62 protein-coding genes and 1 pseudogene (1 of these 63 only partly in view) are annotated in these 55,203 nt (G+C 59.5%); 10 read left to right on the top strand and 53 right to left on the bottom strand.

The features are described from left to right. From lon to J4E08_RS20280, 5 genes are all read right to left on the bottom strand, one after another. Positions 1-66, bottom strand: the beginning of a protein-coding gene (gene lon, locus J4E08_RS20300) for an endopeptidase La (RefSeq protein WP_183969798.1). Its footprint begins 2,343 nt before the window's first position; 66 of the gene's 2,409 nt are visible here — the first part of the coding sequence; it begins with the start codon at positions 64-66; the stop codon falls past the left edge of the window. Positions 67-306: 240 nt separating this feature from the next. Next, positions 307-471 (bottom strand): hypothetical protein, encoded by a 165-nt coding sequence (locus J4E08_RS20295; RefSeq protein ID WP_349540033.1) that lies wholly within the window; start codon positions 469-471, stop codon positions 307-309. Positions 472-589: 118 nt separating this feature from the next. Beyond that, positions 590-1,681 (bottom strand): alkene reductase, encoded by a 1,092-nt coding sequence (locus J4E08_RS20290; RefSeq protein ID WP_349540032.1) that lies wholly within the window; start codon positions 1,679-1,681, stop codon positions 590-592. 114 nt (positions 1,682-1,795) lie between these two features. Further along, the gene (locus tag J4E08_RS20285; RefSeq protein ID WP_349540031.1) at positions 1,796-2,239 is read right to left on the bottom strand and encodes a response regulator; all 444 of its coding nucleotides are present in this window, start codon (positions 2,237-2,239) and stop codon (positions 1,796-1,798) included. Beyond that, positions 2,236-3,423 (bottom strand): sensor histidine kinase, encoded by a 1,188-nt coding sequence (locus tag J4E08_RS20280; protein WP_349540030.1) that lies wholly within the window; start codon positions 3,421-3,423, stop codon positions 2,236-2,238. Before J4E08_RS20280 ends, J4E08_RS20285 begins: the two co-directional genes overlap by 4 nt. 263 nt (positions 3,424-3,686) lie before the next feature. Between J4E08_RS20280 and J4E08_RS20275 the strand changes: the two genes are divergently transcribed. Genes J4E08_RS20275 through J4E08_RS20265 form a run of 3 tightly spaced genes read left to right on the top strand, consistent with a single transcriptional unit; the run spans position 3,687 to position 6,516 of the window. Continuing rightward, a complete protein-coding gene (locus J4E08_RS20275) occupies positions 3,687-4,904 on the top strand; it encodes an NAD-dependent epimerase/dehydratase family protein (protein ID WP_349540029.1) in 1,218 nt (405 codons plus the stop codon). Further along, positions 4,904-5,698, top strand: coding sequence for a glycosyltransferase (locus J4E08_RS20270; RefSeq protein WP_349540028.1), 795 nt, complete (start codon positions 4,904-4,906; stop codon positions 5,696-5,698). The genes J4E08_RS20275 and J4E08_RS20270 overlap by 1 nt, the downstream gene beginning before the upstream one ends. Then, positions 5,695-6,516 carry an NAD-dependent epimerase/dehydratase family protein gene (locus J4E08_RS20265; protein ID WP_349540027.1) on the top strand — a complete coding sequence of 274 codons (822 nt, stop codon included), beginning with the start codon at positions 5,695-5,697 and terminating at the stop codon, positions 6,514-6,516. The genes J4E08_RS20270 and J4E08_RS20265 overlap by 4 nt, the downstream gene beginning before the upstream one ends. A gap of 27 nt (positions 6,517-6,543) precedes the next feature. On the opposite strand, the gene tgt is transcribed toward J4E08_RS20265, so the two are convergent. Beyond that, on the bottom strand, positions 6,544-7,671 hold the full coding sequence (gene tgt / locus J4E08_RS20260) for a tRNA guanosine(34) transglycosylase Tgt (protein WP_349540026.1): 1,128 nt from the start codon (positions 7,669-7,671) through the stop codon (positions 6,544-6,546). A gap of 169 nt (positions 7,672-7,840) precedes the next feature. Here tgt and J4E08_RS20255 point away from each other — a divergent pair, with 169 nt between their 5' ends. The 3 genes from J4E08_RS20255 to J4E08_RS20245 all read left to right on the top strand — a co-directional run bounded on the left by J4E08_RS20255 (position 7,841) and on the right by J4E08_RS20245 (position 12,193). Next, positions 7,841-9,598 carry a glycosyltransferase family protein gene (locus J4E08_RS20255; protein WP_349540025.1) on the top strand — a complete coding sequence of 586 codons (1,758 nt, stop codon included), beginning with the start codon at positions 7,841-7,843 and terminating at the stop codon, positions 9,596-9,598. Further along, positions 9,595-10,530 carry a glycosyltransferase family 2 protein gene (locus J4E08_RS20250; RefSeq protein WP_349540024.1) on the top strand — a complete coding sequence of 312 codons (936 nt, stop codon included), beginning with the start codon at positions 9,595-9,597 and terminating at the stop codon, positions 10,528-10,530. The genes J4E08_RS20255 and J4E08_RS20250 overlap by 4 nt, the downstream gene beginning before the upstream one ends. Before the next feature lie 196 nt (positions 10,531-10,726). Next, on the top strand, positions 10,727-12,193 hold the full coding sequence (locus J4E08_RS20245) for a DEAD/DEAH box helicase (RefSeq protein ID WP_349540023.1): 1,467 nt from the start codon (positions 10,727-10,729) through the stop codon (positions 12,191-12,193). A 67-nt stretch (positions 12,194-12,260) separates the two neighbouring features. Here J4E08_RS20245 and J4E08_RS20240 read toward each other — a convergent pair whose 3' ends face one another. The 18 genes from J4E08_RS20240 to J4E08_RS20155 all read right to left on the bottom strand — a co-directional run bounded on the left by J4E08_RS20240 (position 12,261) and on the right by J4E08_RS20155 (position 29,073). Continuing rightward, positions 12,261-12,686, bottom strand: a complete 426-nt coding sequence (locus J4E08_RS20240; protein ID WP_349540022.1) for an OsmC family protein — start codon at positions 12,684-12,686, stop codon at positions 12,261-12,263. Positions 12,687-13,106: 420 nt separating this feature from the next. Next, entirely contained in the window at positions 13,107-14,774 is a 1,668-nt protein-coding gene (locus J4E08_RS20235; RefSeq protein ID WP_349540021.1) for a ribonuclease J, read from the bottom strand. Between the two features lie 24 nt (positions 14,775-14,798). After that, entirely contained in the window at positions 14,799-15,581 is a 783-nt protein-coding gene (locus J4E08_RS20230) for a type III pantothenate kinase (protein WP_183969915.1), read from the bottom strand. Between the two features lie 14 nt (positions 15,582-15,595). Continuing rightward, complete coding sequence (locus J4E08_RS20225) at positions 15,596-16,333, bottom strand: biotin--[acetyl-CoA-carboxylase] ligase (RefSeq protein WP_349540020.1); 738 nt, start codon at positions 16,331-16,333, stop codon at positions 15,596-15,598. A gap of 82 nt (positions 16,334-16,415) precedes the next feature. Next, positions 16,416-17,870 carry an NADH-quinone oxidoreductase subunit NuoN gene (gene nuoN, locus J4E08_RS20220; protein WP_349540019.1) on the bottom strand — a complete coding sequence of 485 codons (1,455 nt, stop codon included), beginning with the start codon at positions 17,868-17,870 and terminating at the stop codon, positions 16,416-16,418. Between the two features lie 8 nt (positions 17,871-17,878). Next, positions 17,879-19,459 carry an NADH-quinone oxidoreductase subunit M gene (locus tag J4E08_RS20215; RefSeq protein WP_349540018.1) on the bottom strand — a complete coding sequence of 527 codons (1,581 nt, stop codon included), beginning with the start codon at positions 19,457-19,459 and terminating at the stop codon, positions 17,879-17,881. After that, the gene (nuoL, locus tag J4E08_RS20210; RefSeq protein ID WP_349540017.1) at positions 19,459-21,594 is read right to left on the bottom strand and encodes an NADH-quinone oxidoreductase subunit L; all 2,136 of its coding nucleotides are present in this window, start codon (positions 21,592-21,594) and stop codon (positions 19,459-19,461) included. Before nuoL ends, J4E08_RS20215 begins: the two co-directional genes overlap by 1 nt. 6 nt (positions 21,595-21,600) lie before the next feature. Beyond that, on the bottom strand, positions 21,601-21,906 hold the full coding sequence (nuoK, locus tag J4E08_RS20205) for an NADH-quinone oxidoreductase subunit NuoK (RefSeq protein WP_183969833.1): 306 nt from the start codon (positions 21,904-21,906) through the stop codon (positions 21,601-21,603). Between the two features lie 147 nt (positions 21,907-22,053). Beyond that, complete coding sequence (locus tag J4E08_RS20200) at positions 22,054-22,251, bottom strand: hypothetical protein (RefSeq protein ID WP_349540016.1); 198 nt, start codon at positions 22,249-22,251, stop codon at positions 22,054-22,056. Continuing rightward, complete coding sequence (locus J4E08_RS20195) at positions 22,248-22,850, bottom strand: NADH-quinone oxidoreductase subunit J (RefSeq protein ID WP_349540015.1); 603 nt, start codon at positions 22,848-22,850, stop codon at positions 22,248-22,250. Before J4E08_RS20195 ends, J4E08_RS20200 begins: the two co-directional genes overlap by 4 nt. Further along, positions 22,847-23,254: a carboxymuconolactone decarboxylase family protein gene (locus J4E08_RS20190; RefSeq protein WP_183969837.1), complete on the bottom strand. Its 408-nt coding sequence runs from the start codon at positions 23,252-23,254 to the stop codon at positions 22,847-22,849. The genes J4E08_RS20195 and J4E08_RS20190 overlap by 4 nt, the downstream gene beginning before the upstream one ends. 142 nt (positions 23,255-23,396) lie before the next feature. Continuing rightward, positions 23,397-23,891, bottom strand: coding sequence for an NADH-quinone oxidoreductase subunit NuoI (gene nuoI, locus J4E08_RS20185; protein ID WP_183969839.1), 495 nt, complete (start codon positions 23,889-23,891; stop codon positions 23,397-23,399). Continuing rightward, entirely contained in the window at positions 23,892-24,254 is a 363-nt protein-coding gene (locus J4E08_RS20180; protein WP_349540014.1) for a hypothetical protein, read from the bottom strand. 129 nt (positions 24,255-24,383) lie between these two features. Further along, positions 24,384-25,421, bottom strand: coding sequence for an NADH-quinone oxidoreductase subunit NuoH (gene nuoH, locus J4E08_RS20175; protein WP_183969843.1), 1,038 nt, complete (start codon positions 25,419-25,421; stop codon positions 24,384-24,386). A gap of 7 nt (positions 25,422-25,428) precedes the next feature. Then, positions 25,429-25,797: a YNQ4 family lipoprotein gene (locus J4E08_RS20170; RefSeq protein WP_502949305.1), complete on the bottom strand. Its 369-nt coding sequence runs from the start codon at positions 25,795-25,797 to the stop codon at positions 25,429-25,431. A gap of 24 nt (positions 25,798-25,821) precedes the next feature. Beyond that, positions 25,822-27,840: an NADH-quinone oxidoreductase subunit NuoG gene (gene nuoG, locus J4E08_RS20165; protein WP_349540012.1), complete on the bottom strand. Its 2,019-nt coding sequence runs from the start codon at positions 27,838-27,840 to the stop codon at positions 25,822-25,824. 269 nt (positions 27,841-28,109) lie between these two features. Next, positions 28,110-28,502, bottom strand: a complete 393-nt coding sequence (locus J4E08_RS20160; RefSeq protein ID WP_349540011.1) for a DUF5333 domain-containing protein — start codon at positions 28,500-28,502, stop codon at positions 28,110-28,112. Positions 28,503-28,635: 133 nt separating this feature from the next. Then, the gene (locus J4E08_RS20155) at positions 28,636-29,073 is read right to left on the bottom strand and encodes a hypothetical protein (RefSeq protein ID WP_349540010.1); all 438 of its coding nucleotides are present in this window, start codon (positions 29,071-29,073) and stop codon (positions 28,636-28,638) included. A 189-nt stretch (positions 29,074-29,262) separates the two neighbouring features. Between J4E08_RS20155 and J4E08_RS20150 the strand changes: the two genes are divergently transcribed. After that, complete coding sequence (locus tag J4E08_RS20150) at positions 29,263-29,448, top strand: hypothetical protein (RefSeq protein ID WP_349540009.1); 186 nt, start codon at positions 29,263-29,265, stop codon at positions 29,446-29,448. Between the two features lie 67 nt (positions 29,449-29,515). On the opposite strand, the gene nuoF is transcribed toward J4E08_RS20150, so the two are convergent. From nuoF to J4E08_RS20090, 12 genes and pseudogenes are all read right to left on the bottom strand, one after another. Beyond that, on the bottom strand, positions 29,516-30,814 hold the full coding sequence (nuoF, locus tag J4E08_RS20145; protein WP_183969854.1) for an NADH-quinone oxidoreductase subunit NuoF: 1,299 nt from the start codon (positions 30,812-30,814) through the stop codon (positions 29,516-29,518). 3 nt (positions 30,815-30,817) lie between these two features. Beyond that, positions 30,818-31,036, bottom strand: a complete 219-nt coding sequence (locus tag J4E08_RS20140; protein WP_183969856.1) for a DUF5337 domain-containing protein — start codon at positions 31,034-31,036, stop codon at positions 30,818-30,820. A 27-nt stretch (positions 31,037-31,063) separates the two neighbouring features. Continuing rightward, a complete protein-coding gene (locus J4E08_RS20135) occupies positions 31,064-31,771 on the bottom strand; it encodes a helix-hairpin-helix domain-containing protein (RefSeq protein WP_349540008.1) in 708 nt (235 codons plus the stop codon). 170 nt (positions 31,772-31,941) lie between these two features. Beyond that, entirely contained in the window at positions 31,942-32,895 is a 954-nt protein-coding gene (locus tag J4E08_RS20130; RefSeq protein ID WP_502949304.1) for a helix-hairpin-helix domain-containing protein, read from the bottom strand. Positions 32,896-33,129: 234 nt separating this feature from the next. Continuing rightward, positions 33,130-33,843: pseudogene (gene nuoE / locus J4E08_RS20125) on the bottom strand (NADH-quinone oxidoreductase subunit NuoE); the annotation flags it as partial. A gap of 50 nt (positions 33,844-33,893) precedes the next feature. Further along, positions 33,894-34,220, bottom strand: a complete 327-nt coding sequence (locus tag J4E08_RS20120) for a hypothetical protein (protein WP_349540006.1) — start codon at positions 34,218-34,220, stop codon at positions 33,894-33,896. A gap of 43 nt (positions 34,221-34,263) precedes the next feature. Further along, positions 34,264-35,487: an NADH-quinone oxidoreductase subunit D gene (locus tag J4E08_RS20115; protein WP_183969864.1), complete on the bottom strand. Its 1,224-nt coding sequence runs from the start codon at positions 35,485-35,487 to the stop codon at positions 34,264-34,266. Continuing rightward, complete coding sequence (locus tag J4E08_RS20110; RefSeq protein ID WP_221235691.1) at positions 35,487-35,972, bottom strand: hypothetical protein; 486 nt, start codon at positions 35,970-35,972, stop codon at positions 35,487-35,489. The genes J4E08_RS20115 and J4E08_RS20110 overlap by 1 nt, the downstream gene beginning before the upstream one ends. A 150-nt stretch (positions 35,973-36,122) precedes the next feature. After that, entirely contained in the window at positions 36,123-36,731 is a 609-nt protein-coding gene (locus J4E08_RS20105; RefSeq protein ID WP_183969868.1) for an NADH-quinone oxidoreductase subunit C, read from the bottom strand. A 188-nt stretch (positions 36,732-36,919) separates the two neighbouring features. Further along, positions 36,920-37,444: a NuoB/complex I 20 kDa subunit family protein gene (locus tag J4E08_RS20100; RefSeq protein WP_183969919.1), complete on the bottom strand. Its 525-nt coding sequence runs from the start codon at positions 37,442-37,444 to the stop codon at positions 36,920-36,922. Further along, positions 37,444-37,809, bottom strand: coding sequence for an NADH-quinone oxidoreductase subunit A (locus J4E08_RS20095; protein ID WP_183969870.1), 366 nt, complete (start codon positions 37,807-37,809; stop codon positions 37,444-37,446). Before J4E08_RS20095 ends, J4E08_RS20100 begins: the two co-directional genes overlap by 1 nt. A 90-nt stretch (positions 37,810-37,899) precedes the next feature. Next, complete coding sequence (locus J4E08_RS20090) at positions 37,900-38,067, bottom strand: hypothetical protein (RefSeq protein ID WP_349540005.1); 168 nt, start codon at positions 38,065-38,067, stop codon at positions 37,900-37,902. A gap of 102 nt (positions 38,068-38,169) precedes the next feature. Here J4E08_RS20090 and J4E08_RS20085 point away from each other — a divergent pair, with 102 nt between their 5' ends. After that, positions 38,170-38,916, top strand: a complete 747-nt coding sequence (locus J4E08_RS20085) for a MauE/DoxX family redox-associated membrane protein (RefSeq protein ID WP_349540004.1) — start codon at positions 38,170-38,172, stop codon at positions 38,914-38,916. Between the two features lies 1 nt (position 38,917). Here the strand turns inward: J4E08_RS20085 and J4E08_RS20080 are convergent, their stop codons facing one another. The 15 genes from J4E08_RS20080 to J4E08_RS20010 all read right to left on the bottom strand — a co-directional run bounded on the left by J4E08_RS20080 (position 38,918) and on the right by J4E08_RS20010 (position 51,127). Further along, positions 38,918-39,304, bottom strand: coding sequence for a hypothetical protein (locus J4E08_RS20080; RefSeq protein ID WP_349540003.1), 387 nt, complete (start codon positions 39,302-39,304; stop codon positions 38,918-38,920). Positions 39,305-39,307: 3 nt separating this feature from the next. Next, on the bottom strand, positions 39,308-40,087 hold the full coding sequence (locus J4E08_RS20075) for a crotonase/enoyl-CoA hydratase family protein (RefSeq protein ID WP_349540002.1): 780 nt from the start codon (positions 40,085-40,087) through the stop codon (positions 39,308-39,310). Positions 40,088-40,130: 43 nt separating this feature from the next. Continuing rightward, complete coding sequence (locus J4E08_RS20070) at positions 40,131-40,985, bottom strand: hydroxymethylglutaryl-CoA lyase (RefSeq protein WP_349540001.1); 855 nt, start codon at positions 40,983-40,985, stop codon at positions 40,131-40,133. A gap of 208 nt (positions 40,986-41,193) precedes the next feature. Further along, positions 41,194-41,871: a glutathione S-transferase family protein gene (locus J4E08_RS20065; RefSeq protein WP_349540000.1), complete on the bottom strand. Its 678-nt coding sequence runs from the start codon at positions 41,869-41,871 to the stop codon at positions 41,194-41,196. Next, positions 41,871-42,140 carry a hypothetical protein gene (locus J4E08_RS20060; protein WP_183969880.1) on the bottom strand — a complete coding sequence of 90 codons (270 nt, stop codon included), beginning with the start codon at positions 42,138-42,140 and terminating at the stop codon, positions 41,871-41,873. The genes J4E08_RS20065 and J4E08_RS20060 overlap by 1 nt, the downstream gene beginning before the upstream one ends. Beyond that, entirely contained in the window at positions 42,137-44,068 is a 1,932-nt protein-coding gene (locus J4E08_RS20055) for an acetyl/propionyl/methylcrotonyl-CoA carboxylase subunit alpha (RefSeq protein ID WP_349539999.1), read from the bottom strand. Before J4E08_RS20055 ends, J4E08_RS20060 begins: the two co-directional genes overlap by 4 nt. Before the next feature lie 27 nt (positions 44,069-44,095). Then, positions 44,096-44,518 carry an ASCH domain-containing protein gene (locus J4E08_RS20050; RefSeq protein WP_349539998.1) on the bottom strand — a complete coding sequence of 141 codons (423 nt, stop codon included), beginning with the start codon at positions 44,516-44,518 and terminating at the stop codon, positions 44,096-44,098. Between the two features lie 77 nt (positions 44,519-44,595). Continuing rightward, positions 44,596-46,197 carry a carboxyl transferase domain-containing protein gene (locus J4E08_RS20045; protein ID WP_349539997.1) on the bottom strand — a complete coding sequence of 534 codons (1,602 nt, stop codon included), beginning with the start codon at positions 46,195-46,197 and terminating at the stop codon, positions 44,596-44,598. 52 nt (positions 46,198-46,249) lie between these two features. After that, the gene (locus J4E08_RS20040; RefSeq protein ID WP_349539996.1) at positions 46,250-46,621 is read right to left on the bottom strand and encodes a hypothetical protein; all 372 of its coding nucleotides are present in this window, start codon (positions 46,619-46,621) and stop codon (positions 46,250-46,252) included. Further along, on the bottom strand, positions 46,621-47,223 hold the full coding sequence (locus J4E08_RS20035; RefSeq protein WP_349539995.1) for a hypothetical protein: 603 nt from the start codon (positions 47,221-47,223) through the stop codon (positions 46,621-46,623). Before J4E08_RS20035 ends, J4E08_RS20040 begins: the two co-directional genes overlap by 1 nt. Further along, on the bottom strand, positions 47,220-48,758 hold the full coding sequence (locus J4E08_RS20030) for an AMP-binding protein (RefSeq protein WP_349539994.1): 1,539 nt from the start codon (positions 48,756-48,758) through the stop codon (positions 47,220-47,222). The genes J4E08_RS20035 and J4E08_RS20030 overlap by 4 nt, the downstream gene beginning before the upstream one ends. Further along, positions 48,758-49,243 (bottom strand): lysozyme inhibitor LprI family protein, encoded by a 486-nt coding sequence (locus tag J4E08_RS20025; protein WP_349539993.1) that lies wholly within the window; start codon positions 49,241-49,243, stop codon positions 48,758-48,760. Before J4E08_RS20025 ends, J4E08_RS20030 begins: the two co-directional genes overlap by 1 nt. After that, a complete protein-coding gene (locus tag J4E08_RS20020; protein WP_183969896.1) occupies positions 49,240-49,632 on the bottom strand; it encodes a DUF1622 domain-containing protein in 393 nt (130 codons plus the stop codon). Before J4E08_RS20020 ends, J4E08_RS20025 begins: the two co-directional genes overlap by 4 nt. A 21-nt stretch (positions 49,633-49,653) precedes the next feature. Further along, complete coding sequence (locus J4E08_RS20015) at positions 49,654-49,941, bottom strand: hypothetical protein (RefSeq protein WP_349539991.1); 288 nt, start codon at positions 49,939-49,941, stop codon at positions 49,654-49,656. Positions 49,942-49,966: 25 nt separating this feature from the next. Next, complete coding sequence (locus J4E08_RS20010; protein ID WP_349539990.1) at positions 49,967-51,127, bottom strand: isovaleryl-CoA dehydrogenase; 1,161 nt, start codon at positions 51,125-51,127, stop codon at positions 49,967-49,969. Between the two features lie 210 nt (positions 51,128-51,337). Between J4E08_RS20010 and J4E08_RS20005 the strand changes: the two genes are divergently transcribed. Both J4E08_RS20005 and J4E08_RS20000 read left to right on the top strand, forming a co-directional pair. After that, positions 51,338-52,702 carry a sensor histidine kinase gene (locus tag J4E08_RS20005; RefSeq protein WP_349539989.1) on the top strand — a complete coding sequence of 455 codons (1,365 nt, stop codon included), beginning with the start codon at positions 51,338-51,340 and terminating at the stop codon, positions 52,700-52,702. A 1-nt stretch (position 52,703) separates the two neighbouring features. After that, positions 52,704-53,123: a response regulator gene (locus J4E08_RS20000; RefSeq protein WP_349539988.1), complete on the top strand. Its 420-nt coding sequence runs from the start codon at positions 52,704-52,706 to the stop codon at positions 53,121-53,123. Here J4E08_RS20000 and J4E08_RS19995 read toward each other — a convergent pair. Together J4E08_RS19995 and J4E08_RS19990 are read right to left on the bottom strand one after the other, a co-directional pair. After that, positions 53,108-54,316, bottom strand: a complete 1,209-nt coding sequence (locus J4E08_RS19995) for a DegT/DnrJ/EryC1/StrS family aminotransferase (RefSeq protein ID WP_349539987.1) — start codon at positions 54,314-54,316, stop codon at positions 53,108-53,110. The genes J4E08_RS20000 and J4E08_RS19995 overlap by 16 nt on opposite strands. Before the next feature lie 90 nt (positions 54,317-54,406). Then, entirely contained in the window at positions 54,407-55,090 is a 684-nt protein-coding gene (locus tag J4E08_RS19990) for an HAD hydrolase-like protein (RefSeq protein WP_349539986.1), read from the bottom strand. Positions 55,091-55,203: the final 113 nt, after the last annotated feature.

Here is a 55,203-nt window from a genome sequence, read left to right as displayed (position 1 = left end):
GTGCGGAAATACGACGATGTCGCGCAGCGGCAGCACCGGGTAAGAAGAGTTGAGTGGCTGTTTCATGCTCGCGTTTCCTGTTCTTGGCAGAACGCCCCGGCCCCGCATCGCGGCAGCTTGGGTCGTCCCCTGTCTGGAAGACTATATCTGGGGGTGCTCTGCTTGATTTTCAAGCAGGTCTTGCGACCCTCGTGTCAGCCTATTGCGAACAAGATGGCCCTTCCGAGCCCGCGGTGCAAGGGAAGGATATGTTGCCTTTTCCAGGATGGTTTGCGGGGTGTAACCCCCGCAATGACGCGGCCTGCCTCAGTCCGCAACACGCTTGTCTTGTGCAGCTTTCATCCGGGCGAGAAGCTCTGCTTTGTCAGCCTTGCCTCCGCGGGCGTCTTTGCCCGAAAGCTTTTTATTGCCGTCGTCAAACTTGGGAGCGCCCTTTGCACTCTTTGGATTGCCACTTTTGCCGTAGTCCATGTCGATACTCCTTATCGCTGTCACGAACGTCGTGGCAGGTTGGCATCCTCTATCGTTAGATGCGCGCGCGGCAAGCGCCAATCCGTCTGCCGCGCGCAACTGTGACTGATTTAAGGTATCATGCGTCGCTCTCTGACAGCATCGGATAGTCGGTATACCCCTCGCGGCCCCCACCATAGTATGTGCTGGTGTCTCCTTCATTCAGAGGAGCGTTCTGCTCAAGTCGCTCCGCAAGGTCAGGGTTGGCGATATAAGGGCGCCCAAAGGCAACCAGGTCGGTCAGGCCTTCCGACAAACGAGACTTTGCAAGATCGCGGTCATAGCCGTTGTTGGCCATCCAAGCGCCATCAAACTGGGTCTTGAGCGCCCGCAAGTCGGCGCCTTCCGGAAGATCGCGTGGACCGCCAGTCTGACCTTCGATCATATGGAGATACGCAAGGCCCCTGCCCGACACGAAACCGGCAAGAAAATTCCCGAGGGCCGTAGGATCGCTATCCTCGGCGCCATTCGCGCCAGAATAGGGCGAAACGCGCACACCCACGTGCCCAGCGTCCCATTCCGCAATGACGGCGTCCAGAACTTCGCCCAGCAAACGTGCCCGATTTTCGAATGAGCCGCCGTAAGCATCTGTGCGTTTGTTCGGACCGTCTTTCAAAAACTGGTCCAGCAGGTACCCGTTTGCGGCATGCACCTCGACGCCGTCAAAACCTGCGGCGCGAGCATTTCTCGTCGCGCTGGCAAAATCCGCGACAATTCGAGGGATTTCGTCCAACTCAAGGGCGCGTGGCTTCGACACGTCTACCATCTTCTCGCCGTCAAACGTTTGAACCCCTTCTGCGGCCACAGCCGAAGGCGCGACAGGTGCTTTGCCGCCTTCCTGCAGAGAAGTGTGGCTAATGCGTCCAACATGCCAAAGCTGTAGCACGATCTTGCCGCCGGCCTCATGCACCGCATTGGTAACCTTCTTCCACTGTGCCACCTGTGTGTCGGAGTGGATACCCGGCGTCCAGGCATATCCTTTGCCCTCTGGCGAAATCTGGGTTGCTTCGGAAATGATAAGACCAGCCCCGGCGCGCTGGCGGTAGTAGTCCACATGCATTTCCATAGGGGCGTCATTTTCCATCGCGCGGTTGCGCGTGAGCGGAGCCATGACTATGCGGTTCTTCAGTTCGATCGCGCCGACCTTGATCGGATCAAAAAGACTGCTCATTAGGATATTCCTTCGAGATTGCTGAATGCCTTCGTCGTGCTTAATGCATCCCAGAGCTGCAGCGTTCCCGTGCATTTCAGCACACCCTCTGTTCCCGAAAGTCGATGATTTCCGTCACCCCCGAGCGCTCTTCCCCACTTTACCCGGCAAACGTTGCTCGCCGATCTGGATGGCGATGCGCCGCGCATCCAGATCAGTCAACGGCTTGTTGAGGTATTCCCGCACAAGTTCGATAGCCTCCGCGCGCGCCTGATCCTTTGGATGCAGTGACGTGGTCAGCATGATGACCACGCATTCGACTAAATCGTCGCGAAACTCGGTTTTGATCGCTTCGAGGAAGTCAAACCCGTTCATCCGCGGCATGTTAATATCCAGAAAAATCACGTCAATGCGTTGTTCGGGGTTCGCACTCAGATGCTCCAACGCCGCCTCGGCCGACACGAAATCAAGGATCGTTGCATAAAGCCCTGTGCGTTTCAGAACTCGCCGATTCAGTTTCAGATCAATGGCTTCATCGTCGATACACATGGCCACGACGCCACCGGTGTCACTTCTCATGCGCTGTCCCTCCTATGGTCTTCGATGGGCAGTGTCACCGCAAAACAACTTCCCTCTCCCTGCCCGGATTGAACCGCGATGGTCCCGCCGTGCATGACTGCGATCCGCGCGCACAAGGCAAGCCCCAAACCGGAACCAGGAATATCATCGTGCCGATGAAGACGGCTGAACATGTCGAAAATCCGCTGCCGATACGCCTTCGGAACCCCGATGCCATTGTCGGTGACGGTAATACACACGGAATGACTGGTGGCCTCTCCGGTGCTGACCCTGACCACGGGGGGCACGCCCGGTCGGCGATATTTGATCGCGTTGGCAATCAGGTTTTGCAAGAGCAACCGGATCTGGGTGCGTGCCGCTAGAATGACCGGCAATGGGTCAATGACAACCTCTGCACCAGTGTCGTCGATCATGGCACGAAAATCGCCGCGCACTTCTTCCGCGACTTCGCGAACATTAACCATGGAGATCTGTGCGTCGCCTTTTGCCAGTGTGGCGAAATTCAGCACATCATCCACCAGCGTCTGCATCCGGCCCATTGTCGCAAAGGCATGACCGAGCAAATCAATCTGCTCCTCGTCAAGTGTGTCACCGTCACGCAAAACTTCTTCTACGAGACGGCGGGAGGTTTGCACGGGAGCCTTCAGGTCGTGAGCAAGGCTGTAGGCCAGTGCCTGCATTTCGTCCGTGGCGAGCCGCAACTTGCGACTTTCCGCCTCGAGAGCCCGTTGCTCCGCCCGTTTGAGCGACGTGACATCGTTATGCGCACCCAACATGCGGATAGCGCGGCCCTTTTTGTCTCGTACGGCGATACCACGACACCGTACCCAGACGGTCGACCCATCCGCGTGCCGATATCGCACGATCTGATCGTAGGGATGAGAGGAATCTGCGCAGTGTTTTTTGAAATTATCCAGCGCTACCGCCAGATCATCTTTGTTGATAATATCCTGCCACTCGGCCGGGCTGTGCTGGCGCGTCTTGGGATCGATGCCGAGGGTCTGCCAGAACTCCGGACTCATCCACTCGTCGTTGGGGTTCTCAATATTCCAATACCAGACGCCGTCTAGGGAACCGCGCTGGATGAAGCGCCACGCCTCCAGATCATTTTGCAACAGGTCGTTGAGTTCCTGTTCAAGGTAATGGCGAGACGCCTCACATTGAGCTGGTTTGTCAAACGTCATCATGCCTCCGCAATCACAAGACGCGACTCTAGACCTGGACTTTTAAGCAAACGTGAATGCCGTGCAGTGGTAACGCATGACTTCGCATCCTGACCGGCAGACTGTGGCGAAAGCATATCAATAGTGCGCCCCAAACCAGTAAACAGGACGAAATTGCGCGGTTTCCAGACATCAAAACTGTATCAATTCAGAAATATTTCATTTTACTTAACCTGACGACCAACGTAGCCACAGCGCAAGACATGCAAGCAGGAGCTTTCCAAATGCGTATCGCGATCCTTGGCGGCGACGGTTTCGTCGGCTGGCCAACCGCCCTACACCTCTCCAACGCCGGACACGAGGTGCACATCCTAGACAACCTGTCCCGTCGGTGGATCGACACCGAATTGGGTGTGCAATCTCTGACCCCGATGGATTCCATTCAGGAACGGTGCCGCATCTGGAAACAGACCTCCGGTGAGACCATCCATTTCCATCTGCTCGATCTTGCCAAGGAATACGAGCGGCTCAAGCAGTGGCTGGCGGAAACGAAACCGGATGCCGTCATCCACTTTGCCGAGCAACGCGCGGCGCCCTATTCGATGAAAACCGATCGTCATAAGGTTTACACCGTAAACAACAACACGAATGCGACGCATAACCTGTTGGCTGCGATGGTAGAATCCGCGCCCGACGCGCATCTCGTACACCTTGGAACCATGGGGGTTTACGGGTATTCCAGCGTTGGCGCGCCGATCCCAGAGGGCTATCTGGACGTGCAGATCGACACGCCCAATGGTCCCAAGGAGCAGGAAATCCTGTACCCGACGCGCCCCGGTTCGATCTATCACATGACCAAGTCGCTCGATCAGATCCTGTTTCAGTTTTACGCGCAAAACGATGGGCTTCGGATCACGGACCTGCATCAAGGTATTGTCTGGGGCACCCACACAGATCAGACCCGCAAGCACGAACAGCTTATCAACCGCTTCGACTACGATGGCGACTATGGCACTGTGCTCAATCGCTTTTTGATCCAGGCGGCAATCGGCTATCCGCTGACCGTTCATGGCACCGGCGGACAAACCCGCGCCTTTATTCACATCCAGGATTCCGTGCGCTGCATTGAACTGGCGCTCGGCGACGCGCCCGCATCCGGCGACCGTGTGAAGATTTTCAACCAGATGACAGAAACGCACCGCGTGCGCGACCTTGCGGATCTGGTGGCCAAACTGACCGGTGCAAAGGTCAAGAACCTCCCCAACCCCCGCAAGGAAGCGCCGGAAAACGACCTGATCGTCGACAATGATCAGTTCCTTGCGCTCGGACTAAACCCCACCACCCTCGCCGAAGGCCTGCTCTCCGAAGTTGTAGACGTGGCCAAGAAATATGCACACCGCATCGACCGCTCTCGTGTGCCTGCCGTATCCGCTTGGACAAAGGATATAGCAAAGACGGTCGATCGCGACCCTGAGGGCAAAGATCTGCGCGAAGTTTCCTGATGAAGACGGCCTATGTTACCTTGGTCTCTAACGCAGATTTTGCGTTAGGGGCCAAAGCACTGCTAAATTCTCTTAATGTGACAGGCACGCAGTCGGAGCGTGTTGTTTTGCACACCGGTGGCGTGCCGTCCGAAGCGCTGGACCCATTGATGGCTTTGGGTGCAAAGATGATAGCCGTGGACCACTTGCCGGTGTCGGATGCGTTCAACGCGGCCCATGCAAAGCAGGAAATTCACGGAAAGAACCCGTTCACCAAAGGCGAAAAACCGGCCTTTCACACGCCACTCGACAACTTCTGCAAGTTGCGGCTTTGGCAGTTGCCCTACGGCCGCGTGGTCTTTCTCGATGCCGATACCTTGGTTCTGCGCAACATAGACGTGTTGTTCGATTATCCTGAATTCTGCGCCGCACCGAACGTCTACGAGAGCCTCGCCGATTTCCATCGTCTGAACTCCGGCGTTTTCACCGCACGCCCATCTCAGAAGACATTCGACGCCATGCTCCAGCACCTTGATGCGCCCGGTGCGTTCTGGAAACGTACCGATCAGACCTTTCTGGAAAGCTTTTTCCCCAGCTGGCATGGCCTGCCTGTGACTTTCAATATGCTGCAATATGCATGGTTCAATCTGCCGGACTTATGGCGGTGGGACAGTATAAATGTCGTGCATTATCAATACGAAAAACCGTGGCAAGACCACGCCAAGGTGGAACGGCTTCGGCCATTGATCGAACTCTGGCGCGCCTATGCAGAGGGCACCCCCCCTGATCTGACGACACTGGCCAACCCCACATGATCGCTTTGACTGGTGCAACCGGGCTGGTGGGCCGCTGGCTTTTACCTTTAGCCGATCTGACCTTTGGCCGCAGGCCTGCGGGCAAGCTACACAGGGACTACAGTCTCACCGGTCCACCTCCTGACATGACCGGCGTCACAACACTTATTCACGCCGCGTTTCAGCATGAGCCGGGGCGCTATCGAGGTGGTGAGGGCGACAATCCGGAGGGCTTCATAGAAGCCAACTTACACGGCACCCTGAGGCTATTCGATGCCGTCGCCGACGCCGGCGTTGAGCGCGTCATTTTTTTGTCATCACGCGCTGTTTTCGACGGGCTGCCGCCGGCCACCAACCTGAGCGAGGACCTCACGACAGAGCCGAAGTCACTCTACGGGCAGGTCAAAGCCGCGGCTGAAACCCGCCTGTTCAGCCTCCCAATGGTGGGCATATCTCTCCGCGCCACAGGGATCTATGGTCCCGGCAAGGATCACAAATGGACCGGGCTTTTTGCAGACCATCTGAACGGCAGGCCCGTCGCGCCGCGTCGCGGTACAGAGGTCCATGGTACAGACCTCGCTCAAGCGGCTCGGCTCGCGCTCACCTCGGCAACCTCGGGCGCAATGCATGTGTCAGATATCTTGCTCGACCGGCACGACCTGTTGACCGAGGTGAACCGGCTTACAGGCTGCAAAATCGCCCCGCCCACCCGCGCCACATCGCCCGTCAGTCCTTTGATTTGTGAAAAGCTCCGGAGCCTCGGCTGGATTCCCGGCGGTATGAACCTGCTACGAAGCAGCCTTTCGGAAATGCTGCCTGACACTGCGGCACGGACGTAGCGCGGGGGTCTTCCCCCGGCCGTGCGCTCATAGCAGCTCGATATCGCCCGATCCGAACTCAGCCTCGAAATCCGTTTGAAATGATGCAAAGCGTCCCTCGGAAATCGCCGCTCGCATCCCCTCCATAAGCTCCTGATAATAGTGCAAGTTGTGCCATGTCAGGAGAGTACCGGCGATCATTTCCTTGGACCGCGTGACGTGGTGCAGATAGGCGCGCGAGTAACTTTGACAGCACGGGCAGCTACAATGTTCATCAAGCGGGCGCGGATCGTCAGCATGGCGGGCATTGCGTAAATTGACCTGGCCGCGCCGTGTCCAGGCCTGCCCTGTGCGGCCCGATCGGGACGGCAGCACGCAGTCCATCATGTCGATCCCGCGCGCGACCGCACCGACGATATCCGCGGGCTTGCCAACCCCCATCAGGTAGCGCGGCTTGTCCTCGGGCAGCTGGTCCGGCGCGAAGTCGAGACAGCCGAACATGGCCTCCTGCCCTTCACCCACTGCAAGCCCGCCCACGGCGTAGCCGTCAAAGCCGATCTCTGTCAGTGCCTTTGCAGATTCTTCGCGAAGGTCCTGCTCAAGCCCCCCTTGCTGGATGCCGAACAGCATGTGACCCGGACGATCACCAAACGCCTCTCGCGAGCGCTGGGCCCAACGCATAGAGAGCTGCATGCTCTCGTTGAGGCGCGTGCGGTCCGCCGGGAGCGCCGGACATTCGTCAAAGGCCATGACTATGTCCGAGCCAAGCAGCCTTTGAATTTCCATTGAGCGTTCAGGCGTCAGGTCATATTTCATGCCATCAATATGGGACCGGAAGGTCACGCCTTTCTCCGTCAGCTTACGCAGCGACGCGAGAGACATGACCTGAAATCCACCCGAATCCGTGAGGATCGGCCGCTGCCAATTCATGAACTTGTGCAAACCGCCAAGCTGCGCCACGCGCTCCGCCCCGGGACGCAACATCAGATGGTAGGTGTTGCCCAGCAAGACATCGGCTCCGGTGGCGCGCACGTTCTCTGGCAGCATTCCTTTCACTGTGGCCGCTGTGCCCACCGGCATAAAAGCCGGGGTCCGGATATCGCCCCGAGGGGTGGAAATCACGCCGCACCGCGCCTTGCCGTCGCGCGCGTTCAGGGAAAACGATGCTGCACCCATGGCTGCCTCCAAAACTTATGTCGCGCCCAACTACGCGGTTCATCCGTCGGATGCCAGCGTTCCAATTTTCCATTTGGATGAAGATTATCCTTAACGCGCCCTGAAACTGCCGAATTCTACGTTCAAAAGCAACTTGCCCCGCCCCAAACTATGTCCCACCTTCGTGATTATGAGCAGCCCTCCCCGTCGTATCTCCGCCCTGCTGACCCAATACGAAACCCGCCGCGATGCCATCGACTGCGCGGAAGGCGAAGGTCTGCCCGATCCTGATATGGATCTTCATCCGTTGACCCTGCAGATTGTCGCCGATCCAAACCTTGATCCGACTTGGAAAGCCCCGTTTCGTTCCGGATTTCACCGCAAAAGCCACGCAATACGACAAGAATTGCAGGGTTTAAGCGAGCTTTGTAGCCTACACGGCCTGTTGATCTCACATCTGCGCAAGCGCGATATTCCCGAACATGCGCCTGTTTTGTTCCACCGACTGTGGGCTGAGCACGGCGATCACTTGTTGACACATCTGGACTCGCGATGGCTGGTGTCCGCCGTCACGACCTTCGGAGATCATGGGCTGACCGCGGAACAGCGCTGCACTGGATTGGCGCTGTCTACGTTGTTCAGCATGATGAAATTGTATGAGACCGAGCGGATGTACTCTGACCACGCGCCGGATCAGCCGTTCTCTGCGCGCCACCGGCAAAAGGCAGACCTACCGCTGGATATGGATCCATACGCGTTGGTCGGGGGTGGGCTGGATGTGAACACGCTTGCACGGCTCTGGACAGAAGCCGCAAGGGACGCTGTCATAGCTCCATTGGCACATCATCTTTTGCGCGCGTTGCTCGACGATAAACGTGCGCTTTTTTCCCGTCTGGCCGAGATGCGTGCAGAGAAGGAAACAAAGCGTGCGCAAAAGCCCCATAACGCCTCACCGCGGGCGGGTGCAAAGCAGCCGCCAGAGCCCCGTCAAAACGCGCCCGTCGACCAAAGCCAATTGCCCGCCAGCGTCGCCGAACTGCGCTGGGGCCTCGTGACCACCACCAATGCACCCCTCGACCAGATCGCACGATTTGCCGCGCATCACATCGACCTCGGCGCGGAACGGCTGCATATCTACCTGGACAGGACGAACCCCGAGGCCGAAGCCTTCCTTACCCACCCACGCATTCACCTGACCTCGACCGATGCAGCCTATTGGGATGGCCATGCAAAGTGTCGACCCGATGCCCATCAGCTGCGCCAAGCCTTCAACGCCACGCGGTGTCTGCATGGCCCCGCTGCCCAGCACCATTGGCTGGGTCATATAGATGTGGACGAATTCCTGCTGTGCGAAAAACCAATTGCTCAGCTGCTGTTTGATGCGCCCAATAGCGCGGCTTTTGTCCGTATCCCTCCGGCAGAGGCATTGGCCTGCGCAGGGCAGCCCCGCCATTTCAAGCTGACCCATGCGCAAGCGAATGTGAAAAAGGCGGAGCTGCAAGACATTTATCCGACCTTCGGGATGCACCTATACGGTGGCTTTCTGTCCCATACGTCAGGCAAAATCTTTGCCCGGACCGGCATCCCCAACACCCGTTTAGGGATCCACGCGCTCAAGTACAAAGGCCAGGACGCCGGCAACCGCTACAAGCCGAATGGCCTGCTTCTTGCTCATCTCCACACGCCCAGTTGGGACCACTTCATGGCACATCTCGACTTTCGTCTGGAAAAAGGCTCCTATCGCCCGCGATCCGAGCGCCCAGAATTGGGGCAAGCGGAATTGCTGCGGTTCTTGCAGCAGGAGGACGGCGGTCTACGCGCGTTTTTTGACGAGGTGATCGCCGACACACCCGACCTCCGCGAACGGCTGCGCAAACGCGGTATGCTGATCACCCAGGACCTTGCCCTTGATGCCAAGGTCGCGCGCGTTTTCGGGCGTCTGCCATGATCCGTTGGGGCACTGTTTCCACGGTCAAAGCACCGCTGGATGCGATCCAGCGCTTTGCTGCTTGGCACCTCGAACGAGGCGCTCATCGCATTTACCTCTACCTCGATGACGATGTGCCAGAGACACTGGCCGCCTTGAAAACTCATCCTAAATTGCGCGTAATACACACCGATGCGGCGTATTGGGCCAAGCGCAATGGCCGTCCGGCCAAACATCAAACGCGCCAATCCCTGAACGCCCGTCACTGCAACAATCGCAAAGTCGAGGTGGATTGGCTCGCCCACATCGACGTGGACGAATTTCTCGTGCCAACACGTCCCATCGGCGACCAATTGGCCGCCCTGCCTGACGTGGCGCTCTGCGCCCGCACCCGCCCGATAGAGGCGTTGGCCCCTGGCCCCGGCACTACTCCCGGCGAGACGGTGTTCAAAGCCTTCCACATTGATCAGGCCAAACGCCAAAAAGCGGCTGAAGATTGCTTTCCCACTTTCGGCGCTCACCTCTCCGGCGGCTTTCTCAGCCATGTTGCGGGGAAACTCTTCTTCCGCACCGGACTGAAGGGGCTGCAAATCAAAATCCACAACGTGATCCTGAACGGCGCGCAAAACCCCGGGCAAGAGACCTTGCCCGACACCGAACTCGCTCATTTTCATGCCGACAGCTGGGAGCATTTCCGACATGCCTACCGTTTCCGGCTTGATCGAGGCTCTTATCGCGACGAGCTGAAGCCACAGGTCCGCCGAACCGGGGCGTTGTCTCATTACGAGCTTTTCAATGCCTTGGAGGCGCAGGGCGGCGAACAGGAACTGCGCAAATTCTTCGACGAAGTCTGCTTGGCAACCCCAGGCCTGTGTGATCGCCTCACCAAGCACGGGCTGCTGCGCAGACACCGGATGGACCTCGAAACACTGCGCGACAAACACTTCAGTTGATCGAGATCTGAAAAACGTCTTCAATTCGGGAAAAACAAGCCAAACCGGTCCTAAACGCCACGCTTGATTGACCTTTCGCGTTTTTTTTACTATAGGACGCGCAGGGGATGAAATCGACAAGAGGTCGGGCCGACCGGGCCGTCCCCCATACATACGCGCGGGCCAAGTCTCTGTGTCCGCAATCACACGGACATACATGACAAAATTCTCTGATCTGAACCTCAGCCCCAAAGTCCTTAAAGCCGTTGAAGAGGCCGGATACGAAACGCCCACGCCGATTCAGGCTGGCGCGATTCCCCCCGCTCTGGACGGCAAGGATGTGCTGGGGATTGCGCAGACCGGCACCGGCAAGACCGCGTCGTTTACGCTGCCCATGATCACCAAACTTGCGCGTGGCCGCGCACGCGCTCGGATGCCGCGCTCACTTGTGCTGTGCCCGACCCGTGAATTGGCAGCACAGGTTGCGGAGAACTTCGACACTTATTCGCAATACGTGAAACTGACGAAGGCGCTTCTGATTGGCGGCGTTTCCTTCAAGGAACAAGACCAGCTTATCGACAAGGGCGTCGACGTTCTGATTGCCACACCGGGTCGCCTGCTGGACCATTTCGAACGTGGCAAGTTGTTGCTGACCGGCATTGAAATTATGGTCGTCGATGAGGCTGACCGGATGCTCGACATGGGGTTCATCCCCGACATCGAACGCATTTTCTCGCTCACCCCCTTCACGCGCCAGACGCTGTTTTTCTCCGCCACGATGGCACCGGAAATCGAACGGATCACCAACACTTTCCTGTCCGCTCCAGCGCGCATTGAAGTCGCCCGTCAGGCCACCGCTTCAGAGACGATTGAACAAGCTGCCATCGCCTTTTCGCCATCGCGCAAAGACCGTGAAGGCAGTGAAAAGCGTGCCGTTTTGCGTGCACTTCTGGATGCAGAAGGCGACGCTTGCGACCGTGCCATCGTTTTCTGCAATCGCAAGGTCGACGTGGATATTGTAGCGAAATCGCTGAAGAAATACGGCTACGATGCAGAACCAATCCACGGGGACCTCGACCAATCCCACCGCACGCGCACCCTTGAAGGGTTCCGTGAAAATAAAATCCGCATCCTCGTCGCCTCTGACGTGGCCGCCCGCGGGTTGGATATTCCAGCAGTGTCACACGTGTTCAACTTCGACGTACCAAGCCACGCCGAAGATTACGTCCATCGCATTGGACGCACCGGCCGTGCAGGTCGTTCGGGAAAAGCCTTCACCATCTGTGTGCCGCGCGATGAAAAGAATTTGGACGGTGTAGAAAAACTGCTTCAAAAGGCAATCCCACGCCTCGAGAACCCGGCCAAAATCGCCAAGCCTGCGGACACCACAACTGACGATAAGCCGGAGAAAAGCTCCCGCACTCGCAGCCGCCGCACCACATCGACGTCCGATAAGTCAAAAGTCGACGCCAAGCAGGCAGAGGTTAAAAGCGAACCTCCCAGCGACAAAACCGGTTCAGTGGCTCTGAGCGACGCATCGCCGAAAAATAAACGCACTGATACAAAGCGCACCGATGACCGCAGGCACGACCGTCGCCCTGATCGTGGCAACAACGTAGTCGGCCTCGGCGATCACATGCCCGAGTTCATCGCGCTGAGTTTTGATGAACGCCGCGCAGGGTAATTATCTCAGCTTCGCTTAAAAAAGGCCGCTCAATTGAGCGGCCTTTTTTCATCCTTCAATTTACGGTTTACGCAAAGGTTGCCGTCATAGTTATTTCGCAGTCCAAAAGTTTGGAGATTGGGCAATTCTCTTTAGCGGCTTCCGCAGCTTTCATGAAATCCTCTTCAGAAGCGCCAGGCACCTTGCCTGCGACTGTCAGCTGGGACTTCACAACTGCAAAACCGCCGTCTTTCTTATCCATATAAATTTTGGCCGTTGTGCTGATCTCTTCGGGAACGAAATCGCTTTCGCCTAGGATCATTGACAGCGCCATCGAAAAACAACTCGCATGTGCAGCACCGATCAACTCCTCGGGATTGGTGCCAGCACCATCCTCGAAACGTGTGTTGAACCCGTAAGGCTGGTCTTTCAAAGCGGCAGATTCGGTTGAAACCAAACCTTTACCCGTCTTGAGGTCACCCATCCATTTGGCGGAACCGGCTTTCTCGATCATCATAGTCTCCTAATAGGCAATTAGGTGCGTACTGCACCCTCCACGGTCAACGTGAGGACGCAGCCGAAGTTCCCTATTGTTTTATTTAACCAAGATCGGACCAGCTAAGGCTCAAAAATGAAGCCAACACGCGCAAAAGAACGGGACGTTTCGACATGGGAATATGGCGCACACCGCGATGATCCATCAACGCAATGCCGATATCCCGACGCCAACCGAAATGACGAATGGTCTAGAATTAGGCGAAGCGACACGATCATCTGTAGCTGTCGTGCCCATGACAAAGACCTGAGGTCAAAATTCACGCTCACCGGTCGCACAGCACGATATTTGTCGCTGACGCGCATCCGTCGAGTATTCGAAGAACACGCGCGCCCAGTCTAAGAAATCGGACCTGAAACTGGGCGCGCAGATTGAAGCTTAGCTCAAACGGCTGACCACAACGGTGACTTCAGGTTTTTTGCCAATTTCCGTATTGCAGGTCTGCCGAACCACCCGGCGCAGCCCTTCCTCCAGTTTGTCGTCGTCGGTCAACGTCTTTGCACCGGAACGGCCAAGGAACTGACCTAGGTCTGCTTCCAAGACGTCCACCAGTGGAACATGACTGCGCCCGGTCTCTGCGATGCCCATAAGATCAACCCAAGGCTCGCCAAGCGGTTCATCCTCTTCGTCCATGATCAACGTAACAACCACATGACCGTTCAGAGCCATGCGAATACGGTCCCGGACGATCCCGTCCAGCGCGCCAATCTGTACGGAGCCGTCCAGATAGGTCCGGCCTGTTTCGATGTACTCGGCCACCTTCGGTGCATTGCCCGTAAGGTCAATCATCATCCCGTTAACGGCCAAGATACCCTGACGGTTGCGATCTTTCGAGATCTTCACATGTTCGCGCAAATGGCGGTGCTCGCCGTGCATCGGCACAACGATCTGAGGCTGCACAACGTCCTGCATGGTCAGCAAATCCGGGCGGTTGGCATGGCCGGAAACATGGTAATCGCCCATGCTGTCGTCCACCACGTCCACACCTTTTTCCGAGAGCTGATTCATGATGTGAATCACACCCTTTTCGTTGCCCGGAATGGTTTTGGAGGAGAAGAGGAACAGATCCCCCTCTTTCAGCTCAATGCCATTGAATTTGCCGCGCGACAATTGGGCCGATGCAGCACGACGTTCGCCCTGTGACCCGGTAACGATCAACATCAGGTTTTCGCGCGGGATCGAGGCGGCGTCCTCCACCGGAACGACCGGCGGGAAGTCCTTCAAGACGCCGGTCTCCACGGCGGCTTCGACCATCCGGCGCATCGCGCGGCCCAAGAGTACAATTGATCGACCCGCCCGTGCGCCAGCCTCTGCCAGCGTACGAACCCGCGCCACGTTGGATGCGAAGGTTGTCGCCACAACGAGCCGTGGCGCTTCAGCCACCAGCTTTTCAACGGCGGGGCCAACGATGACCTCAGACCGACCAGCCGTGGGAGTAAATACGTTGGTGGAATCGCAGACCAATGCTTTTACACCGGCTTTGGACACATCCGCCCAAAGGTCCGGATCCCACGCTTCGCCAACCAGGGGCTGGGTGTCGAGTTTGAAGTCTCCGGTGTGCACGATGCGGCCAGCAGGGCTATCGATTACAAGGCCGGAGCTTTCCGGGATCGAGTGTGAAATCGGCAAAAAGCCCACCGTAAATGGGCCGATCTTTGTGGTCTCAGGCCAAGGGGAACAAGTCTTCACCGCCTGACCTTCGACGCCGTATTCTGCCAACTTGTGACGCGCGATGTTCGCCGTGAAGGCACGTGCGTAAATCGGCACACCCAGATGCTCAAAGGTGTGACCCACTGCACCAACGTGGTCTTCGTGCGCGTGCGTGATGACAAGCGCCTCGATCCGATTTTTATTCGCTTTCAGCCAAGTGATATCCGGCAGGATAAGGTCTACGCCCGGTGTCCCGTCCATGTCCGGAAATGCCACGCCCAGATCCACGACAATCAGGCGCTCTTCGCCCGGCTTGCCATAGCCATAGACATAACAATTCATACCAATCTCCCCGGCCCCACCAAGGGGGAGGTAGATCAAACGTTCTTCGCTCATGCTTTCGCCTCTGTCTCAGGCACCCTACTCCGCATGAGCACGCGCCTTGTTATGGTCGTAAATCACGGTCAGCCCGTGCATCGTCAAAAATTCGTCAAAGGCATCAAATAGCGGCACGGCCGCTTGGAACAAGGGCGCCAGGCCCCCTGTGGCGATAACCTTCATGTCACGCCCCCGTTCATCCTTGATGCGCTCGCATATCTCGCGGACAAGGCCCACATAGCCCCAGAACACGCCCGACTGCATACAGGCGACCGTATTCGTCCCAACAACCTGCGCTGGACGTGAGATATCCACATGCGGCAGCGCCGCTGCTGCTTGGTGAAGCGCCTCAAGGCTCAGGTTCACACCCGGTGCAATCACACCACCCTCGTAAGCGCCATCCTTTGCCACCACGTCGAAAGTGGTGGCCGTTCCAAAGTCCACGATCACCAGATCGCCGCCAAACTTATCATAGCCCGCAACGGTGTTCACCAATCGATCCGGACCTACCGCTGTGCCTGCATCCACCCGCGTCTCTATCGGAAGCTCACAGTCGGGTTTTCCCACGACAATTGGGCGCGTCGCAAAATATCGATCCGCCAAAACCCGCAGGTTCCAGACAACGCGTGGAACCGTCGACGAGATGATCACATCGGTGATCTTGGCGTCAATTCTTTGAAACTCCATCAATGTCGACAGCCACACGTAGTATTGATCTGCGGTCCGGTGATGTTCCGTTGCTGTGCGCCACGTCGCGATAAAGCTCGCTCCATCCCAGATAGAGAAAACGGTATTCGTGTTACCGCAATCAATGGCAAGCAGCATAGACATCAGTCCCTTTAGAAGAATACGTCTGCGGCCGCGATGTTCATCCGGCCTGAGGGGGTGTTTAAGACAAGTTGCCCGGTGGCGTCCACCGTCTCGAACACGCCCGCGATCTCTTGCGTCCCGGTACGCGCAATCATCTTTTCCCCAAGACGCGCAGCGCGGGCCAACCAAGCCTCTCGTATTGGCGAAAATCCGTATGTTACAAAGCTCGCTTCGCGCAGAGCGTAGGCCTCTGCCAATGCATCAAGCATCTGGTCAGGCATCACCCTGACACCCGTTTCGGCCAGGAACGACACAGGAGCTACTGCGCCGGGTTCCACGTCCTCCGCTGACGGGGCGGCTATCAGATTGACCCCGATACCAATAGCGAGGCCCCCGCCCGGCAACCCTTCGAGCAGAATTCCCGCCACCTTGCCACCGTTCACAAGCACATCGTTTGGCCATTTCAGGGACAACCCTGTTTCGATACCTGTCAGCATTACAAAAGCATCGTAAAGCGCAAGTGAAACTACGAAAGACCGAAGAGCCACAACATTTGGCGTCTCAAGCGGACGCATCACCAGCGTCGCCGCGAAATTTCCCGGAGGGTTCGACCAAGCCCGGCCCCTGCGGCCGCGGGCTGCAGTTTGGCGCAAGGCGCAGATCCATTTGGGGCCTGCCAAATTCGGCAAGACGCGAGCGGCTTCGAGGTTGGTGCTATCGACCTCCGCCAGTATTTCTCTGCCATACCCGTTCGGCCAAGCCATCATAGACCTCCCAAACATGGCAACGCGCCCCCGAAGGGACGCGCCACGCACATCTTGATTTCAGCGAAACGCCTGTGTGCCAAGATTAGTTCACCAAAGACACGGCAGCAGCCTCGGCGCTATCTTGCAAATGTACGGTCAAGCCCAGAGGGTTGAACACAGCCACCACAATGACCAGCGCAGAAACCGCCAAGAAGCCAGAAAGCACGCTGGAGGATGGTTTATCCAATGCATCTTCTCGCTCATCACCGAAGTACATCAAGAAGACGATGCGCAGATAATAGTAAGCCCCAATGACCGATGCGATCACGCCCGCAACCGCCAGCCAGACCATACCTGCATCCACTGCCGCCAACATGACACCGTATTTGGCGAAGAACCCCAAAAGCGGCGGCACACCTGCAAGCGAAAACAGCAGCACCAGCATGGCCAATGCCCGACCCGGAGACTTTTTGGAGTACATCCCAAGTGCGCCAACCTCCGTGACCGGCTGGCCATCGCGCTCCATCGAGAGGATGAACGCAAATGTCCCGACGTTCATCGTAACGTAGATCGCCATGTAGATCAGCATATTCTGCACGCCAAGCTGTGTGCCCGCGGCAAGCCCGATCAATGCATAGCCCATGTGAGCGATGGACGAGTAGGCCATCAGGCGCTTGATGTCGGTTTGCCCAATCGCCGCAAAAGACCCGAGGAACATCGAGAGGACCGCCAGAAGTGCAATCACCTGGCTCCAATCGGCAATGGCGCCGCCAAAGGCGTCGAACATCACACGGGCAAAGAGGCCCATGGCCGCTACTTTCGGAGCCGTTGCAAAGAACGCAGTGACCGGGGTCGGAGACCCCTGGTAGACATCTGGCGTCCACATATGGAAGGGAACTGCCGACACCTTAAACGCCATCCCGGAGATCATCAGCACGAGGCCGATCAGCAGTCCGACGGTCAGATGCCCTTCGGTTGCCGCAAGGATAATCCCGGAGAACAGTGTCGTGCCCGCAAAACCATAGACCAAGGATGCGCCGTAGAGAAGCAAACCCGAGGACAACGCGCCCAGTACAAAGTACTTCAGACCCGCTTCCGTTGATTTCACGCTGTCACGGCGCAATGAGGCCACAACATAAAGCGCCAAGGATTGCAGCTCCAAGCCCATGTAGAGCGACATCAAGTCGCCCGCAGACACCATGACCATCATGCCGACCACCGCGAGGGTTACGAGCATAGGGTATTCAAACCGCAGCAGGTCGCGACGCGCCATGTAGCCTTCGCTCATGACCAGGACTGCCGCGGCAGAGATCAATATGAGCACCTTGGCAAACCGTGCAAAAGCATCATTCTGGAACATGCCGTAGAAGGCGGGGAGCGCCCCGTCTCCAGAGGTTCCGATCCAGATGGCCATTACCACAAATACGCCGGAGGTCACCCAGACCAGCATCGGGGCAAGATTGTCTTTTCCGGTATAAACCGCGCCCACCAGAGCAATCAGCGCATATAGCGACAGAATGATTTCCGGCAGGATGATGTTCAGGTCAGCCGACATCATGGTACCCCTCAGTGTCCAGCTTCAGCTTCAGCTTCGGCCACGCGGTTGCTATTTCCGCCACGGCCTGCGCTTTCCAGCGATGTATCGTAATGCGCCACCAGCGCCTCCACCGACGGACCGATCCGGTCAAGGATCGGGGCCGGGTAAACGCCCAACAGAAGAGTCATGGCCACCAGTGGCGTGAAGATAAGTTTCTCACGGCGGGTCATGTCCTTGATGGTTTTCAGGCTTTCTTTGATCAGGTCACCCATGACCACACGGCGATAAAGCCACAGGGCATAGGCCGCAGAGAGGATTACCCCAAGCGCCGCACCGGCGGCGACCCAGGTGTTCACTTGGAAGACACCAGCCAGCGTCAGGAATTCCCCGATAAATCCGGACGTCCCTGGCAACCCAACGTTTGCCATGGTGAAAAACAAGAAGATCAGCGCATATGCCGGCATCCTGTTCACCAAGCCACCGTAGGCGTCGATCTCACGGGTGTGCATCCGGTCATAGATTACGCCGACGCACAGAAACAGCGCGCCAGAGATGAACCCGTGGGAAATCATCTGGAAAATCGCGCCGTCGACACCCTGTTGATTGGCAGCGAAGATGCCCATGGTCACATAACCCATGTGCGCCACGGACGAATAGGCAATGAGCTTCTTCATGTCTTCCTGGACCAGCGCGACCAGCGATGTGTAGACGATCGCCACGACCGACAGGGTGAAGACGAAGTTCTGCATGACTTCGGACCCCACCGGGAACATCGGCAGCGAAAAGCGCAAGAACCCGTAGCCGCCCATCTTCAGCAGGATCGCCGCCAATACAACGGAACCTGCGGTGGGCGCCTGAACGTGCGCCTCCGGCAGCCATGTGTGCACGGGCCACATCGGCATCTTCACAGCAAATGACGCAAAGAACGCCAGGAACAGCATGGTTTGCAGACCACCAACGATGGGCACACCCAGGACACTGAAGTCGTCAGAGGCAAAGTTATGGGTCAAAAGCGAGACATCACAGCCGCCGATGCAGGTGGTGCCAGCGTCGGCATACATGGCAATCATCGCCACCAGCATCAGCACCGAGCCAAGGAAGGTGTATAGGAAGAACTTGAAGGACGCGTAGATGCGCTCCTTTCCGCCCCAGATCCCGATGATCAGGAACATCGGGATAAGGCCAGCCTCGAAGAAGACGTAGAACAACACCAGATCAAGCGCCATGAACACGCCCAGCATAAGCGTCTCAAGCATCAGGAAGGCGATCATGTACTCGGTTACACGGGTTTTGACGTCCCAGCTGGCCCAGATCACCAAAGGCATCATGAACGTGGTCAGCATCACAAACAGCACCGAGATGCCGTCAACGCCCATCCGGTAGCTCAGGCCCATAAGCCATTCGCCCTCTTCCAACATCTGGAAGCCGGTGTTTGACGGATCGAACTGCGCAAGGATGAACAGCGAGATCACGAAGGTTGCTGCGGAAGCAATCAACGCCAACCACTTTGCGTTACGCTGGGCCGCCGCATCATCCCCCCGCAGAAACACTGCGAGGATCAGGGCCGCCAGAGCTGGCAGAAAGGTGACGATGGAGAGAAGGTTCGACATCAGTGTGCCCCTCCGGAGATAGACATCCAAGTGATCAGGACCGCGATCCCGATGACCATGGCGAAGGCGTAAGTGAAGATGTAGCCAGACTGAGCGCGACCTGCGAGACGTGTGACCCATGGAATGATCCCCATGGCCAGCCCGTTGATCCCGCCCTTGATGATCGCCTCGTCACCCCCCTTCCAGAAGATGCGGCCCAGCTTTTTGGCCGGCTGCACGAAGAGGAAATCGTAGGCCTCGTCAAAGTACCACTTGTTGAGCAGGAACAGATACAGCGGGCGCTGCGTTTCCGCCAACTTTCGCGGCAGCGATGTGTTCGCAATATAAAAGAGATACGCCACTGCGAAACCGATCGCCATCGCGATAAAGGGCGACACCTTTACCCAGACCGGCGCGTGGTGCGCATCTTCCATGACGGTGTTGTCGGACGCCATAAAGATCGCGCCTTGCGGTGCACCGTGTTCTGCAACGGCCGCATGGCTCTCGGCCCCGGCAGGTTCGTCGCTTTCAGCGCCACCCTCTGTGGGATCAACTGCGGCGACAGTCCCTGCTTCAGCAGCGCCATCCGCATCATGGGCGGTATCTGCCATTTCTTCGTGATGGGCCGGGATGCCAAAGAACTCATTTACAGCGTTATGGTCGCCAAAGAAGCTGTTGTACCACAACATGCCGGAGAAGATCGCGCCAAGCGAAAGTACGCCAAGCGGGATCAACATGACCATCGGGCTTTCATGCGCGTGCTCATGCGTGTGCTTGTTGCCGCGCGGTTTGCCGAAGAAGGTCATGAAAATGAGGCGCCACGAATAGAACGAGGTGAAAAGCGCTGCAATGACCAACATCCAGAAGGCATATCCTCCCGCAGTGCCCGCCCAAGCGCTTTCGATGACAGCGTCTTTCGACAGGAAACCGGCAAAGCCAATGTGAGTCAGCGGAATCCCGACACCGGTAATGGCCAACGTGCCGATCATCATGGCCCAGAACGTCACCGGCAGCTTCTTCCGCAGTCCACCGTAGTTCCGCATGTCCTGCTCGTGATGCATCCCGTGAATGACAGAGCCGGCACCAAGGAACAGCATTGCCTTGAAGAACGCGTGTGTAAGAAGGTGGAACATTGCCACCGAGTAAACACCGACGCCTGCCGCTACGAACATGTAGCCCAGCTGCGAACAGGTTGAATAGGCGATGACACGTTTGATGTCGTTCTGCACCAAACCGACGGTCGCGGCAAAGAAAGCAGTCGTCGCGCCAAGGAATGTGACAAACGCCATTGCGTTCGGCGCGTATTCCATGAGCGGCGACATCCGGCAGACCAGGAACACGCCGGCCGTAACCATCGTCGCGGCGTGGATCAGAGCCGACACAGGTGTCGGGCCTTCCATCGCATCTGGCAGCCATGTGTGCAGGATCAGCTGCGCCGACTTGCCCATCGCGCCGATGAAGAGCAGCAGCGCCATGACTTCGGCCGCGTTCCAATCACCCCAGAGGAATGAAATCTGCGTTTCAGCCAGTTGAGGCGCCGCCGCGAAGATATCATCGAACCGTACGCTGTCTGTCAGGAAGTAGAGACCGATAATGCCCAATGCGAGGCCAAAGTCACCCACACGGTTGACGATGAAGGCTTTCATCGCCGCCGCGTTGGCCGAAGGCTTACGGTAGTAGAACCCGATCAGCAAATAGGATGCGACACCCACACCTTCCCAGCCGAAAAACAGTTGGACGAGGTTGTCGGAGGTGACCAGCATCAACATCGCGAAGGTGAAGAACGAGAGATACGCAAAGAAGCGTGCCTTGTAGTTCTCTTCACCCTTTTTGAAGTTTTCGTCATGCGCCATGTACCCGAAGGAATACAGGTGCACGAGCGACGACACCGTGGTCACAACGATCAACATGATGGATGTCATGCGATCCACACGGATCGACCAGTCGGTGCTGAGCGTTCCGGACTCGATCCAGCGCATGATCTGAATGTGCTGTGTCTCGGGCCCGTGCGTCAGGAAAACGATCCACGAAAAAGCGCAGGCCAGAAACAGCAGACCGGTCGTGATCCACTGGCTTCCGCGGATACCGATATACTTCCAGCCAAAGCCCGCGATGAGGCTACCCACCAACGGGGAAAAGAGGATGATGCTCTCCATCGTGGGTTACCCTTTCATCACGTTAACGTCTTCCACGGCGATAGTGCCGCGGTTCCGGAAGAAGCAGACCAGAATGGCAAGGCCAATCGCCGCTTCGGCGGCGGCGACGGTCAAAACAAACAGCGTAAAGACCTGCCCCGCCAGATCGCCAAGATATGAAGAGAAGGCGACAAGATTTATATTTACGGCCAGCAGCATCAGCTCGATGCTCATCAGCAGAATGATCACGTTCTTTCGGTTCAGGAAAAGCCCGAAGATGCCAATCACAAACAGCGCCGCGGCGACGGTCAGGTAATGTTCCAATCCGATCATACGTGTCCCTCCGGGCGTCAGGCCCGTTCGTTTTCGTCTTGCTCGCCCCAGATCACGCCCGGAGCTTGTTGCTTGATAGGGACGATGCGTTGTCCCTTTGGCCCGATTTGTCAGACCGAATTCTTGCGCTACGTGGCGCAGTTCCCTTTACCCTAATGGGTCGGCGGGCCCTTTCATCAATCGCAACCGGATCAAGGCAGCTTCCGCCCAGATCCGGTGACGGACCGGCAATCGGGTGACCGCCTTTGTCACCAACCAAACCCCGGCAGTGAGCTTGAACGCCCAGAACCCCGCGTAGAGCACGATGCCCATCGGTGAGACGATGATGTCCCAAAGGCTGTTCAAAGGCCCTGCCCCGGACGGACGTTCTTCAACTCCATCGCTTTAGCCGGATCGCGGTACATCTGCTGCAAAACAACCTGACGCTTGACGTCTTTGCGATGACGGAGTGTCAGAACGATCGCACCGATCATTGCAACCAGCAGGATCAGACCCGCCAGCTGGAACAGCAGGAAGTAGCGGTCATACAGAACCAGACCAAGCGCCGCAGTGTTGTGCACATCAATTGGCGTCGGTGAGGACAACTGCGCAGCTGCGACGTCTGACGCTTCCCACACACCAAAGGCCATGCCCAGTTGCATCAAGATTATCAGACCGATCAGCAAACCCAGCGGCAGATACTGCGCCATCTCTGCCTTCAACTCGGCAAAGTCGACGTCCAGCATCATGACCACAAACAGGAAAAGCACAGCGACGGCGCCCACATATACAATGACCAGAAGCATCGCCACGAACTCGGCCCCAAGCAGGACAAACAACCCGGCCGAGGACAGGAATGCCAGGATCAGCCATAGCACGGAGTGCACCGGGTTGCGGCTGACCACCGTGAACAGGCCGCCGGCGATCACGCCCAATGCGAACAGGTAGAAGGCAAAGACGGTCATTCCTCGTCATCCTTTCCGTCGGCCATAACCTCGCGAGCCAAATCCATGGCGCGGGTCATGGCAGGTATGCCGGCAAACATCGACATCTGTGCGATGGTCTCGGCGATCTCTTCTTCAGTGGCGCCCGCCTCAATGGCGTGACGAACGGTCATTCGAAACGGCGTTTCGGCCTGCGCGCCCTGCATGGTGAGTCCCGCAAGTGTCAACAACAGCCGCGTCTTGGCATCAAGGCCCGACTTGGACAACCCCTTGCCAAAGAACATTTCCATGGTGTCCTTCGACATGGTCGGCCAGAGCTTCTCATACCCTTTGGGATCAAAGGTGGTCATGGCCGGGTTGAAGGCTTTTGCCATCTCCTGCGCCTGTTCCATCATCAACTCAAATGGAGTTTTGCCACTGGTCATCGCACTGTCTCCTGACAACTTCCAAGGCCACTTCGGCCATGCATGAGCACACCACGGCGCTCTGGACGCGCACCACCCACCATGCAATCGGCCGAACGCAAAGCGCGCCCGATCTCAAGCAAGGGAAAATGCGCGCAATCCATCATCTGTACGGCGCATCCAGTTCGAGGTTGCGCGCAATCTCTGCTTCCCAACGATCACCGTTCTCGAGCAGCTTTTGCTTGTCGTAAAACAGCTCTTCGCGGGTTTCGGTCGAAAATTCGAAGTTCGGACCTTCGACAATTGCATCCACCGGGCAGGCCTCCTGGCAAAACCCGCAGTAGATACATTTCGTCATGTCGATATCGTAGCGTGTCGTCCGGCGGGAGCCGTCCTCGCGCGGTTCGGCATCGATGGTGATTGCCTGCGCGGGGCAGATCGCCTCGCACAGTTTGCAGGCAATGCACCGCTCTTCGCCATTCGGGTAGCGGCGCAATGCGTGTTCGCCACGGAACCGGGGCGAGAGAGGCCCTTTTTCGTGCGGATAGTTCAACGTCGCCTTGGGAGCAAAGAAGTATTTCAGACCCAGCTGAAATCCCTTCATGAAGTCGGCGAGCAGGAAATACTTGGCTGCGCGCCCATAGTCGATGGTCGCCATCTATGCGCTCTCCTCTTTCACGGCTTCGCGCGCTGCTTCGAGCTGCTCCGCCTCTTCGGTGTCCATCACTGGATCACCGTGTTCATCATATTCGGAAACGCCTTCCGAAACCGTATCGCCATTCACTTCTTCAGCGATAGACGCTCCGACGACCGCCGCCTGAGGCTGGGACTTCACGTCTTCGCTCATGGCTTGCATGTCCGCGGCCCAGCGATAGATCGCAGCCGCGATTTCGTTTGCCTGAGGCAAGAGGTTACCGTCGGCGTCCACGTCTGGCAGCCCGCAGTCACGGACAACGAAGTCGCCTAGGCCGATCATATCGATGTACTTGGCATCAAGGATGGCTTTCTTCAGGTCGGTCATAATGTCTCTCCCACGGGAAAGGCACACGTTTTGCGTGCCCGTGAGGCGACCTTAACACCGCGCAGGGATGTGCTCGCACGAAGTCCCTCTGCAAAATCAGAAACGAATTGTTTCCGCACCCGGGTCATATCAGCTCCCCACAGCCCAGCGGGCATAGAAGCCCCAGAACCAGTCGAACCGCGCGGCGAAGGAGACAAAGACAACCCACGCCAGGGACATCGGAAGGAAGACCTTCCAACCGATCCGCATCAGTTGGTCGTAGCGATAGCGTGGAGTGATCGCCTTCACCATCGCAAAGATGAAGAAGACAAAGACCATCTTGAGACACATCCAGAAGATGCCATCGGGCAGGAACTCAACCGGAGACAGCCAGCCGCCAAAGAACAGCAGCGACACAAGTGCACACATCAGCACGACTGCGGTCAATTCCCCGATCATGAACAGAAGGAACGGCGTCGAAGAGTATTCCACCTGGTAGCCTGCGACCAATTCCGACTCCGCTTCGGGAAGGTCAAAGGGCGGGCGGTTTGTCTCAGCCAAAGCAGAAATAAAGAACAGGAACATCATCGGGAAGTGCGGGATCCAGTACCACGACAGAATGCCAACGCCGTCCTGCGACCTCACGATATCTCCAAAGTTCATGGACCCGGACGAAATCACGATGCCGATGATGATCAGACCAAGGCTGACTTCATAAGAAATCATCTGAGCGGCAGAGCGCAGGGAACCGAGGAAGGGGTATTTGGAGTTGGACGCCCAGCCCCCCATGATCACGCCGTAAACCTCCAGCGAGGAGATGGCGAAGACATAAAGGATGGCGACGTTGATATCCGAGATCACCCAGCCGTCACCAAACGGAATCACGGCCCAGGCGACGAACGCCATGACCAGCGATACCATCGGAGCAAGAAAGAAAACGAAACGGTCAGCGCCGGCTGGCACAACCACTTCCTTGACGATGTATTTCAGGAAGTCTGCGAATGATTGCAGCAGGCCAAAGATACCCACCACGTTGGGACCGCGACGCATCTGCACAGCAGCCCAGATTTTGCGGTCACCCCACATAAGGAAGGCAAGCGACACGAGAAGCGGCACCAGCAGCGCGAGAATCGTGAACACGATCCAGATCGCGATACCCCAGGGATTGTCGGAGAAGAATTCAGCCATCAGGTCCTCATACCATCGGTATTCCGTTCTCGGCGCAGGCCAAAGCGGTGACCTCTGCGTCGATCGTTTTCAACCCACGGGGCAGCGCCGCCGAGATGGTGTAAACCGCATCTCCGCGCCAGAGGCCACCCTCGTCGTAAACATTCGTACGTACATGCCGGGCAAAGCCGTAGCCGCGGATCAAAGCATACTGCGCTGCTGCGCACTCGCCATAAGATTCAACGTCATCCGGTCCGCGGGCACCACTCATTTGAACGTGAAAATTCACCAAATCACCATCAAGAAGACGCGTGTCCACGCCCTCGTAAACCGGCTTCGCCGCGCTCGGGCGAGTCTGCGCTGTGTCGCAGCTCGCCGTTGCACTCAAAGCCAACATGGCAATCATCCCGCTCACCCGCACTTATTCCGCCGCCATTGGCGCCTGATTGCGCAGCTTTGCGTTTTTGGACAGCTCCGCCATCACCTCAGAGGCACGGGCGATTGGATTGGTCAGCCAGTAATCGGACACAGCATAACGGAAATCTGCATCGCCCAGCGACCCTTCGTCCACCGGCTGCCATTCGTTCTCAGGCACCTCGTCGATCTTCGCAAGATGCGGAACATCGGCGATCAGCGCCTGACGCAGCTGTGCCAGCGAATCCCAAGGCAGCTTCGCGCCCATCTCCGCGGACAATGCCCGGAAGATGGCCCAATTCTCCTTGGCCTCGCCTGGTGCAAACCCGGCGCGAAGTGCCAGTTGTGGACGGCCTTCGGTGTTCACGAAAAGCCCCTGTTCCTCGGTGTAAGCCGCACCCGGCAGGATCACGTCGGCGCGGTGCGCCCCGCGGTCACCGTGAGAGCCTTGATAGATAACAAAAGCGCCCGCACCGATTTCCAGCTCGTCCGCGCCGAGGTTGTAGATCACATCGGCCTCGTTCACGGCGTCCATGCCGTGCGCGTTGACCGCGCCCACATCGAGCGCGCCAACACGGCTCGCGGCGGTGTGCAGCACCATCAACTTCGACGAACCGGCGGTGGAAAGGTTCATGGCGGTGCCCAGAACGGCGGCGCCGTCGGCCTCGGTCAGCGCGCCCTGCCCCACGATCATGATGCCGTTCACGCCATCCTTGTCACTGTGGTCCATTTCGTTGAGCTTGGCCAGCGCGTCGCGGCCAGTCCCAAGTTCGATGCAGTCATAGGTCAGATCGACCGGCGCACCGATGCGGGCGACCTTGGCGCCGCGCGCCCAGGCCGCACGGATGCGAGCGTTCAGAACAGGAGATTCGTCACGCGGGTTGGTGCCGATCAGCAGGATCATTTCCGCCGAATCGATATCCTCGACCGAAGCAGTCCCGACATAGCCAGAACGGTTGCCTGCGGGCAGCTTGGCACCGTCGGTGCGGCATTCGACAGCGCCACCGGCGGCTTCGATCAGGGTCTTCAGGGAATACGCGGCCTCAACCGATGCGAGATCACCGACAATCCCGGCGAGCTTGGACGCGCCCTTCAGCTTTTCTGCGACAACCGACAAGGCTTCCGGCCACGTCGCGGGCCTCAGCTTGCCATCGACGCGTACATAAGGACGGTCGAGGCGCTGACGACGCAGGCCATCCCAAACGAAACGGGTCTTGTCCGAAATCCACTCCTCGTTCACGCCGTCGTTGTTGCGCGGCAAGATGCGCATCACTTCGCGGCCCTTCGTGTCAACGCGGATGTTGGAGCCAAGGGCGTCCATGACGTCGATGGTCTCCGTCTTCGTGAGTTCCCACGGCCGCGCCATGAAAGCGTATGGTTTTGAAACCAAGGCCCCAACCGGGCACAAATCGATGATGTTACCCTGCAGGTTCGATTCGAGCGTCTGGTTCAGATAAGATGTAATCTCAGCGTCTTCGCCCCGGCCCGTCTGGCCCATCTGGTTCAAACCCGCGACTTCAGACGTGAACCGCACGCAGCGCGTACACGAAATGCAGCGCGTCATGTGAGTCTCGACCAGCGGACCAAGATCCAGATCGGTCACAGCGCGTTTCGCCTCGGTAAACCGCGAGAAATCAACCCCGTAGGCCATTGCCTGGTCCTGCAGATCGCATTCGCCGCCTTGGTCACAGATCGGGCAATCGAGCGGGTGGTTGATGAGCAGAAACTCCATAACCCCCTCGCGGGCCTTCTTCACCATAGGCGAATTGGTCTTGATCTCAGGTGGCTCACCGTTGCGGCCTGGGCGCATATCCTTGACCTGCATGGCGCAGGACGCCGCAGGTTTGGGTGGTCCACCGACCACTTCGACCAGACACATGCGACAGTTGCCGGCGATGGAGAGGCGTTCGTGGTAACAGAAGCGTGGAACTTCGATACCGACCTCCTCACAGGCTTGGATCAGGGTCATGGACCCATCTACCTCAATTTCCTGACCGTCGATGATGAGCTTGCGCAAGTCGGACATGCCGGTGCCTCTCCAGATTGCAGATGGCGGCGCCTGACGTTGACCAAGACCAAGGTCGGGCGCGACTTGGCCCGGTTCTATCGCGCCAATGACCACAACGCCAGATGCGAGACGCGGAAATTCCCACAGAAATCCGGGAAAAATCGACGCGGATAAAGAACTTCTTCCAGCACGACGACGTGCGTGATCACAAATAAACCCGATCAATTAACTCGGCTTTATGTACAAACCGCTAAATTTGAGCCCGGGGCGTCCCCCGGGCTCATGCCTCAGCGAAGCAAAGACCCGATGTACGTGTCATTCTTGATTTGGGCTTTGCCAAAGGCACAAAGCGCTTTGTCATCATCGGCTTTAACACCCTGCGCCGCCAACCAGCCACTCGCTTTTTCACGCATGCGACGCTTCTCTGATTTGGAGGAAACGTAGTCATCGATCTCATCGGACGAGTAGCCCAAGGATTTCGCCCGCGATTCGAGTTGCGTGACCTGAGCAAAAGCCCGGATCATACGCGCATTGATGCCATCACAGGTTTTGCGAATTTCATCGGCGATTGCGATTTGCATCAAGGTGTCATCAATTTCCGGCACCTCACGTAGATGCGGTTTCGCGAATGCCGGGGCGGCCAGCGCAAGGCACAGCGTCAGAACGGGAATCAGCCGCATTGGGGCCTCCTTCTTGAGTGGTATTCGACATGAAGAAGGGCCAACGCAGATTGTTATGCAATATCAACGCCTGCCCCGCGACGGGTTGGGCGAAATCTCTCCTCAAGCGTGGCGCAGATCGGCAAAGCAACGCTTACCGATCGCGACACCGACCGGTCAATGTCAGACTGCTCTCGGAAACCGGCAGCTGAGAGGTCGGAGTATCCGGACCGACGATCCAGTCGATGTCGGATGTGCCGAAGGTGTTGATACAGTATTGTTTCCCCTGATACGCCGCAGCTTGCGTCGCACCGGTGATTGACTTGGACGGTTGCCGCGCCGTTGCCACGAACTCCGCACGATGGCCCTGAACCGGTTTTGCGCTGCCGCGAAAGGTTTGCCCGTCAAACCGTGGACCCTTACCGCCACTGCTTTGGCCGCCGCATCCAACAAGAAGTGTTGCCAACAGTAAAACCATGCCGATCTTGAAGACGAGGGATAGGTCCGGAAACGGCAGTGCCTTGGCTTGAGCCGTCTCGCCACGTGTTACCGGTTTCGCCTTATAACCTCTTAGTTGCGCAACGTTCTTCATGCTCTTGCCCTTTGCCATTTATTTTGCCGGCGGGCGGGCTGCTGCGCCGTCTCGCCAAAGCGCAGACACTCTCGCCCTCCCAAATCCAGAGGTCAAGCAAAGGACATGCTCAATGCTGCATGCGACAAAGGTCGCGAAAGCGGAACGCCGCCTGCTTTCGTGCGTTGATTGCAACATGAGGAGGATATCATGACCAAAGATCTCGAAACACGCCCGATGTCAGAGAAAGACGCCGACGCACAGGACCAGACCGAAAAATTCACCGATCACGAAAATGTCGGCGATGCAAAACACGCCGAAACATCGGATGATATTACGGAGGGAATGCCCAAGAAAGATCGGGACACCCTCAAAAAGACCACCCAGACCGATTGATTGGCCGCAAACGTAAAAAGCCCTCCACGAAACGTGAAGGGCTTTTTCAATTCTCGGAACCGCAAGTTTACTCTGCAGCCACCGCGCTCACGCGACCGGCTTTTTGCGCCTTTATACGATCTTCGATCTCATCACGGAAGTTCCGGATAAGGCCCTGAATCGGCCAGGCCGCCGCGTCGCCGAGGGCGCAAATGGTGTGCCCCTCGACCTGCTTGGTGACATCCCAGAGCATATCAATTTCTTCTTCGTCTGCCTCACCACGGACCAGACGGTCCATGACACGCATCATCCAACCGGTGCCCTCACGACATGGCGTGCACTGACCGCAGCTTTCATGCTTGTAGAACTTCGCCAGACGCCAGATCGCTTTGATAATGTCCGTGTTTTTATCCATCACGATAACCGCAGCCGTGCCAAGACCCGACCCCAATTCGCCGCGCAGATAATCAAAATCCATCACCGCGTCGCGCATCTTCTCTCCGCGCACACAAGGAACAGAAGAGCCGCCGGGGATAACCGCCTTGAGATTATCCCACCCCCCACGGATGCCGCCACAGTGCTTTTCGATCAACTCTTCGAAGGAGATCGACATCGCCTCTTCGACAACACAAGGGTTGTTCACATGCCCGGAGATGGCGAACAGCTTTGTCCCGGCGTTGTTTTCACGACCGAAGCCCGCAAACCAGGACGCACCACGGCGCAAAATGGTCGGGACAACGGCGATGGATTCGACGTTGTTCACAGTTGTCGGGCAGCCGTACAAACCTGCGCCCGCCGGGAATGGCGGCTTCATCCGCGGCATCCCCTTCTTGCCTTCCAGCGACTCAAGCAAGGCCGTCTCTTCGCCACAGATGTAAGCGCCGGCACCGTGATGAAGGAACAGCTCGAAATCCCAGCCAGAGCCACAGGCATTCTTGCCCAACAGCCCAGCATCGTAGGCCTCATCTATGGCAGCTTGCAGCGCTTCTTTCTCACGGATGTATTCCCCGCGGATGTAGATGTAGCATGCATGCGCCTGCATCGCGAATGATGCAATCAACGCGCCTTCGATCAACGTGTGCGGATCATGGCGCATGATTTCACGGTCTTTACATGTGCCGGGCTCAGATTCGTCAGCGTTGATGACCAGAAAGGCCGGACGCCCGTCCGATTCCTTTGGCATGAAGGACCATTTCAGACCGGTCGGGAAACCCGCGCCGCCGCGTCCACGCAGTCCGCTGGCCTTCATCTCATCGATGATCCAATCACGTCCTTTGCCAAGGATGTCCTTGGTACCATCCCAGTGGCCACGCGTCTTGGCGCCCTCTAGGGTGCGGTCATGCATTCCGTAGATATTGGTAAAGATCCGGTCCTGGTCCTGAAGCATCGCTTATCCTTCATGTTCCTGGCGCGCGCGCCACAGTCCGTATATCATCCAGATCGCCCAGATAAACCCCGCCAATGCGACAAGATCTAACAAAGCGCGCAGGCTCTGGGTCCAATCCAGAGCCTGCCCCAAAGCAGTCACCGCGATCCAGAACAACCCTACACCGGCAATTGTCAACGCAACCTTGCGCCCACGCCGGTTCAGTTCTTCCCTATCAGCCATGTCTGCTCTTCAGTCTTTGATATACAATTATTTCAGCAGCTCGGAGGCTTGAGCCACCCAGCCATTCTTGGACGCGCGGCCACGCACGCCCGCAATATTTGCGTCAATCCAAGTCACATTGTCCTCGGACCACGCCGCGATCTGCGAAAGGTGGTAAATCCCTGCCGCGTTGAGCGTTTCGGCCAGCTTTGGTCCAACGCCCGTGATTACGGTCAGATCATCCATGTCACCCTTGGGTGCGTCGAACAAGTCAGGCGCGACGCCCAACATCGCCTCAGTGCTTTCGTCTACTGTGGCGACCGTATTATCAGCAACGTCAGCCGCAGAGTCGGCTGCAACTTCGGTCGTCTCAGCCACTGTTGCACTCGTCGTTTCAGTGACGTCTTCCGCCGCAGCGGCGGCGGTTTCCACACCCTCGTCTATCGCGACGGCAGCAACTTCGGTGATCTCTGTGCTGCTATCCGCAACCGCTTCCGTGGTTTTGTCGGCAACAGGCGCGACCACTTCCGGCCTCTTCGCCTTGCCAGTCGGGTTGCAGATCGAGCCGAACCCTGTGGTCGCGAATGGCATTTCCGTCATCTTCGGCATTTGGGCCATCGGCAGCCCCTGCCACGGCAACATCGCCAATTCCATCATGGCTTGGCTGGTTTCAATCACCAACTTCGTCTGCATCTCCATCATTTTGATGACGGGAGAGTAATCGGGTTTGAAAGATATCATCGGGCTTATCATCATGGCTCAGTCCTCGCTCATTACGCAGGATGCGGATTTCTTGCCGCATCGCGTGCCTTGAAGCGCCGTTCCTCCCCAACAGTGCCGCCTTAAGGCGTGACACAACCAGAAAAGATCTGCAAGCCGCGCTGGTGTCGCAGGACGCCCGGACGGACGCCATGCGACAAGAATTTTCAGTAAACACCGCCTTTTTCGACGCGTTCGGAAAAAGCGGTTTCTTCACCGGACGCAAGTATCTTTGCCTGCGCGCGCCACTCATCACGACTCACCCGGCCCTTGAAACCCTGAAGGTTGGCATCAACCCATGCGACCTCCTGGTCCGACCACGCGGCGATCTGATCAAAATGATAGACCCCCAGAGAATGACACGTCTCCTCCAGCTTGGGACCGATACCTTTGATTTCCTTGAGATTATCAGGCTGACCGTTGCGCGGAGCGTCGAGAAGCGCGGGCTGCTTGCTTTCGTCCGTGCCCGTCTTGGCATCGTTAGCGTCAAACTCCTTTTTGCCCGGGTCACGGTCGTTCGATCCCTCTGGCGAACCATCCTTTTTATAAGTCCAGGTGCCTTTGCGTTCTGCCAGCTCGGCCTCCCCGGACAAAGGCTTGGAAGGTTTAAGCTTGGACGCTGGCTCAGACGATGGATCCGCTTCGGACGACTTCCCAACTTCTTGGCTGTCCGCCAATTCCGCGTCGCCGGACAATTCAGTGGATGGCTTCTCACCGGAACCGGACTGATCTGCAACGCCGGCGGCGTCCTCCGCTTCAGGCTTAGAGGCACCTTCAGAGGAATCTTCATGCGCCGTGTCTGCTCCAGAAACACCGTCCGTGTCTGTCGACGCAGGTGCAGTCGCCGCGGCGACCAAAGCCCCCGCTGTACCGGTGACGCCTGCCGCTGCCGATTGGGCACTGACCGTCGCTTCATGCGCAGTCACATCGCCACCGGGTTTAGCAGCGGTAGACACAGGTTTCGAAACCTTGGGAATAGGCGCGCAGAACAGCCAGTCAAACAGCAAACCCAGCAAAACAAAGGCCAGCCCCCCGAGGATCAGAGCAGCGCCAAATCCCTTCCCCAAGAGCAACAGGAAACTAAGTACCCCCAGCGCTCCGGCCATCCCCCAGCTCTTCATCTTGCAATTGCCATCCGTCCGCATATCGGCACATCTCCCATCTGTTCCCTGCACTGGCAGGATTAAATTTTCACTTTCTTAACACTCTTGCCCGTCTCAGCCGCTGAGGCAATTCCGGAATCCGCTCTTTGGACAAAAGCACAACGCCCGGCGCGTGAGCACCGGGCGTTGTAAACCTGTCTGATCAAAAGCTGTTTGCGCAGGCGCGCCCCGCGCGTCTCACACGCTGCGGGTGCCCGACTGGTCGTTCCAAGGCGCTTTCAAAGGCACCTCGGTCCCATCAATCCGTTTGATCGTGTCACCAATGTCATGCGCCAACTGCACAGACGCGTTCATGGTGATCGAAGCGTTCACGTACTCGGTCAAAGTGGTCGCGCCGCCTTTCGGCTCTGAACCCATTCGGCCATTTTGCGGACCCGCTTTCGGAACTTCGCCGTTGGCCAAAGCATCCAACAAATTGCCGAGCTTTTCGACCGTCAGGTCTTCGTAATAGTCTTTCCCGATCTGTGCCATTGGCGCATTGGTGCATGCGCCCAAACACTCGACCTCTTCCCACGAAAACTTGCCGTCCGCCGACAAGACATGCGGCTTTTCGGAAATCTTTTCGCGACAGACACCGACCAGATCCTCTGCACCGCAAATCATGCAGGAAGTTGTCCCGCAAATCTGAATATGTGCAACAGAACCAACAGGTTGCAGCTGAAACATGAAGTAAAAGGTGGCGACTTCCAAAACACGAATATAAGCCATTCCGAGCATGTCGCCGATGGCTTCCATCGCAGGGCGGCTCAACCAGCCCTCCTGCTCCTGTGCGCGCCACAACAAGGGGATGATTGCCGAAGCCTGACGGCCCTCGGGATATTTGGTGATCTGTTCTTTCGCCCAGGCAAGGTTCGCCTCGGTAAATGCAAAGCTCTCGGGTTGGTCCGGGTGCAGCCTGCGCAGCATGTGGTTCGTCCCTATAACTGGCGCATGGGAAGGCCCAAGCGCGACAATCTTCAGCCCGCTTGGGCAACTTCGATGGCTGGTTCCGTCACCGGCACACAGGCCCCGACGACCGAGCGCACACCGCCATTTTCCAGCGACACGGCCTGGTCCCGCGCGACTTTATACTGCGCGATTTCGATAACCTTCTCGCGCGGCAGACCTGTCTGCAGTTCCACAGGCAGGTAATCGGCCTCATTCACCAAATCACAACCGATGGAGGCGACAGACGCGTCCCATGCGGCCAGAACTTCAGGCGTAGCCCCTTCCGGGGCCATCCCAAGCTCCACGCAGCCAGCGGTCAACGCCAGCGCGGGCAAGGCCAAAACCAGTTTCATCATTGTCTTATTCCTCACTTCGGACTCCCTGTCCGGCCAAACCGCCTCAGCGGTCAACCTCGCCGAACACGATGTCCATCGTTCCGATAATGGCCGCCACATCCGCCAACTGGTGGCCAGAGGCCACATGGTCCATCGCCTGAAGGTGCAGGTAGCCAGGCGCCCGCAGCTTGGCCCGGTAGGGTTTATTTGTACCGTCCGCCACCAGATACACGCCGAATTCACCCTTGGGCGCCTCGACACACGCGTAAACTTCACCTTCAGGTACGTGAAACCCTTCGGTGTAAAGCTTGAAGTGGTGGATCAGCGCCTCCATAGAGGTTTTCATATCCGAGCGCTTCGGCGGCGTTATCTTGCCGCGCGCCATGACATCGCCCTGCCCTTCGGGCGCGCGCAATTTTTCGATGGCTTGCAGCATGATAGAAACCGATTGGCGCATTTCTTCCATGCGGCACAGATAACGGTCGTAGCAGTCGCCGTTTTTCCCGACCGGGATCTGAAAATCAAATTCGTCGTAGCATTCATACGGCTGCGCGCGACGCAAATCCCAGGCAAGCCCGGAACCGCGCACCATCACGCCGGAGAAGCCCCAGTCCAGGATCTCCTGCTCTGTCACGACCCCGATATCCGCGTTCCGCTGTTTGAAGATACGGTTCTCGGTCAGCAATCCATCCACGTCCTCAAGGAACTGGGGGAATTCATGTGCCCAGGTCTCAATGTCGTCGAGCAGCGCCGGCGGCAAATCCTGATGCACACCGCCGGGGCGGAAATAAGCTGAGTGCAGGCGTGCACCGCAGGCCCGCTCATAAAAGATCATCAGCTTTTCGCGCTGTTCAAAGCCCCAAAGCGGCGGCGTCAGTGCGCCCACGTCCATGGCCTGTGTCGTCACGTTCAACAGATGGTTCAGCACGCGACCGATTTCCGAATACAACACACGGATCAAGGACGCGCGGCGCGGCACTTCCACCCCGGTGAGACGCTCGATCGCCAGGCACCAGGCATGTTCCTGATTCATTGGCGCCACATAGTCGAGGCGGTCAAAGTACGGCAGGTTTTGCAGGTAAGTCCGCGATTCCATCAGCTTTTCTGTGCCACGATGCAGCAGGCCAATGTGCGGATCGCAGCGTTCCACGATCTCACCATCGAGCTCAAGCACAAGGCGCAACACGCCGTGAGCCGCCGGGTGCTGTGGACCAAAGTTGATGTTGAAGTTGCGGATCTGCTGTTCGCCTGTCAGGGCGTCCTCGAAACCTTTGGAGCCGTCCATCATCAGTGCCTCCTTCTGCCGGATTTCGCCGCGCGCATCAGCGCCAAGCCGTCCGGACCATAATGATGCGCGAACAGACCCGCGCGATCCTCGATCATTTCGTTGGGCAGCCGGGCCGCCAATTCATCTAGACACATCGCGCCGTTTTCCGGCTGAGCCACCTTGCAGACAAAGCCGATAAGCGCCGGCATCTCCAGCTCCGCCTGTCCGCTCTCGGCACAGTTGAGCACAAAGGCGAAGGCCCTGGCGGTAAATTCATCGTCACCACGAGAGACAATCATCTCAAGAAGGTCCCAGATCAAACCACGGGCGGACCCGTCTTCAGCAAAAAAGCCCGTGCAGACCAACGCGTCGGACAAGTCGATCATTTCAGGCAGCAGTTCATTGGCCCAAGCGATCCACTCCTCGCCGCTTTCCAGCATGGCGATGGCCTTTTCGGGCTCCCAGCCCTCACGCTCAAGCGTCTCGATATCCGTTTCGAAGCTCACGTCGCCTCGTATCCTTTCGTTCACCATAAGCATCCCAGCCAACAGTGCCTCATTATGTCCCACAACGGGGAAAAGCCGCGCCTCCGGTCCGAACGGTCCCGTCTGACACGACTTGGGCGCCTTGTCACAGACAGACACCGCCCCCGTCATTCACTTCGCCTCTTCGGTCTTCTCATCTCCGGGAAGCACATATTGTGCACCTTCCCATGGCGACATGAAATCGAACTGACGGTATTCCTGGACCAGCGACACCGGCTCATAGACCACGCGCTTTTGCTCTTCGTCATAGCGCACTTCGGTATAGCCCGTAGTCGGGAAATCCTTACGCAGCGGGTAGCCACGGAAACCATAGTCCGTCAGGATGCGGCGCAGGTCCGGATGGCCGGAAAACAATATGCCGAACATGTCGAACACTTCCCGTTCGAACCAGTTGGCGGACGGGTGCACCGGCACGATGGACGGCACCATTTCGTCGTCGCGGATCGACACACGCAACCGAATGCGGTGGTTCTGATACATCGACAGGAAGTGATACACGACGTCGAACCGCTTGGGCCGCTGAGGGTAGTCCACAGCAGTGATATCCACCAGCGACGAGAATTTGCACGTTGAGTCGGTCTTGAGGAAATCGACAAACCCGCGGATGTTTGCGGGGGCCACGTCGATGTTCAACTCGCCGTGGGTCACATCCCAGGCCAGCACGCAGTCGGGCCGCTTGACCTCGATATGACCACCCAGTTCTTTCAGCGCATCGGTCATGCGTCCACCTTTCTCAAAGCATCAACGGCAACGATGGCCCGACCCGCCTCGGGTGCGGCGGATTGAAACCGGACAGATTGCGCAGCAAGACGCGCCGCAACGGGCCGGACTATCCCGAAACGGGCCGAAACAGCGCCGGAAGTCAGTTCAACCATATCACCAGGATTAAGGTCAGCCATCAATTTACCTCAGCGCACCAGGGTGCCGGTGCGGCGTATCTTCTTCTGCAAGGCCAGAATGCCATAGACCAGGGCCTCCGCCGTGGGCGGGCACCCGGGCACATAGACATCGACCGGAACAACCCGGTCGCAGCCACGCACAACAGAATAGGAATAGTGGTAATAACCACCACCGTTGGCGCAGCTGCCCATGGAAATCACATAGCGTGGTTCTGGCATCTGGTCGTAGACTTTTCGCAGCGCAGGGGCCATCTTGTTGGTCAACGTTCCCGCCACAATCATCAGGTCGGACTGGCGCGGCGACGCGCGGGGTGCGATCCCGAAACGCTCAAGGTCGTAGCGCGGCATGGAGCTGTGCATCATCTCAACAGCGCAGCACGCAAGACCAAACGTCATCCAGTGCAACGAGCCGGTGCGCGCCCAGTTGATGATGTCCTCGGTCGACGTGAGCAGAAAACCCTTATCCTGCAACTCCGCGTTCAGCGACTGAGTAGCGTGGTCACGATCACCGCCAGCGGTGTTCACCCCTGTCATCACTCCCATTCCAGCGCCCCTTTCTTCCATTCATAGGCAAATCCTGCGGTCAGGATTCCCAAAAACACCATCATGCCCCAGAAGGCCACGTCGCTCAGACCCTGGAACGCAACGGCCCATGGGAACAGCATAGCGATCTCGAGATCGAAAATGATGAACAGGATCGCGACCAGATAGAATCGCACGTCGAATTTCATCCGGGCGTCATCGAAGGCATTAAAACCACATTCGTACGCCGACACCTTCTCAGGATCGGGGTTTCGCACAGCGACAAGAATCGCGGCGAAGATGAAAACCAGACCAATGAGTATGGCGATGGCCAAGAAAACCAGGATCGGCAGGTATTCCCGCAGCATGTCTTCCACGAGGCAGCTCCTCAATAACCGGGGGGCGCGACCGCAGCAGGCGCCCGCGACTTTCGTCCGATCACGGCTTAGCCCCGCAGCCCGTCAGGGTCAACAAGCGGCAGCGATATTCAAAAGATTGATAACAAACAAGTTCCCGCCCCATCGCACCATTGCGACGATTTTGGGCACAGTGTCTTTGCCTTCTTGCCCTTGATGCAACAGGATTTTCCAAGGTTTGCCGTCTCGATCAATGGCATCTCGGCTTGCAAAAGCCATCCAGACCCACCCGGGCGTGGTACATAGTCGCGGCAGGAACCCTGATGACGAACCTTGAGTTATCTCAGAGTGTTGCGAACGCTTTTTTGAAAGGAGTCCCCCATGGCACTCGACACCACAGCCAACCATGCCCGGCTTTATCGCATGGCCATGCCGGACCATCTTTGCCCCTTCGGCCTTAAATCCAAAGCGCTTCTCGAATCAAAGGGCTACACGGTCGAGGATCACTTGCTGGAAACGCGCGAGGCCACTGACCGCTTCATGGCGGAACACGACGTCAAGACCACGCCGCAGACCTTTATCTCTGGCGAACGTATTGGCGGCTACGATGACCTGCAGCGGCACTTCGGAAAGACGCCCCCCGAAGACAAGGAAAAGACGTACACCCCTGTCATCGCTGTTTTCGCAACGGCTGCCCTGATGGGACTGGCCATCGGCTTTGCCGCAGGGTTTGGTTCGGCGGCCACGGTCCGCACGATCCTGGCGACGGCAATGGCACTTCTGGCGGTTCAAAAGCTGCGGGACGTCGAAAGCTTCTCGACCATGTTTCTGAACTACGACCTGCTGGCGCGTCGCTATGTTCCGTATGCCTATGCCTACCCCTTCCTCGAAGCGGCTGCCGCGATATTGATGCTCGCCGGGACAGCGGCATGGATCTCCGGCCCGGTGGCCCTCTTTATCGGAGGGATCGGCGCGATCTCAGTGATCAAGGCCGTCTACGTCGACAAGCGAGAACTGAAATGCGCCTGCATGGGGGGATCGTCCAACGTGCCGCTGGGATTTGTGTCCCTGACAGAAAACCTCGTCATGGTGGTCATGGGCGTCTGGATGCTGGCGACACTGGTCTGACCTACATCACGGCGGCGCGCGTCATGACCATGACGTATCCCGCCAGTCCGGCCATCACCAGCGTGACCGGAAACCAGAGCGCGCGCTCTGCCGCGGACGGCGTGATTGCGTTCAACACGCAACTCACGCCGCTGACGCCGAAAGCCGCCCAGCCAGTCCACAGCGGCCACCCCAAGGGAAAACCGGCCGCATTGATAATGGCCAGCGCCTGAAAGATCAGGATCGGGATCGAAACCGCCGCCACCGCGCGCCCGGTCAGTGGCAGGCGTCCGGCATGTCGCCCGCCTTGCGTCCAGGCCCCAAGTGGCGCCCCCGCGATCAACGCCAGCTCGAAAAACACGATCCCGAGACATCCGATCGCATAGAGGTGCGCAATCTGCTCCGTCACCGGTCACGTCACCCAAGGCGCCTTGCGCTTGTCAAAAAACGCCGCGATTCCCGCCTGCGCTTCGTCGGTCTCCCAACGATCTGCCAGCGCCTCGATGGCCATGTCCACGTCTGTCGAGGCCACCTCCCCCGACAAGGACCGAAGCAAACGCTTTGCATCTTTCACCGCTCCCGGCGCGCAGGCCAGGTAGGGCGACACCTCCGCCTGCACGGCAGTGTCCAGATCATCAGCCATCACCGAGCCGTTCAGCAGTCCCAGATCAACCGCCTGCGCTCCGTTGAACACCTTGCCGTTCATAAAGACCTGCGCAGACGCGCGCGCGCCGAGCTTTGCCACCACATATGGCCCGATGTTGGCGGGGATCAGACCCAACTTCACCTCGGTCAAAGCGAATTTGGCCGTATCGACGCCGATCGCGACGTCGCAAACTGAAATCAACCCCAGCCCGCCACCAAAAGCGTTGCCCTGCACACGCCCGATCAGCGGTTGCGGCAGGCGATAAAGTGCCCCGAGCGCTTCCGCGATGCGACCGGATTCCCGCACGCGCGTTGCCCGGTCCATGCCGAACTGCGCGCGCATCCAGGCGAGATCACCCCCCGCACAAAAGGTCGCGCCGTCCGCCTGCAAGACCACAACACGCACCGCCGCGTCGTTGGAGATCCGGTCAACAGCCTCGACGAGTTCGCCCATCATGCGCGCCGACATCGCGTTATGCTTTTCTGCACGCGCCAGCGTGATACGCGCCACACCGTCTTCTGTCGTCTCGACTCTGATCTCTTCCATCTTCTCTCCCACCTCGCCTAAGGCCCCTGCCTAGATCCAACGTTCATCGCGCGGGCCGCATTCCCTTCGCCCGCATCGCCGCTTGCGCCAGAACCGTGCGATCCAATCCAGTCTGATAGCCAAGCGCCGTGACCATATCATGCACGGCTTCGGTCGCGACGTTCCCCGCCGCCCCCGGCGCATAGGGGCAACCGCCCAACCCGCCGACCGCCGCATCGAAAACACGTATCCCCCGCGCCAATGCAACGCTGATGTTGTCCAGCGCCCTGCCCTCGGTGTCGTGGAAATGCCCGGCCAGCCGCTCCGCCGGCAGCTCTTGCAAAACAGCCTCCAACATCGCGTCCACGGCCTCCGGCGCACCGCGCCCCAAGGTATCGCCCAGAGACACCTCATAGCAGCCCATGTCCCGCAAGGAGGCGGCCACCCGCCTCACTGCGTCCGGCGACACAGCCCCGTCATAAGGACATTCGACCACGCAGGACACATAGCCCCGTACGCGAATGCCCTTGGCGCGCGCCGCTTCGCACACAGGCTCAAAGCGTGCCAAACCCTCGTCGATGCTTGCGTTGATATTGGCCTTTGAAAACCCCTCAGACGCCGACCCGAAGACCGCCACCTCATCGGCTTTTGCCGCGATGGCGCGCTCCAGCCCCTTCAGGTTCGGCGTCAGCGCGGCATAGGAAACACCGGGCGCGCGAACAATCCCGGCCATCACCTCGGCGCTGTCCGCCATTTGCGGCACCCACTTCGGGCTGACAAAGGAGGCACATTCGATCCGCGCAAACCCCGCAGCAGACAGCTCATCGACCAAAGCGATCTTGTCTTCGGTCGCGATCTGTCGCGCTTCATTCTGCAGCCCGTCACGCGGGCCAACTTCAAATATCTCTACGCGTTCCATTTCTCCGCTCCTCCATGTTCGCGGCTACGGGCGTTTGCGAACCGGCTCGCGTCCGAATTTCTCGGGGTTGCGTGCCAGCCCACTCCTGCAAGCCGCGTGACGGGGTTTATGCCGCTCCCACCGGAAAACAGCCTGAGGCCGACGCGCGCCAGCGCGGCCGCCGAGACACGAGCGCGCGTCAGCGCTCCTTTGAATATCCCGGCGCGGATCATGCCTCCGGCACAGGATAGAAACTCTGTGCGTAGAACCTCTGCGCCCCTTCCCGCGCGACGCTGCGCTGGTGGGCCGCGCGTTGTTCCATCCGGGCCTTATACGCACAGACTTTGGGAAACTCGTCCATCTGCACGAAAAACGGCGCAGCAAACAGGTTGAACCCCTGCATCACATCCGCAGCCGAAAATCCGCTCTCCAACAACCACTCATGCTGCAGACCCGCTTCCAGACCGCGCAGCGTCTGTTTCAGTCGGGCCACCTGAAGCTTGATCACCGACGGCGACGGTTTCGCCGGAGGCCGCAGAAAAACCATTTGCAGGTTGAGGTTTTCAATAAGGCTGGCCTGCGTTTCCGCGTAATGAATCCATTGCAGGTAGGCAGCGCGCTCCGGGTCATCGACACCACGCCCCAAGCTCGGGGCAAACCGTTCCGTCAGGTATTCGACGATGGCACCGGATTCGCTCATGGCGAGCGTACCGGTCTCCGTTTCCATCTCGATCGCCGGGATGCGCGCCGCCGGGGAGACACGACCAAGCTCGCTTTCGGCCATCTCTTTCGTCCCGATACGATGCTCGATCACCTCCAGACCGCCGAACGTCTCGACGCCGATTTCCTCCAGCAGCCAAAGCACGCGGAACGACCGCCCGTATTGCACATGATGCAGCTTGATCATCAGATTTCCTCCCTAAGCAACCAGACGCCTTTGTTGTCGCGCTCATACCGCTGGCCCATCTTCGGCAACTCTTGGCGCGCAAGCAAAGGCCACGCCTCCAGCACATCCCCGAGCCGCCCGTACCGCGCGTCTGTCAACCGGCACACACCGCACCAGACGGTCCATGTCCGGTCCAGATCCGCCGCCACCGACACCGCGCGCCCAAGGTCCTTTGCAACCTCGGGGCACAGGGTCACGGGGCTGTGGGCCGGCAGCTCGGCAAAGGTCATGCCTCCTCCATCACCACCAGCGCGGCCCCGGCGGCCACTTGATCGCCCTCGCTGACCAAAACTTCGGCGACTGTGCCATCGGCCTGCGCGGTCAGCGTGTGTTCCATCTTCATCGCTTCCAGCACGGCAAGCCGGTCGCCCGCCTTGACCTGTTGCCCGACCTTCACGTGCACGGACACCACGCGCCCCGGCATCGGGGCCAGCATGGCGCCGTCACCCGCACCCTCCGCCGCCTTTGCCAAGGGGTCGATCACATCGAACCGCAGACCAAAATCGGCAAAGACCGTCACCGCCCCCGCACCGACAAAGACACCGCCCCCCGGGACCCCGTCGAACTGCCATCCTGCGGCGCTGCGGGTGCAGTCAACCTGCGCGTCGCCTACGGCCACCGACGCTGCCGTGTCAGAGGTGACCGTGACCTTCACCGTTTGCTCGACCTCGCCGTGGCGCAGCACGACGCCCCGCGGCACATGTGTCCAAAGCGCAAAGCCAACCTCCCAGCCGCGCGCCTCGCTCAGCCCAAGCGCGCCCAGCGCCGCTTCGGCCCAATGGCGCGGCGCCACCTCTGGCATGGCCGTCAAAGCCTCCAGCTCGCGCCCGATCAGCCCGGTGTCCACCTCTCCGGCTGCAAACCCGTCGTGTTCCGCCAATGCACCCAGAAAGGCGAGGTTCGTCACCGTGCCCGCCACCCGCGTCTGTCGCAGCCCGCGCGCAAGTTTCTGCAGCGCCACCGCGCGCGACGGCCCATGGACCACCAGTTTCGCGATCATCGGATCGTAATGCGGGCTGATGTCGTCGCCCGCGCGGACCCCTGTCTCCGCCCTGACGCCCGTCGGGAACGTCAGCTCTGCAAGATGCCCGGTGGCGGGCAGGAACCCGGCGGGAACATCCTCGGCATACAGCCGCGCCTCAAACGCGTGCCCGGTGATCGTCAGGTCTTCCTGCTTGCACGGCAGGCTCTCGCCCAGCGCGACACGCAGTTGCCATTCCACCAGATCGACGCCGCAGATTTCCTCCGTCACCGGGTGTTCCACCTGCAAGCGGGTGTTCATTTCCATGAACCAAAAGCCGTCGGGGCGCAGGCCGTTCGCGCCGTCGACAATGAACTCTACCGTACCCACGCCGCGATAGCCGATGGCCTCCGCCGCGCGCACCGCCGCATCCCCCATGGCCGCGCGCATCTCAGGCGTCATCCCCGGCGCGGGAGCTTCCTCGATGACTTTCTGATGCCGCCGCTGCAAGGAACAGTCCCGTTCAAACAGATGCACCGCCCGTGTGCCGTCACCAAAGACCTGCACCTCGATATGCCGGGGACGCTGGATGAATTTCTCGATCAGCACCGCGTCATTGCCAAAAGCTCCGCGCGCTTCGGCTTTGGCCCGCTCCAGCGCGTCGGGGAACTCCGACGGGTCTTCGACCAGACGCATGCCCTTGCCGCCGCCGCCGGCAACCGCCTTGATCAACACGGGGTAACCCACCTGATCGGCCTCGGCCCTCAGATGATCGGGATCTTGATCCTCGCCCATGTAGCCGGGCACAACAGGAACACCCGCTTCGGCCATCAGGCGTTTGGCTGCGTCCTTCAGACCCATCTTGCGGATTGCGTCCTCCGTCGGCCCGACAAAGACCAGCCCCGCAGCTTCCACATCGCGCACGAAGTCCGGGTTCTCCGACAGGAAACCATAGCCGGGATGGATCGCCCCCGCCCCGGTGTCCAGCGCCGCCTGAATGATCCGATCTCCGCGAAGGTAGCTGTCGCCCGGCGCGGCCGCACCGATACACACCGCCACATCCGCCATCTGCACATGCAGCGCGTCGCGGTCCGCCTCCGAATACACGGCGACACAGCGCAGCCCCATGGCACGCGCCGTGCGCATCACGCGACACGCGATCTCCCCGCGATTGGCCACCAGTAGCGTATCAAACATCGGCTTTCTCCTCCCCACAGCGAATGGTCACGCGTAGTCCTTCACCACACGGAACCGTTCGCACATGATTTCCATATCTTCCGCCACGCCACCCGAGCGCGAGAAATAGGCGCGGTACACCTTGCGCCAGTGGGCGAGATCGCGGAACTCGCCTTGGGCGGCGACAAAATCCTCGTCCATCTCGTCAAACCGGCGTGTCGTGACCTCTACCGTTTCCACCATAAGCGCGGGCGTGCCGTTCCAGTTCAGCGCAATGTCGCGGCGTCCCACCTCCGGCAGCGCATCCCCGCCCCGGCCCTGGTAGACGCGCATGGCCTCCACCGTGGCGGTCTTCCTGCCCGCCCGGACAAGGTCGGTGATCTTGTTGCAAAGCAGTTGTGAATCCCCGTAGCGGAATGTCTCCGCATCCGGGTTCTCATCGACGATCTCCTGCAGGGTCTTGCGGGTCATAGGTTTGGTCCAATTCGTAAAAGCATAGGCGCGGAGCACTCTGCACCCCGCTCAGGATCTGCCACGTAACAGAGCACCTACATGCGGAACACGCCAAAGCGCGTCTCTTCGATGGGCGCGTTCAGGACGGCGCGCAGCGACAGGGCAAGCACCTTGCGCGTCTTGCGCGGATCCACGATACCGTCGTCCCACAGCCGGGCGGAGGCATAGAGCGGATGAGACTGATCCTCGAACATCTCCAGCGTCGGCTTCTTGAACGCCGCTTCCTCTTCCTCGGACCATGTTCCCCCCGACCGCTCGATGGCGTCGCGCTTCACCGTGGCCAGCACGCCCGCCGCCTGCGGTCCCCCCATGACGGAGATCCGGGAGTTCGGCCATGTCCACAGGAACCTCGGCTGATAGGCCCGCCCGGCCATGCCGTAGTTCCCAGCCCCGAAAGAGCCGCCCACCAACAGCGTAACCTTCGGCACCGAGGTGGTCGCCACAGCCGTCACCAACTTGGCCCCGTGTCGCGCGATGCCTTCGTTTTCGTACTTCCGGCCCACCATGAAGCCGGTGATGTTTTGCAAGAACACCAAGGGGATCTTGCGCTGTGAACACAGCTCCACGAAATGCGCGCCCTTGGAGGCACTCTCGGAGAACAGCACACCGTTGTTGGCGATGATGCCGACGTCCATACCGCACAGCTTGGCAAAGCCGCAGACCAGCGTCTCGCCAAAGCGCGGCTTGAACTCGTCAAAGTACGATCCATCCACCACCCGCATGATGACCTCGCGGATATCGTAGGGGGTGCGCAGATCCGCTGGCACCGCGCCGAGCAGCTCCTCGGGATCGTAGCTCGGGTCTTCGCCGGCGTGCAGGTCCAGACCCTGGCCAACGCCACCAAGCGACCGCACAGCCCGCCGGGCCAGCGCCAGTGCGTGGGCGTCGTCCTCCGCCAGGTAATCCGCGACACCGGACAGGCGCGTATGGACATCGCCGCCGCCCAGATCTTCGGCCGTCACGACCTCCCCCGTGGCGGCCTTCACCAAAGGCGGCCCGGCAAGGAAGATCGTTCCCTGTTCCTTCACGATGATCGACACATCCGACATGGCAGGCACATAAGCGCCCCCAGCGGTACAGGAGCCCATCACCACGGCGATCTGTCCGATCCCCTTGGCGGACATGCGCGCCTGATTGTAGAAGATCCGGCCAAAGTGGTCACGATCCGGGAACACCTCGTCCTGATTGGGCAGGTTCGCCCCGCCGCTGTCTACCAGATAGACGCAAGGCAGCGCGCATTCTTCGGCGATCTCCTGGGCGCGGAGGTGCTTTTTCACCGTCATCGGGTAGTAGGTGCCGCCCTTCACGGTGGCATCGTTGCAGATCACCATGACCTGCCGCCCCTCCACCAGACCAACACCGGCGATCACCCCGGCACAGGGCGCCGCGCCGTCATACATGCCATGCGCGGCGACCGCGCCGACCTCGAGAAACGGCGAACCGGGGTCCAGCAGGCCGGCCACGCGCTCCCGCGGCAGCATCTTGCCCCGCGACAGATGCCGGTCCCGTGACTTTGCGCCACCGCCCGCGGCCGCTGCCTCGGCCGCCTCCCGGATCACCTCCAAAGCCGCCAGATGCGCCGTCCGATTGGCCTTGAAAGCTTCCGAGCCGGTCAGAACCGCTGATGTCAAACGCATGTCTTTCTCTCCTCCCCGGCAGGTCGCATGTCCGCGCCCGCCGCCGTTTCCCTCAGGCCTTCACCACAGGCCGTCGCCGCATGGACCACGTGGTCCACAGGCTGCCAAACATCATGCCCAGCGTCACAACCACGAACAGCATTCCGCCCAGCGCCAAGGCACCCAGATCGAACCGCGCCCTTAACCAGTAAGTCAGTGCCAATCCCACTGCGATCAGCACCACCATGCCGACCGTTCCGATCATCCCCTTTGGATCACGCGGGTCGGATTGCAGCCGCAGCGGTGTGTCGCACTCCGGACATGGCAGCACATCCGTCCCGCTGCGTTGCCAGACGCGCTTGCTGCCTTGCTTGCCGATAAAGATCGGTTGCACCGCGTCGCAATCCGGGCAGCGCCGATCCGCCTTTGCCGAAGCCTTGTCCATCACTGGTCCCCCCTGTCACGAGCCAAAGGGCGCTGCGGGGGCGGCACGTCCGCCCAACCGGCGTCCACTGCGGTCTCCGCCGCGCCCAGGTAACGCGCCAATTGCCAAGTCAGAAAAGCGTTCGACAGCCGGTTGTTTGCCTCCCACGCGGTGCACCAGGTCCCGCGCTGCGGCAGGTCGCCCGCGCAATCCGGCCCGGCAGAGCTTCCCTGCGCCAATGCGTAGACCCGTGGATACAACGCCTGCTCAAACGGCCCGCCCTTCTCCGCGACCGCCTCGGGCGCAGGCAAACTGGCGCGGACCTTCTCGGCCAAGGCGTCCTGTTGTTCGGCGAACTCCAGTTGGCAGGCCTGTACCGCCTTCAACGCGCCCTTGCGGTCACACAGCACAAAGCCAACAGACCCGCAGTAGCCAACCCCCCGGGTATCGCCGATCTCGAACTCCTGCGCCTCGCGCATTCCCGTCAGCCCGCGCAAGGCTCGCTCGTACCGCGCGGCTTCCTCGTCCATGCAGGCCTTGAAGGTTGGCAGCGGGTCAAAGCCCTCCGCCTCCTGCGCCATCACGGGCGTCCCGATCGCCAGAAGGACCGCCAGCAGCTTCATGCGTCCTCCTCCGTCGCCATACGCTTCAGCTCCTTGCGGATCACCTTGCCTGTCACCGTCATCGGCAACGCCTCGACAAACGCGACCTCACGCGGGTAGCTGTGATGCGCCAGTCGCGCCTTTACCCAATCCTGCAGGGCGCCTTCGCTGACATCCTCACCCGGTTTGGCAACCACGTAGGCTTTGACGATCTCGGTGCGCAGCGGGTCGGGCTTGCCCACCACCCCCACAGTGGCAACACCGGGATGGGTCATCAGGCAGTCCTCGATTTCCGACGGACCGATGCGATAGCCAGAGGATGTGATGACGTCATCTTCCCGTCCGACAAAGCGCACGAAACCGTCTTCGATCACGCCACGGTCTCCGGTCACCATCCAGTCGCCACGAAACTTGTCCGCCGTTGCCTCGGGGTTGTTCCAATAGCCCAGCATCATTGATGCCGCCCCGCGCCGCACGGCGATGTCGCCTTCCCCGTCACAAGGCTGACCATCGTCCCCGATCACCGCCAGATCGACCCCCGGCACCGCGCGCCCAAGGCATCCGGGGCGCGCCGGGAACAACGCCCCGCAAGAGCTGCCGACCATGTTGCATTCCGTCTGGCCGTAAAACTCGTTGATCTTCACGCCCAGCGCGTCACGCCCCCACGCCAGCATTTCCGCGCCCAAGGGCTCCCCCCCTGAGGCAACGGAGCGAAGGCCGCTGACCCGCTCACCCGAGGCTTTCAGCATCCGCAATACGGTTGGCGGCAGAAACACGTTGCGCACTCCCTGCGCCACAAGCGCACCCAGGGTTTCTGGCGAAAACTTCGCGCCACGCGCTGCCACCACAGGCACGCCCAGCGCCAATCCCGGCATGGCCACATCGAACAGCCCGCCGATCCACGCCCAGTCCGCAGGCGTCCAGAGCATGTCGTCCGCCATCCCAAGGAAATCGTGGCTCATCTCAACGCCCGGCAGATGCCCGGTCAGCACCCGGTGCCCATGCAAGGCGCCCTTCGGCTTGCCCGTGGTGCCGGAGGTGTAGATCAGCACCGCTGGCGTCTCGGGTCCCGTCTCCGCCATCGGGGCGTCCGCCTCCGGTCCCAGATCGGCAGCGACCACAGACACCACGTCTAACGGCGTCAGCATCTCACGCCCCTCGCTGTCCGTCACGACAACGAATGCGCCGCTGTCCTCCAAGCGGGAGCGAAGCGACTCCTCGCGGAACAACTTGAACAAGGGCACGCTGATCGCCCCCATGCGCCAGACCGCGATATGAGCCGCAGCGCACAGCGCCTCTTGGGACAAAAGCACGCCCACCCGGTCCCCCGCCACGACGTTGCGCGCGCGCAGAGCCGCCTCCACCTGACGGGACAGGCGGTAGAGCGCGCCGTAGCTGACCTCTTCCCGCCCGTCGGACAGATCCAGCAGACACAGACGCTCCGGCTCCCGACGCGCCCAGTCATCGCAGACCTGCGCCGCCATGTTCAGCCGCGCGGGAAAGTCCCAATGGACCCCCTCGCGCAAGCCGTCGTATGTCTCCCCCCGGTTCAGCATCAGCGCACGTAGTTCTCCAGATACAGGGCCTGTTCCCCCGTGGTGAGCATCAGACACCCGGTCGCAGCCGGACCCGCCCCGGTGCCGCCGGACCACAGCGCGGCCGCGTAGGTGCAGCGCGCATCGCGGAACGGAATCCAGGCCCGCTGCATCTCGCGCAGGGCATCCGCCTGCGATGGCGCCGACCAGCCGCCTGCCTTGGCTTCGGCATCTGCCGCCTTCGCCTCTTTCATACGGGCCCCGTAGGCCGCATTCAGCCGCGTGTCCCAATAGGCCCGCTCCGCATCCAGGCACCCGCCCATACCGACGGTGGAGTCACCGCCGTCCGTGTCCTCCATGCACTTGTCCGCCGACGCACCGATGCAGGACACGCCCGCGCCCGGGTCTTCCATCAGGCATTGCATCGTGGCCTCTGGCGAAAACGTGACGCCTTGCGCCAATGCGCCCACCGGCAGAACCGCCAGTGCCATGATCAAAGCTTTCATTCTGCGATCTCCCGCTTGAGTTGTTCCAACTCCCGATCAAGGAAGAAGGAGGTAATGGATCGAATGATGACCAGCATCAAAAGGAACACAAGGTCCATGAAGGCAAGGCTCAGCGCCGTGTGGATCACATCCGAGACGATGAACAACTCCAGACCCGACAGGATGTAGCGGCCCAGCGCGATGCGCGCCTTGTTCATCCGCCGCACCCGCGCGCCTCCGGACCCGACCTCGGACACCGTGACCGCCACCACGAACCGCGCGGCCCCCACCAGCAGCAGTGCGATGGCGAACAGGTCGATGCCAGAGGCCAGCCATTCCAGCCCATGCACAACCCACGCCAGTTCGCCGTGCAACACGCCGCCTTCGGTCTTCATCTCCCATATGCTCATATCAACGCCTTGTCTCGTCCGTCAGGGCCTGATCGAAGTTCGCTCCGACACCAGCCCGCCAAAGCGGTTGATGCCGTACTCGCGCACTTCGATCCCCCGGACACAACGCAGATGCAGCCATGTCGTTTCCCCCGGCGTGGCGGTGCAATCGCTGGCCAGCCCGCCGCTTTGCCGGGCGTAGCGCTCCGCGTAATGCGCGATGGCGTCGCTTTCGGTCAGATGCGCGTCGATAAAGCCCAGACGAAAGAACATCAGCGCCCCCACCAGCACGAACAACCCCAACAGCACCCACCACATCCAGCGTGGCATCAGATCACGCCCCCTCGCGTCAAGATTACATGGTGCCCATCAGCTCGCGCCCCACCAGCATCCGGCGGATTTCCGATGTGCCTGCACCGATCTCCATCAGCTTGGCATCGCGGAAGATCCGCGCCACCGGCGCATCGTTCAGAAAGCCTGCGCCGCCCAGCGCCTGCACCGCCTGATGCGCCTGCACCATGGCTTGCTCACTGGCGTAGAGACAGCAGGCGGCCGCATCCTGTCGGGTCACATTGCCCCGATCACAGGCCTTGGCCACCTCGTAGACATAAGCACGGGCAGAGTTCATCGCCGTGTACATATCCGCGATCTTGCCCTGCATCAGCTGAAAGCTACCGATCGGTTGGCCGAACTGGTGCCGGTCACGCATGTACGGCATCACCTCGTCCATGCAGGCAGCCATGATCCCCAGGCCAATGCCCGCCAGCACAACGCGTTCGTAATCCAGCCCGGACATCAGCACGCGCACGCCCTTGCCTTCTTCGCCCAACACGTTCTCGAACGGCACTTCCACATCGTCAAAGATCAGCTCAGCCGTGTTCGACCCCCGCATCCCCAGCTTGTCGAAATGCGGGCTGGTGGAAAAGCCGGTCATCGACTTCTCGATCAAGAAGGCGGTTATCCCCTTGGCGCCTGCCTCCGGATCTGTCTTGGCATAGACCACCAGCGTATCCGCGTCCGGCCCATTGGTGATCCAGTACTTGTTGCCGTTCAGCACGTACCGGTCGTTGCGCTTTTCCGCGCGCAGCTTCATCGACACCACGTCAGATCCCGCAGACGGTTCTGACATCGCCAGGGCGCCCACATGTTCGCCCGAAATCAGCCCCGGCAGATACTTCGCTTTCTGTGCCGCGCTGCCGTTGAGATTGATCTGGTTCACACAAAGGTTCGCATGTGCCCCGTAAGACAATGACACCGAGGCAGAGGCCCGCGCGATCTCCTCCACAGCGACGGTATGCGCCAGATAGCCCAGCCCCGCGCCGCCATCGGCCTCCGGCACCGTGACACCAAGCAATCCCATCTCCCCCATCTCGCGCCAAAGCGCTGCGGGGAATTCGTTTGTCCTGTCGATGTCGGCAGCAAGCGGCTTCACCCGCTCCTGCGCCCAACGGTGGACCATCTCGCGCAGCGCATCCACATCCTCGCCCACGTCGAACTTCATGCTGGCCAGAAACACAGGCTCTCCTCCCTCGTGTTTTGCGCCCGATTTATTGAACGCTTGTTCATTAAGCGGAGAAACACCCCATCCGTCAATGGTCCAGTGCCCGCGAATTCATGGATGAACGCCGCGTCGCTGCGTTTCCACGCCAAGGCACCCAGTTCGGCAAACGTTTCTTAACCCGGCGGGCGCATGATGAAGAAAATTTTATGAAGGCGCGCTCGCTGTATGCCCCGTACCAAACGTCACATCGCCCGGAGCATCGCATATGCCGGCGGGTTTCTCGCCGCCGCCAGCTGCTCTGCTTGGTTTTGGCTGGAACATGATCGGCTTCAGACGCGACAAACCGAGCTGGCCAGCACCGTCTTGCGACTGGAACGTTTGACCGGCTACGTCGGCTTCATCCACGATTTTAAAAATGCCGTATTGCGACCGGCGGAACCCGTATATCTTCAACGGGCAGAGGACCAGTTTGCCGCCGCCATGCAGACACTGGACGATCTGCAACAGATTGCCCAGTCCGAGGCGCTGGACAGTGATCTGAGCGCCTATCGTGCGACATTGCTGAAATATCACGACCACCTCGTTTTGCTGCGCGAAACGCCATTTGATTCATCCAACATCGCGGACGCCGATGCGCTTGTCCGTGTCAGGGACTCCGCCGCGCGCGAAAATCTCGATGCACTCACCGCCCAGCTCAGCCGCGCGCTGGCAGACCGGGCGGCACCGGTCCAGCGAAACCTTGTGGTCAGCTTGGCCGTGTCGTTGATTTTGTTGACCCTTCTGGTGACCGATCAGGTGCAGAACGCGCGCATTCGTGCGGAGCGGGACCGTCTGGAAGCACGTCAACAAATGTTGGAGGCGGAACAGCGCCACAGCGAGGAACTGGCTCAGAGCCTGGACCAATTGCGACAGCTCAACCGGGAACAGGCGGAGTTCACCTATTCCATCTCCCACGACCTGAAATCGCCGACCATCACCGCGCGCATGCTGGTCGCGGCCCTTCAGGAAGACCTGTCTCCCCGCTTGATGGCGCAGGATCAGGAGCTGCTGGACGATCTGGATCAGGTGCTGGGCCGGATGGCCATGCTGACCACTGACATGCAGAACTACACCCAGGCGTTGAACACCGAAGAGCTGCGCGAAGATGTGTCCCTGGACGATGTGCTCGACGGTGTGATCGACGATCTGCGCGCCGACATCGCCAGCGCCGAGGTCAGCATCCAGCGCGCGCCGTTACCAAGCCTGCAAGCCAGCCCGCACCAGATGCGCAACCTTTTGCAAAACTTGCTGCACAACGCGCTGAAATTCGCCCGCACCGACGCACCGCTGAAGATCGCCATTGGCGCCAGTGACGCGAAACCCGGCCATGTCGCCTTTTACATCGCCGACACTGGCATCGGTATCGCGGAAAATCAGCATGACGCGATCTTTCGTCCGTTTGCGCGGCTGCATCTGCGCGAACAATTTGATGGCTCCGGACTTGGCTTGCCGATCTGCCTGCGCATCGCGCGGGCGCACGGCGGCGGCATCACTGTCGACAGCACCGAAGGCGCGGGCTCTACTTTCACAGTCACTTTAAAGGCCAGCTGATATGATCAAGCACTTGATGACCATCGACGACGAACCCATCGACCAGAAAATGTACCGCCGTCTCATCAGCAAATCCGGGATTGTAGAAACCCTGCACCAACCCATGTCCGGGCAGGAGGCGCTGAATTTTCTCGCGGCGCCCGACCGCCCGAAAATCGACGCCATGTTGTTGGACATCAACATGCCGGGCATGAGTGGGTTCGAATTTCTGGAAAAGGCGCAGGCTGCGCATGGCAACAGCTTTGTGCGCTACGCGGTGTTGATGCTCTCGTCCTCCACCCGACGCCAGGATCAGGAACGCGCCGCCGCCTTCCCCATGGTCCGAGACTACCTGGCAAAGCCTCTCACGATCGAGGCCCTGGAAGGTATCGACAAGAAGCTGGCAGAGATAAACGCCTCACCGGCTCAGTCCATTTCATAGACGGTCGAGACCACGGACCGGATGATTCGCGCGATCTGGGCACAGTCTGCTTCGGAAAAGGTCAGGGGCAGCCGCATGTCCAGAAGCCCCCGCAACACACGGTCCGTGGCGGGCATTGGCTGGCTGGCCGCATAGCGCCAGGAGTCGTAGCGCGAGGTAAAGCCCACCGGCTCCGCCCCGCCGAACCACTTCAACTCCACACCGCGCGCCGCACAGCGCGACAGCACCTCGGTGACCTTCTCTGCCGGCCAATCCAGTAGCAAAAACTGGATCGATGACCCGACAGACCGCCCACGAGGATCGCGCGGGATCAACCGCAGGCCGGGCGTGTCGCGCAGTCCGGCCTCCACCACCCCATAGCGCGCATTCCAACGTGCCACCTGTGTCTCCAATCCGCGCAACTGCGGGCGCAGGATCGCCGCGCGCAGATTATCCATGCGTCCCGAGACATTCGGCGTGTCATATTTCACGCGCTCGAACACCTCGGGCGCAGGCGCCGCGCGGTGGCGTTCATACAGCATGTAGGATCCCGACAGCAGGATGGCGCGCGCCGCGACCTCCTCATCGTCGGTCACCAGCAGGCCGCCTTCGCCGGAGTTCACATGTTTGTAGGTCTGCATCGAATAGCATCCGATCCGCCCGTGCCGACCGGAGGGCACCCCCTCCCAAACCGCGCCCATGGTATGCGCGCAGTCTTCGATCACTGTCACATCGGCGGCATCACAGATCGCCATAAGCTGCCCCATGTCACACAGATGCCCGCGCATATGGCTGAGCATCAGCACGCGCACGTCCGGGGCGCTGACCTGCCGCGCCAGATCATCGAGGTCGATCACCAGGTCCTCGGTCACGCCGACAAAAACCGGCGTCGCCCCAAGGCTCGCGATCGCCCCCGGCACCGGCGCAAGGGTAAAGGCATTGGTCAGCACCTTGTCGTCCGGCTGCACGCCCACCGCGCGCAACGCACATGCCAGCGCATATCCGCCAGAGGCCACCGCCACGCAGAACCGCGCGCCCACCATCTCGGCGAATTCTTCTTCCAGCGCCGCGGCTTCGGAAATTTCGTCGCCCACAGTGTTATAGCGATGCAGCCGCCCATGGCGCAGCACCGCAAGCGCGGCGGCGATTCCCTCTTCGGGAATGGGTTCCTGCTGGGTGAAGGCGCCGGTAAAGGTCTCAAGCGTATCTGTCATGACGGTATCTCGCGCGGATCACATGCGCAGGTCAATCGCCTTCGCGCGCGACATAATTCACCGTTTTGGCAGACCCAAAATCCCACGGGCTCAACCGATCAGCCGCCGCACCGCCTCGGCCAATTCATCGAAGTGATCGATGGTTGCGTCGGGTTCCAGGGCCTTCACGCCGTCACCTTCGGGCGAGAACGTCACCAGAAGGCTCGGCACGCCTGCGTTGCGCGCGGTCTTGTGATCGGTGTCGCTGTCGCCGACCAGCAAAGATGCGCCGCGCGATCCGCCGCAACCGTCTACCGCCGCCCAGAGCGGGGCCACATCCGGCTTGCGTGTGGGCAGTGTGTCGGCCCCGATCAACGAGCCGAACAAATCCCGCACGCCAAGCGACCGCATCAGCTGCTCCGCCATGGCCGCGGGTTTGTTGGTGCAAATGCCCACCGCATAGCCATCGCGCCGCAGCCGCTCGACCGACTCCACCGCTCCGGGGTACATGACGGTGTGCACGTCCAGCGCCCCGGCGTAGGCATCGAGCAGCGGTTGATACCACGCGTCGATCAGTTCGTCGGACAGGCGCCCGGCGCGCTCCAGCCCCGTGCTCAGCATCCGCCGCCCGCCGCGCACCGCGACGCCGGCATCCGACACCGGATCAAGCCGCGCCAAGCGCCGCTCTGCGTCTGTCAGCTCCATCGCGTCGAAACACACGTTCGCAGCGGCCACCAGATCGGTGCTGGTGTCGGCCAAGGTTCCATCGAGATCGAAAATTACACAAGGCGTCATGCGGTGCTCCTCAAAGCGTTGGGTAAAGATGTGTCACACGTCGCAATCAAGCGTGAGAGCGGCCGCCTTGCCATGCGCAGTGAAACCTATAGAACGGCCCCAGTTAAAGAACA

It is taken from the genome of Sagittula sp. NFXS13, from assembly GCF_040148795.1.
In the GTDB taxonomy this organism is placed as follows: domain Bacteria; phylum Pseudomonadota; class Alphaproteobacteria; order Rhodobacterales; family Rhodobacteraceae; genus Sagittula; species Sagittula marina.
The sequence above is the reverse complement of the archived record's forward strand: the minus strand, read 5'-3'. Positions and strand labels throughout refer to the sequence as shown.

Bases quoted from the DNA above. Each gene is read 5' to 3' on its own strand.
- J4E08_RS20295 (WP_349540033.1), bottom strand. From the start codon at position 471: ATGGACTACGGCAAAAGTGGCAATCCAAAGAGTGCAAAGGGCGCTCCC.
- J4E08_RS20290 (WP_349540032.1), bottom strand. From the start codon at position 1,681: ATGAGCAGTCTTTTTGATCCGATCAAGGTCGGCGCGATCGAACTGAAG.
- J4E08_RS20285 (WP_349540031.1), bottom strand. From the start codon at position 2,239: ATGAGAAGTGACACCGGTGGCGTCGTGGCCATGTGTATCGACGATGAA.
- J4E08_RS20280 (WP_349540030.1), bottom strand. From the start codon at position 3,423: ATGACGTTTGACAAACCAGCTCAATGTGAGGCGTCTCGCCATTACCTT.
- J4E08_RS20275 (WP_349540029.1), top strand. From the start codon at position 3,687: ATGCGTATCGCGATCCTTGGCGGCGACGGTTTCGTCGGCTGGCCAACC.
- J4E08_RS20270 (WP_349540028.1), top strand. From the start codon at position 4,904: ATGAAGACGGCCTATGTTACCTTGGTCTCTAACGCAGATTTTGCGTTA.
- J4E08_RS20265 (WP_349540027.1), top strand. From the start codon at position 5,695: ATGATCGCTTTGACTGGTGCAACCGGGCTGGTGGGCCGCTGGCTTTTA.
- tgt (WP_349540026.1), bottom strand. From the start codon at position 7,671: ATGGGTGCAGCATCGTTTTCCCTGAACGCGCGCGACGGCAAGGCGCGG.
- J4E08_RS20255 (WP_349540025.1), top strand. From the start codon at position 7,841: ATGAGCAGCCCTCCCCGTCGTATCTCCGCCCTGCTGACCCAATACGAA.
- J4E08_RS20250 (WP_349540024.1), top strand. From the start codon at position 9,595: ATGATCCGTTGGGGCACTGTTTCCACGGTCAAAGCACCGCTGGATGCG.
- J4E08_RS20245 (WP_349540023.1), top strand. From the start codon at position 10,727: ATGACAAAATTCTCTGATCTGAACCTCAGCCCCAAAGTCCTTAAAGCC.
- J4E08_RS20240 (WP_349540022.1), bottom strand. From the start codon at position 12,686: ATGATCGAGAAAGCCGGTTCCGCCAAATGGATGGGTGACCTCAAGACG.
- J4E08_RS20235 (WP_349540021.1), bottom strand. From the start codon at position 14,774: ATGAGCGAAGAACGTTTGATCTACCTCCCCCTTGGTGGGGCCGGGGAG.
- J4E08_RS20230 (WP_183969915.1), bottom strand. From the start codon at position 15,581: ATGCTGCTTGCCATTGATTGCGGTAACACGAATACCGTTTTCTCTATC.
- J4E08_RS20225 (WP_349540020.1), bottom strand. From the start codon at position 16,333: ATGATGGCTTGGCCGAACGGGTATGGCAGAGAAATACTGGCGGAGGTC.
- nuoN (WP_349540019.1), bottom strand. From the start codon at position 17,870: ATGATGTCGGCTGACCTGAACATCATCCTGCCGGAAATCATTCTGTCG.
- J4E08_RS20215 (WP_349540018.1), bottom strand. From the start codon at position 19,459: ATGTCGAACCTTCTCTCCATCGTCACCTTTCTGCCAGCTCTGGCGGCC.
- nuoL (WP_349540017.1), bottom strand. From the start codon at position 21,594: ATGGAGAGCATCATCCTCTTTTCCCCGTTGGTGGGTAGCCTCATCGCG.
- nuoK (WP_183969833.1), bottom strand. From the start codon at position 21,906: ATGATCGGATTGGAACATTACCTGACCGTCGCCGCGGCGCTGTTTGTG.
- J4E08_RS20195 (WP_349540015.1), bottom strand. From the start codon at position 22,850: ATGACCGTCTTTGCCTTCTACCTGTTCGCATTGGGCGTGATCGCCGGC.
- J4E08_RS20190 (WP_183969837.1), bottom strand. From the start codon at position 23,254: ATGACCAGTGGCAAAACTCCATTTGAGTTGATGATGGAACAGGCGCAG.
- nuoI (WP_183969839.1), bottom strand. From the start codon at position 23,891: ATGGCGACCATCGACTATGGGCGCGCAGCCAAGTATTTCCTGCTCGCC.
- J4E08_RS20180 (WP_349540014.1), bottom strand. From the start codon at position 24,254: ATGACCGACCTGAAGAAAGCCATCCTTGATGCCAAGTACATCGATATG.
- nuoH (WP_183969843.1), bottom strand. From the start codon at position 25,421: ATGGCTGAATTCTTCTCCGACAATCCCTGGGGTATCGCGATCTGGATC.
- J4E08_RS20170 (WP_502949305.1), bottom strand. From the start codon at position 25,797: ATGTTGGCTTTGAGTGCAACGGCGAGCTGCGACACAGCGCAGACTCGC.
- nuoG (WP_349540012.1), bottom strand. From the start codon at position 27,840: ATGTCCGACTTGCGCAAGCTCATCATCGACGGTCAGGAAATTGAGGTA.
- J4E08_RS20160 (WP_349540011.1), bottom strand. From the start codon at position 28,502: ATGCGGCTGATTCCCGTTCTGACGCTGTGCCTTGCGCTGGCCGCCCCG.
- J4E08_RS20155 (WP_349540010.1), bottom strand. From the start codon at position 29,073: ATGAAGAACGTTGCGCAACTAAGAGGTTATAAGGCGAAACCGGTAACA.
- J4E08_RS20150 (WP_349540009.1), top strand. From the start codon at position 29,263: ATGACCAAAGATCTCGAAACACGCCCGATGTCAGAGAAAGACGCCGAC.
- nuoF (WP_183969854.1), bottom strand. From the start codon at position 30,814: ATGCTTCAGGACCAGGACCGGATCTTTACCAATATCTACGGAATGCAT.
- J4E08_RS20140 (WP_183969856.1), bottom strand. From the start codon at position 31,036: ATGGCTGATAGGGAAGAACTGAACCGGCGTGGGCGCAAGGTTGCGTTG.
- J4E08_RS20135 (WP_349540008.1), bottom strand. From the start codon at position 31,771: ATGATGATAAGCCCGATGATATCTTTCAAACCCGATTACTCTCCCGTC.
- J4E08_RS20130 (WP_502949304.1), bottom strand. From the start codon at position 32,895: ATGAAGAGCTGGGGGATGGCCGGAGCGCTGGGGGTACTTAGTTTCCTG.
- J4E08_RS20120 (WP_349540006.1), bottom strand. From the start codon at position 34,220: ATGATGAAACTGGTTTTGGCCTTGCCCGCGCTGGCGTTGACCGCTGGC.
- J4E08_RS20115 (WP_183969864.1), bottom strand. From the start codon at position 35,487: ATGATGGACGGCTCCAAAGGTTTCGAGGACGCCCTGACAGGCGAACAG.
- J4E08_RS20105 (WP_183969868.1), bottom strand. From the start codon at position 36,731: ATGACCGATGCGCTGAAAGAACTGGGTGGTCATATCGAGGTCAAGCGG.
- J4E08_RS20100 (WP_183969919.1), bottom strand. From the start codon at position 37,444: ATGACAGGGGTGAACACCGCTGGCGGTGATCGTGACCACGCTACTCAG.
- J4E08_RS20090 (WP_349540005.1), bottom strand. From the start codon at position 38,067: ATGGCTTTTGCAAGCCGAGATGCCATTGATCGAGACGGCAAACCTTGG.
- J4E08_RS20085 (WP_349540004.1), top strand. From the start codon at position 38,170: ATGGCACTCGACACCACAGCCAACCATGCCCGGCTTTATCGCATGGCC.
- J4E08_RS20075 (WP_349540002.1), bottom strand. From the start codon at position 40,087: ATGGAAGAGATCAGAGTCGAGACGACAGAAGACGGTGTGGCGCGTATC.
- J4E08_RS20070 (WP_349540001.1), bottom strand. From the start codon at position 40,985: ATGGAACGCGTAGAGATATTTGAAGTTGGCCCGCGTGACGGGCTGCAG.
- J4E08_RS20065 (WP_349540000.1), bottom strand. From the start codon at position 41,871: ATGATCAAGCTGCATCATGTGCAATACGGGCGGTCGTTCCGCGTGCTT.
- J4E08_RS20060 (WP_183969880.1), bottom strand. From the start codon at position 42,140: ATGACCTTTGCCGAGCTGCCGGCCCACAGCCCCGTGACCCTGTGCCCC.
- J4E08_RS20055 (WP_349539999.1), bottom strand. From the start codon at position 44,068: ATGTTTGATACGCTACTGGTGGCCAATCGCGGGGAGATCGCGTGTCGC.
- J4E08_RS20050 (WP_349539998.1), bottom strand. From the start codon at position 44,518: ATGACCCGCAAGACCCTGCAGGAGATCGTCGATGAGAACCCGGATGCG.
- J4E08_RS20045 (WP_349539997.1), bottom strand. From the start codon at position 46,197: ATGCGTTTGACATCAGCGGTTCTGACCGGCTCGGAAGCTTTCAAGGCC.
- J4E08_RS20040 (WP_349539996.1), bottom strand. From the start codon at position 46,621: ATGGACAAGGCTTCGGCAAAGGCGGATCGGCGCTGCCCGGATTGCGAC.
- J4E08_RS20035 (WP_349539995.1), bottom strand. From the start codon at position 47,223: ATGAAGCTGCTGGCGGTCCTTCTGGCGATCGGGACGCCCGTGATGGCG.
- J4E08_RS20030 (WP_349539994.1), bottom strand. From the start codon at position 48,758: ATGCTGAACCGGGGGGAGACATACGACGGCTTGCGCGAGGGGGTCCAT.
- J4E08_RS20025 (WP_349539993.1), bottom strand. From the start codon at position 49,243: ATGAAAGCTTTGATCATGGCACTGGCGGTTCTGCCGGTGGGCGCATTG.
- J4E08_RS20020 (WP_183969896.1), bottom strand. From the start codon at position 49,632: ATGAGCATATGGGAGATGAAGACCGAAGGCGGCGTGTTGCACGGCGAA.
- J4E08_RS20015 (WP_349539991.1), bottom strand. From the start codon at position 49,941: ATGCCACGCTGGATGTGGTGGGTGCTGTTGGGGTTGTTCGTGCTGGTG.
- J4E08_RS20005 (WP_349539989.1), top strand. From the start codon at position 51,338: ATGCCCCGTACCAAACGTCACATCGCCCGGAGCATCGCATATGCCGGC.
- J4E08_RS20000 (WP_349539988.1), top strand. From the start codon at position 52,704: ATGATCAAGCACTTGATGACCATCGACGACGAACCCATCGACCAGAAA.
- J4E08_RS19995 (WP_349539987.1), bottom strand. From the start codon at position 54,316: ATGACAGATACGCTTGAGACCTTTACCGGCGCCTTCACCCAGCAGGAA.
- J4E08_RS19990 (WP_349539986.1), bottom strand. From the start codon at position 55,090: ATGACGCCTTGTGTAATTTTCGATCTCGATGGAACCTTGGCCGACACC.